A 57,349-nucleotide genomic window follows, 5' to 3' on the forward strand; every position below is an offset into this window, starting at 1 on the left:
CAGGTCGGCGGCGGCGACCGAGAAATTGTGCTTCAGCTCGCCGCTGGACAGCTGTGGGAAGTCCTCCACCGGCAGGCAGGACAGCTTGAACTGCGAGCGGCCGGCGCGCAGCGTCAGGATGGTGCCGTCGCCGCCGATGTCCAGCTCCACCTGGCTGCCGTCGGGCAGCTTGCGGACGATGTCGAACAGGGTGTGGGCCGGGGCGGTGGTCCCGCCGGGGCGGCCGACCGTCGCGGGGACGGTCTCGACGATCTCCAAATCCATGTCGGTGGCGGCCAGCGACAGTTCGCCGTCGCCCGCGCGCAGCAGGACATTCGACAGGATCGGAATGGTGTTCCGCCGCTCGACCACACTCTGCACGTGACCCAGGGAACGGAGAAGGGCGGCGCGTTCGATGGTGATGTTCATGCTGGCGTCGTCTCGGCGGGAGGAGTGACTGGAAAGCGGAACCACCGGGGTTGCAGGCCGTTGTCCGGCCGTCCCGCCCCGAGCGGGCGCGCATCATACCACATCGACGGGTGCGTCGAACCAAATTGTTGCGGCCAAGGCCTTCGGCAGAAGGGGGATTCACGCCTCCGCCCGCCGCCGTCCCTCATGCAGCCGCAGAATGTCGACGAAGTCGGCGCTCTGCCAGTTGCGCGACCGGCTCAGCTCGCGGCGGACGCTTGCGACGAAGGCATCGATCACCGTCCATTCGTCGGCCGTGATCTCCCCGTCCCCGTCCAGATAGCTGTGAACGACCCGGTGCAGACCCTGGCTGACCGGACTGATCCAGCCGTCCACCGTCTCGTCCATCGCCGCCATCAGCCGGCGGATGCGCAGCATGTGCGCCATGCGGTGGGCCGGCCTTTCCTGCGGTTCGGCCTTCATCGCCTGGATGAAGGCGAGGCGCCCGGTCTCCACCGCATAGAGGCGCAGCGACTTCAGCTCCGGGTTGGCGTAGCCGGCGTTGCCAAGATAGCGGCCCCAGCGCCACACCAGCTCCAGCAGCCAGACGATGTCCTCATGGTCGGGAACCGGAGCGTGACGGGCGTTCATCGCCGCCTGCAGCCGGGCGGCCAGCGCCGGCATCACCGTGCCGGTCAACTCGCGGCTGACCGCCGCCAGCTCCGCCCGCAAGGCCGGGCCGGTGGAGCGGCTGGCCAGGAAGCCGGTGCCGGCCAGCGCGGTCAGCGCCCGGTCGAAGCGCTCCACCGCCTCGTGCAGCAGGGCGCGGGTGGGGACAGGGGCGGACAGCACGCCACCGTCCCCAATCTCCCCATTTGAGATGTCCATGTCGCCGAACATGCCGTCCACCACCTCGCGGATGGCGGTGCAGGCTGCCTGGAAATGGCACAGCAGGGCGCGTAGCAGCGGGTGCGACTCGCGCACCGCCGGTCCGCCCGAACCGACATGCTCGCGGACATGACGCAGGAACACGTCGTAGCGGCGCTTGACGTTCAGCCCGTAGAGCGGGGCGAACCAGGCCAGCAGCTGCGACTGGTCGCGGAAAGGCAGACCGAGATCGCGCACCCGGCGGACGAAGCCGACCATCAGCGCCGACTGGCAATCCACTTCCGCCGAGCGCGGGTCACCGGCGCCCTGCATCTCCCCTATCCGCATTTCATCGATGTCGCGGCGCATGCGCTCGGTCAGCGGCACCAGCACCTCGTTGTGCTCCAGCAGGGCGCGGACGAAGCCCAGCAGATCGCCGTCGATCGGCGCCTTGCGGCCGAGATACTGGGTGCGCAGCCTCGCGTCGTGCAGTGCCTCGTCATTGGCCAGCGCCAGGAACCGGTCGGTCAGCTTCCGGTCGGCGGCCATGGCGTAGAGGAAGTCCAGCGCCTCCTTGCGCATCAGCTCCCGCATCACCATCGCGTCAGGGCTGGCCAGAACGGCGTCCAGCATCGCTTCGCGCGACAACTCGTCCAGGCGGCTCTGCACCTCCGCCGCCAGTCCCGGGAAGGCGTAGCGGGTCAGCGCCGCCCAGATGCCACCCATGTCCACCCGCTGGACCAGCGCCGGCACCGACTCGGCCGAACGGTAGAGGATGGGGTCGTCGACCAGGAAGGGCTCGAACAGGCTGGTGAAGAGCCGTCGCGCCTTCATCGGCCTCAAGCGGTTGAAATGATCGACCAGCGCATCGCGCAGATGCCGCGCCCGCTCGCCGTTCGGACTGGGGGTCCCTTCGACCGCGTCCAGCACCGACCGGATGGCGTGCATGGGAATGCGTGCGACGACCTCGTCCATCTGGCGGCGGAAGGCGGCGGCATCCACACCGTCGCCGCCCGGCGATGGGCTTGCGGCTGGAGCGGAGAGGGTGGCCGTCGGCGTGCTGTTCATGCGCACAACACCTCACGGGATGGTCGTCGCCTGGACGCTTATGATCCCGGGAGATTATTAAATATCTTTTGCTAATTCCACGCGAGTCTTCGGCTTTTATTGTGATTATCGGAATATGTCATGGAATTGCTTTGTTACCTTAGCTTTACCTATTGCCCTGATCTTGGCTGGAGCCCCGCAGCCAGTTGGGCCTCCAGCCCGGCGCGATAGTCCGGGTAGGTCAGGGAAACGCCGAGCTGGCGCTTGATGCGGTCGTTCTTCACCCGTCGGCAATCGGCATAGAAGCTGGCGGCCATCGGCGACATTTCCGCCTGATCGAACGGCACCAGCGGCGGCGGCTCCACCCCCAGCAAGCGGCAGGCATACTCCACCACCTCGTGCGACGGGCTGGGCAGATCGTCGGCGACGTTGTAGATGGCGCCCAGCGTCGGCCGCGCCATCGACGCGCGCAGCGTGTTGGCGATGTCGTCGACATGAATGCGGCAGAAGACCTGACCCGGCTTGTCGACCCGCTTGGCGATGCCGTCGCGCACGGAATCGATGGCGCTGCGGCCGGGCCCATAGATTCCGGCGAGCCGGAACAGATGCATCGGCACGCCATACTGGCGGTACAGGTTCAGCCAGCCGCGTTCCGCCTCCACCCTACGCTTCTGCCGCTCGCCGGTCGGCTTCAGCCAGGACGCCTCGCTGACCCACTCGCCGCCGGTGTCACCATAGACGCCGGTCGTCGACAGATAGCCGGCCCAGTCCAGCGTGCGCAGGTCGGCCAGATCGCGGGCATGCTGGTCCAGCACCGGGTCGCCCTTGCCGTCGGGCGGGATGCTGACCAGCAGATGGGTGGTGCCGGCCAGCGCCGCGGCAGCGTCGGCCAGCGGCCGGCCGCGGTCGAACAGGAAGGCTTCGATGCCCTGGGCCTCCAGCTCCGCCTTCTTCTCCTCGCTGCGGCAGGTGGCGGCGACGCGCCATCCCTCGGCGCGCAGCCTGTCGGCGAAGACGCGGGCGCTGTAGCCGAGGCCGAAGACGAACAGGCGGGGATCGGTCATCACGGGCGGTTCCGGTTGGGGCGGGGGCGGCGAACTGTGCAACAGCGGGAACGGGCCTGCGGGCTTGCGCCCCGCCCGGCGATGGCGGAGTGTAAAGGCACCATGACCCGACGCAATCCCTACCTTTCCGCCGCTTCCCTTTCCGCCGCGCTGGCGATGGGGCTTTTCGCAGTCCTTCCGGCCCCCCTGTCGGCGGCCCAGGCCACTGCTCCGGCTGCCACTGCTCCGGCTACCACCGCTCCTGCCGCCGGCGCCTCGTCAGCTCTCGACCGCAATCGCGAGCTTCAGGCCTGCGCCGCCAAGGCGGAGGCCAATCCCGACGGCGCCCGCGCCGACGCCAAACGCTGGCAGGAGCAGGGCGGCGGCGACTCCGCGAAGCTCTGCGAGGCGCTGGCGCTGTTCCATGCCGGCGACTTCAAGGCCGCCGGTACCCAGCTGGAGGCGCTGGTGCCGACACTGGGCAAGGACGATCCCAGGGCCTCCGCCTCGCTGCTCGGCCGCGCCGGCTGGGCGTGGCTGCGCGCCGGCGACCAGGCGCGGGCGGAGCGGCTCTACAGCGCGGCACTCGACAAGACGCCGGGCGACGTCGACCTGCTGATCGACCGCGCCTTCGCCCGGGCGGAGGGGGAGCGCTTCTGGGACGCCATCGCCGATCTGGACGCGGCACTGACGCGCGATCCAAAGCGGGCCGACGCCTATCTTTACCGGGCGAGCGCCCACAAGGCGCTGTCCAACTACCGGCAGGCGTTGGCCGACATCGACTCCGCGCTGGAACTCAAGCCCGGCGATCCGGAGGCGATCCTGCTGCGCGGCAACGTCAAGGCGCTGGGCGGCAATCTGGTGGCTGCGCGTGATGACTGGTCGCTGGCCCGCCGCGTCGCCCCCGACAGCGAATGGGGCCGCGCCGCCGCCGACAACCTCGCCCGCACGGCGGAAGTGGCAGGGGCGACAGGTAAGGATAAGGCGGAGAAGAAGGTGCAGTGAGGGGCTGACGTCGTCTCAAATCATCATCCCCAACGAAAAAGCCCCGCCATGGTGACCACGGGCGGGGCTTTTCCTTACCTGGACCTGTCGGACCGCTTACAGCGCCGATTCGACCCACTGGAACAGCGCGCCCTTGGGCAGGGCGCCGATCTTGGTGGCGGCGACGCTGCCGCCCTTGAACAGCATTAGCGTCGGGATGCCGCGCACGCCGTACTTGTTCGGGGTGCCGGGGTTCTCGTCGATGTTCAGCTTGGCAACGGTGACCTTGCCGTCATACTCGCCGGCCAGCTCGTCGAGCGCCGGGGCGATCATCTTGCAGGGGCCGCACCATTCCGCCCAGAAATCGACCAGGACCGGGCCGTCGGCCTTCAGGACGTCCTGCTCGAAGCTGTCGTCGGTAACCTTGATGGTGGTGCTCATGTGACCTCGTGCTGGATTCGGAAGCGCCGCGGACCGGTTGTGAAAGGCCGGCGGCCATCGCCCCGTCAGTGGAATTGAGCAAAATGTAGGGCGGAGGCGCCCGGCCGGTCAAGTCACCCCATCTTTCGGGTGATCCGCCGGCCGCTGCTCATCCAACCCTTGGTGCCAGTCCGGCAGCCGCCGCGTCCAGCACCGACGGCGGCAGCTCCATGGTGTAGGGGCCGTCGGTCCACAGCAGCACGCAGCGCACCCGCCGCCCCGGATAGACCGCGCGCAACGCCTCGCGGTAGGCCACCATCTGGCGCCGGTAAACCATTGGCACGTCTTCCAGATCCCGCGGCGGCGGCCTGTTGGTCTTGTAGTCGACGATCCACACCGTATCGCCGGCCAGCGCCAGCCGGTCGATGCGGCCGGCCAATGCCCGGCTGCCGTCGCCCAGTGCCACCACGCCGACCAGCGGCACCTCCGCCCGCGAGTCCGGGCCGAACAGATGCGCGAACTCCGCATGGCTCAGCACCGCCAGCGTCTCCCGCGCGATGGCGTCCTGCTGTTCCGGCGTCAGCTTGTGCGCCGGGCGGGCGAGGAAGCGGCGGCAGGCGGCTTCCCGCGCCGCCTCGGCAAGGTTGGGCAGCGTCTGCAACAACCGGTGGACCAGCAAGCCGCGGCGGAAGCGCTGGCCGTCATCGGTGCCCAGTGGCGAGCGCACCGCCGGTTCCTCGCCGTCCGGCCGGGATGGCGTGAGCGGGCGCGACGGCTCCGGCTCGCCCGGCGGCGGCTCGGCGATCCAGGGCGGCGGCGGCTCGGTGGCGGTGCTCTCCTCCTCCTCGACATGGCGGGGCACCACGGCGGTCTGGGCGCCGACCAGCCGCCAGCCCTCTCCCGCCCAGCCGTCGGGGCAGAGGCCGGTGAAGTCGAAGGGGTGCGGCACGCCGTTGTCGCGCATCGCCTCCTCGACCAGCCGGTACCAGCACTCGTCGGACGGCTCGCGCTTGCCCTGGTGGCCGCAGATGTAGAGCCGGTCCTCCGCCCGCGTCAGCGCGACATAGAGCAGCCGGCGGTATTCCTGGTCGCGCCGCCGGTTGGCCCGTGCCCGCGCTTCGGCGCACAGCCCGTCCTCCTGGGACCGGCGGGCGGCGAACAGCGGCACCGGGCAGTCGTCGTCCGGCCACAGGATCGGCGGGCTCTGGGTCGGGCTGCCCAGCGTGTCGGGCAGGAAGACGATGGGCGCCTGCAACCCCTTGGAGCCGTGGACCGTCATGATCCGCACGGTGCCGCCGCCCTGTTCCAGCTCGCGCTTGATCTCGGCGTCGCTGGCCGCCAGCCAGGCGAGGAAGTTCTGCAAGGACGGCGGCTCGGTCTTCTCGAAGGCGAGGCAGACGGCCAGGAACTCCTCCAGCGGATCCTGCGCGTCGGGGCCAAGCCGCTTCAGGATCGCGCGGCGCCCCGACCTATCGTCGGCGGGGCAGGGCCGGTTCAGCAGCCCGGCGAACAGCTCGTAGGGGGCGGAGAAGTCGGTGCGCGCCAGCAGGTCGCCGAGATAGCGCCGGGCCGGGCGGAACTCCGGTTCGGTCTCCGCCAGCGCCACCAGCGAACGCCACAGCGTGCCGCGCCGGCCATGGGCGACGCGGAACAGCGCCTCCTCGCTCAAGCCCACCAGCGGCCCCTTCAGCACGGTGGCCAGCGTCAGATCGTCGTCGGGCAGCAGCAGGAAGTCGGACAGCGCCACCAGATCCATGACGGCGAGCTGTTCGGTCAGCACCATGCGGTCGACGCCGGCCACCGGCACGCCGCGGTCCTTCAGCGCGCGGACCAGCTCGGTGACGAAGGCGGTGCGGCGGCGGACCAGCACCATCACGTCGCCCGGCCGCACCGGCCGGCCCTTGGCCTCCAGCGTCTCGCCGCTGTCGATCCAGCGATGCACCGTCGCGGCGATCACCGAGGCGAGTCGGGCCGACGGCGAATCGGCGGACTCGCGCGCCACCGGCGGCGCCCAGGCCGGCGTCTCGACCGCCTCGGCCGGCTTCACCGGCGGCCACAGCTCGACCAGACCGGCCTGCCCGCGGCGGAAGGCACGGTGGCGGATGACCGGGCTGGCGTCCGACGCCACGCCGTCGCGGGCATGGTCGAGCGCGAAGACGGCGTCCACCGTCTCCAGCACCGCCGAGGTCGAGCGGAAGGAGATGTCGAGGTCGACCCCCGCCCATGTCCGTTGCGCCGACTCCGCCTTTTCCTGGAAATGGCGGCGCATGCGGGCGAATTCGGCCGGATCGGCGCGCTGGAAGCTGAAGATCGACTGCTTCTCGTCGCCCACCGCGAAGACGGTGCGGATCTTGCCGTCGGGCGCCGCCGCTTCCAGCTCGACGAAGAACTCACCTGCCAGCGAGGCGACGATGGCCCACTGGTCGGGGTTGGTGTCCTGCGCCTCGTCGATCAGGATATGGTCGAGGCCGCCGTCCAGCTTGTAGAGCACCCACGGCACGCGCGGCGCTTTGCCGTCGCCGCCGCTCAGCAGCCGGTTGGCCGCCAGGATCAGATCGTCGTAATCCAGCAGGGCGCGCGCCGCCTTGCGCTCGCGGTAGGCGTCCAGCATCGCCTGCGCCAGCGTCAGCAGCGCGGTGGTCGAGGCGGCGACCCCGGCGGCCTTCACCCGCCCCGAGATCTCGACCAGCCGCTCCGCCTCCTTCTGCAGGGACAAGAGCGCCTGCGGATAGGCGGTGGCCGGCTTCTTGGTCATCAGCGTCTTGCGCGGGCTGCCCTCGGCGGTCAGGAACAGCCGCTTGTAGGCCTCGAAGGCGCGAACCCGGCGGTCGGCGGCGTCCAGCCACTGCTGGATGGCGATGCCGCGTTCCTGGTCGCTGGCACTGCCGCCCGACAGCGCCCGGCAGGCCTCGCGCAGGGCCGGCGGCTCGCACTGGTCGTCGTGGCAGGCGTGGGCGAGGATCGTTTCCTCGGTCACGCCCGGCGGCACCTTCAGCGTGTCGTGGATGGCGTCGATCAGCCCGTCCAGCCCGTGGAATCGCTCGAACAGCTTCTCCACCTGCCCGCGCTGGCCGGCCAGTTCCGCCAGCAGCCCGGCGAAATCCTCGGCATTCAGTTCGCCGGTCAAGCGGCCCATGGCGCGGCCGAGCGGGCTGTCCGGCTCGGTCCGGCCGGCATGCAGCACGGCGTCGCGCGCCTCGGTCAGCAGCCCGTCGGCGGTGCGGTCGTCCATCACGTCGAAATGCGGCGCCAGCTCGGCTTCCAGCGGGAAGCGGCGCAGCAGCGACTGGCAGAAGGCGTGGATGGTCTGGATCTTCATACCGCCGGGGCAGTCCACCACCTGGGCGAACAGGCGGCGCGCGTTCAGCCGCGCCTCCATCGACGGCCGCTCGCCGCAGAGGTCGGCCAGCCGGTCCTCCAGCGCATCGTCGGGCAGGGTGGCCCACAGGCCGAGCGTCCGGTTGATGCGGATCGCCATCTCCGCCGCGGCGGCCTTGGTGAAGGTCAGGCAGAGGATGCGCGCCGGCGGCGTGCCCGACAGCATCAGCCGCAGCACCCGGTCGGTCAGCACCTTGGTCTTGCCGGAGCCGGCGGAGGCGCCGACCCACACCGACGCCGTCGGATCGGACGCCCGCCGCTGCGCCACGTTGGGATCGAGCGGCAGGCTGCGGGTGGACAGATCGGTCATGGTCATGCGGGGAGATTCCGACGCCGGGGCTTATCCCCTCTCCCCCCCGGGGAGAGGGTTAGGGTGAGGGGGATGCACCGCAGGATTTCCCCAAAGATCACGCCGCACCTCCCCCTCACCCCGACCCTCTCCCCGCCTTTCGGCGAAGCTGCGCTTCGCCTGTCGGCGCCGTAAGCCGAGCTTACGGCGGGGGGGAGAGGGGGAACTTCCCGAAGCCGAGTGCTTCCCATCATTCCCCCTCTCCGCCGCCCGACGACCATTCCTGCACGCGGGCGAGGTGCGCATAGTCGGTGTAGCGCGGCGCCATCGCCGGCCGTGGACGCGAGCGGTAAGGCGTCTCCGGGTCGTCGAACTGCGCGATCAGCGCCTCCAGACCGGCCCGTGCCTCTTCACCCAATACGGCCGGGTCCCCCTTCACCGGCTTTTCCTCGCCGGCCGGGTCGCCGCCGGACAGGCGCCAGAAGGTCAGCTCCGCCACCTCGCCCTTGTCCACCCCGCTGAACCCGCCGGCGGCGGCAATCGCGGCCTCCAGCGGCAGCTGCGGGGCGAAACCCAGCTCGATCTCCCGCGCGCTCGGCGGGGTGCCGGTCTTGTAGTCGATCACCACCAGCCCGTCGGGGCCGCGGTCGATGCGGTCGGCCTTGGCGGTCAGGGTGAAGGGGCCGCCGGGGCCGGACAGCTCCAGCCGCCCCGGCACCTCGGTCGCCAGCGGGCGCAGGCGGGGGCGGCGTTCGCGTTCCAGATCGACGAACCAGCCGGCCACCCGCTCGAAGCGCGGCCACCAGAAGGCCCAGACGTCGGGATGACTGCGCAGCAGCGGACCGAAACGTTCCCGCCCCAGCGCGATCAGCCGGTCGAGCGCGTCATGCGGCAGCGGGCCGGGATGGTCGCGGACGAAGGCGTCGAGCGTGTCGTGGATGATCTGGCCGCGGTCGGACGCCCCCGGATCGGCGGCGATGGGGTCGAGCGCGCGCAACCGCAGGGCATGGCGGGCATAGATGGCGTAGGGATCGCGCATCCAGGTCTCGATCTCGGTCACCGACAGCTTGCGCGGCCGGGCGGCCAGCGGCGGGCGCGGCTCCGGCGCCGCCACCGGCTGCACCCGGTCCGGCTCGTCCAGCCCGCGCGCCCAGCCGAGCCAGCAGGCCCCGCGCTCCTCGATGACGCCGTCCAGATCCAGCGCCCTCAGCACGGTTTCCAGCCGCAGGAGCCAGCGCGACGGCACGGTTGGCGTGCCCTCCACCCGCGCGGCGCGGGTCAGCACCACTTCCGGCGCGCCGCAGGCATGGGCGAAGTCGTGGGCCGACATGCCGACCAGCCGTTCCGGGCTGGGCAGGCCGAAATCGCGCCGCATCGGCCGCGACATCCACGGATCGGCGGAGGCGGCCGGCGGCCAGGTGCCCTCGTTCAGCCCGCCCAGGATGGTCAGGTCGAGATGCTGGAGACGCGCTTCCATCGGCCCCAGGATGAACAGGCGCGGGTGCAGACCATAGCGGGGACGCACCGCCCGCGCGCTCATCAGCGCATCGAGCAGCGCCGGGTAATCCTTGGCCGGGATCGCCGGGAAGCCGTCGGCCGCGTCAAGCAGATCGTGGACGAAGCGCGCCGCCTCCTCGCCGTCGTCCTGGCGCCACAGCCGTTCCGCTCCCGTCAGCGCGTCATCGGCGGCCAGCGATTCGCAGAAGGCGACATGGGCGCGCACGAGGTCGGCCAGCGGCGTCTCGTTGTTCAGCGCCTCAAGGAAGGGAGCGGCGCGCTGTCCGATGTCGACCAGCCAGGTGCGCAGGAATTCCTGCTGCTCCTCATGGTCGAAACGGTCGGCCTGCTCCAGCGCCGCCAGCATGCCGTCGAAGCCCTCCGCCGGGCGGGGCCCGCGCAGCACGATGCGCTCCAGCGCGCGGGCGGCGGCGCGGAAATCCGCCGAGTCGCGGCCACCCGCCGCCATCGGATGCTTGGCGAGCGCCAGCAGCGCCAGCGGATGGACCCGGCTCGCCGCCAGCTCCGCCGTCAGCCGCAGATAGGTGCCGACCGCGGTGTGGGCGAGCGGCTGGCCGCCGGAGTCGTTGACCAGAATGCCCCAGCGCGCCAGCGCCATGGCGACCCGGCGTCCCAGGTTGCGGTCGGGAGTGATGAGGGCGGCGGTCTTGGTCGGCGTTTCCAGCGCATGGCGCATCAGCAAGGCGATGACCTGCGCTTCTTCCTCCGAGGTGGCGGCGTCGATGCGGGTCAGCCCGTCCAGCGCCGAAGCCTCCACCCCCGACAGCTCGCGCCAGCCCTCGGTGGTCGCCGCCGGGCGCATCGCCTCGGCGATCAGGCGGGCGCGGGCGCCGCGCGGCTCCGGCGCGTCGGTCCAGGGCTGCACCTCGGCGCGTTCGACGCCCAGAAGGCGGATCAGCTGCGACAGCCCGTGCTGCGGGTGGGATTCGTCCCCGGCGATGGCGTCCCAGATGGTGTCGTCGGCCCCGGTGTCGAGCCCGGGCAGCACCACGGCCCCCTGCGGCAGCCGGGCGATGACCGAGAGCAGTTCCGTCGTCGCCGCGATGGAGCCGGTGGAGCCGGCGGCGATCACCATGCCCGGCGGCGGGGCGGCCTGCCACAGGGCGGCCTGCGTCTCCAGCGCCAGGTTGCGGCGCTTGGCCGGGTCGGTCTCGCCGGTCGACTCGAGGATGGCGGGCCAGACCTCCGTGATGATGCGCAGGAACTTCAGTGTGACCTGCCAGTGCTCGGCGTAATCCTCCGGCACCAGCGACTCCAGCTTCTCGAAGCCGGCGCGCTCGGTCCACACCGCGTCGATCAGCCGGCCGAGGTCGGCGCCCAGCCGCACCGCCTGCGCCGTGGTCGCCGACAGCCCCTCGGCTCCCAGGATCAGCCGGGCCAGGGTCATCTGCCGGTTCAGCGGTGAGATCGCCTCCGGCAGGTCGAGCGGGACGTCGGGCAGTTCCTCCTCGGTCAGGCTGATGTCGCCGGCGTCGAGTTCGCCAAGCGGCGCCATCCGCGGCAGCAGGGTCGGCTGCCCGCCGGAGCGGCGCAGGAAAGCCGCCTGCAAGGACCGACAGGCGCGCCGCGTCGGCAGCAACACGGTGACCCCGGCCAGCGCCATCGGGTCGCCGCCGACCCGTTCCATGATCCCCGCCGCCAGCCTGTCGACGAAGGGGGCGCCCGTGGGGATGCTGTAGACTTTGGGGTGGGTCACTGTGGGGGGCATGGGCCTGCGATCAGATCCAGGGACGGGCTGCTTGCCGGCGAGTATAGGCGAACGCCGCCCTCAATGCGCCACTGCCCGCACGCCGCCAATGGCCAGCAGATCCTCGGCCTCCTTCAGTCCGGCCGGCGTGCCGATGTGGAACCACAGCCCGTCATGGGCAAGGCCGAACAGCCGGCCCGCCGCCTGGGCGCGGTCCCAGATCAGGTTGGTGGAGAAGGCGCCGTCGGGCGTGTCGGCGGCGAACAGCTCCGGCTTGACGATCTGCACCCCGGCATAGACGAAGGGCGCCAGCTCGCGCTCGCCCCGGCGGGTCAGCCCGCCCAGCGGGTCCATGTGATAGTCGCCGAGCCCGTCATAGCCGACCGACCTGGTCGTCGCCATCAGCAGCAGCAGCGCATCCATCTCCGCCGGGTTCCAGTGCGCGGCCAGCCGGCGCAGCGCCGGGATCGGCCCGTCGAGCCAGAAGATGTCGGCGTTCACCGTATAGACCGGCGCGGTGCCGAGATGGGGCAGGGCCTTCTTCACCCCGCCGCCGGTCTCCAGCAGCGTGTCCTCCGGCGATAGGGTGATCGCGGGCGCCGTCCGGTCCTTCAGATGCTCGCCGATCATGGCGCCCAGATAGTGGCTGTTGACCACCGCGCGGCCGACGCCGGACTCGGCCAGCCGGTCGAGCGCATGGTCGAGCATCGGCTTGCCCAGCACCGGGATCAGCGGCTTGGGCCTGTGGTTGGTCAGCGGGCGCATGCGCAGGCCCTGGCCGGCGGCCAGAACCATTGCAATTTGGGGCGCGGCTTCTGGAATGGTCACGGTCATCTCAGATCGTCTCCGGAACGACGAAGGCGGCACGGGTCTCGGGCGGCAGATGGCGGTCGAACCAGGCGGCAACCGGGGCCAGGGTCGGCTTCGCCAGCTGGGCCTCCAGCAGGCGCCAGACCCGCGGCAGATGGACGAGGTAGGACCGCCGCCCCTGGCTCAGCGCCAGACGGACGAAGATGGCGACGATCCGCGTGTGGCGCACCGCGCCCAGCACCGCCATGGCGCGGCGGAAGGCGGCGGCATCGCTGTCGGGGAAGGCGGCGAGATAGCGCGCGACCATCGCCTCGGCCAGAGCGGGCGCCACGTCGCGCCGGGCATCCTCCAGCAGCGACACCAGATCGTAGGCCCGCGGCCCCCAGCCGGCGTTCTGGAAGTCGATCAGCCCAGCGGCCTTCACCCCCGGCCGGTCCAGCCGCATCAGGTTGTCGACATGGTAGTCGCGCAGCAGGAGCGACGGCGCCCCGGCACAGACCGGTTCCAGCACCGTCCGCCAAGCCGTATCGAAATCGGAACGATCCTCTTCGCTCATGGGCCGTCCCAGCGCCACCGGCATATAGGCGTCGAGGAACAGCCGGGTCTGGGCGATGAACAGGTCCGCATCGTAGACGGGCAGGGCCAGCCTTTCAGCCGCTCCCGCCGGCCAGCCGCGGTGGATGGCGATCAGCGCGTCGGTCGCCATCTCATAGAGCGGCTGCGGATCGGCACCGGCGGCGAGCAGGCGGGAAAATGTTTCGCTACCGAAATCTTCCTGGATTGCCAGCCCCCGCTCGACATCCGACGCGATCACCCCGGGAACCGACAGCCCGATGGCGGCCAACTCGGCGCCGATGGCGATGAAGGGAACGAGGTCTTCGGCCGGGGCCGGCGTGTCGACCAGCATCAGCGTGCCGCCATCGGCCTTGCGCAGCCGCTCGTACCGCCGGGCGGAGGCATCGCCGGCAAGAGGCTCCCGCGCCGCATCGGACAGGCCGTTGGCGGCCAGGAAGGCGGCGATCTCGGCCTGCCGCGCAGAACTCACACCCGCCATCATAGGGTCCAGTCGGCGGTGGCCACCCGCGCCGCCAGCGCGCCATGGCCGGTCAGCGTGGCGCGGCGGGCGTCCGGGCCGTCATGCTCCATCGTCACCTCGACCCGGTCGGTCGGCAGCAGCGGACCCAGCCGGTCCGGCCATTCCACCAGCGCCACCGCCTCGGCCCGCGCGTCGTCCCAGCCCAGCTCATACACCTCGTCCGGTCCGGACAGGCGGTAGAGGTCGAAATGCCAGACCGGGCCGATGGCGGTGTCGTAGGTCTGGACCAGGGTGAAGGTGGGGGACGGCACCTCGGCGTCCTCATGGGTGACGCTGCGGATCAATGCCCGCGACAGTGCCGACTTGCCGGCGCCGAGGTCGCCGCGCAGCGCCACGAGGTCGCCCGGCCGCAGCATGGCGCCCAGCCGGCGGCCCAACGCCGCGGTGGTGCCTTCATCAGGCAACTGGATCGCGATGGTATGGAGGGGAGTGTCCGACATGGCGCGGATACTGAGCGAAGCCGACACCCGCCCGCAAGCCGGAAAGAAGGGTGGGTCAGCGGCCGATCCGCCGTCTGGGCGACATCCGCTCGCCGGGCGTCTTACCAGCCTTGCCTTCCGCCCCGGCTGCCGCATCCGGGCCATCCGTGGCGCCGGACGTCACCACCAGCCGCGGTGCCTTGTTGAAATTTAACGTGATCATCAACGTCAGCGCGCCGTTGATCAGGTAGAGCATCTTGTCCGAAGCCACCGGCAGGGGGATACGCCGGCCCATGCAATAGGCGACCAGCGCCGCCGTCACCTCGATGTCTGTCAGGACGAGCTCGCTCACCGTGCCGTCGTCGTCGGTGGCGAAAAGGCGCGTTTCGATGGAGTCATGCTCCGGGCCGGCCTTCTGGTCGAAGACGATCCTGGTCACCGTGCCGACCGGCAGCGGATCCTTGATCCGACGGCGGCGGTCCAGCACCGCCCGTGCCACCTCCTGGTCGGTGAAGACCAGACACCGAAGCTCCTTCATTCCGGGCCTCCACCCGAACGGCGCCCGTGCCGGAATGTCCGGCCATCCGCCATCATCCGCAGTTTCCACCTCGCAATCGCCGCATGCAATCAACAAATTAAAGCGAATTTATGCGAAATTGTTTTCGTGCCTTTCACCGCATCTGCGCGCGACACAGGACCGCTTTCCCCTTGCGGGGGGTTGACCCGGCCGGGAAATGCGGACAATGGAAGGACCGTCCGCCACCCCTTCCGCATCATCCTCCACCCGGCGCTCCGTCTCAAGGAATTGGCTTTCATGTCGCAGACCGCTTCCAGCAACGATGTCCTCACCACCGATGTCGTCATCGTCGGCGCCGGCCCCGTCGGGCTGTTCGCCGTGTTCGAATGCGGCATGCTGAAGATGCGCTGCCATGTGGTGGACGCGCTGGACATGGTCGGCGGCCAATGTACGGCGCTCTACCCGGAAAAGCCGATCTATGACATCCCCGCCCACCCCTCGATCGAGGCGGCCGACCTGATCGACCGGCTGGCGGAACAGGCGGCCCCCTTCTCGCCCACCTATCACCTGGGCCAGCAGGTGGAAAAGCTGACCCGCCAGGACAGCGGGCGCTGGCTGGTGGAGACCAGCATCGGCACGAAGATCGACACCCGGGCGGTTGTCATCGCCGCTGGCAGCGGCGCCTTCGGCCCCAACCGGCCGCCGCTCGACGGGCTGGAAGCGTATGACGGCAAGTCGGTCTTCTACATGGTGCGCCGCCGCCAGGACTTTGCCGGCAAGAAGGTGGTGATCGCCGGCGGCGGCGACAGCGCCGTCGACTGGGCCATTTCCCTGGCCGACGTTGCGGAGCGCGTCTATGTCGTCCACCGCCGTCCGAAGTTCCGCGCGGCCCCGGAAAGCGTCTCCCGCATGGACGCCCTGGTGCGCGAGGGGCGGATCGAGATGGTGGTGCCCTATCAGCTCTCCGGGCTGGACGGCGGGAACGGTCAGCTGAGCGCCGTGCGCGTCGCCACGCTGGACGGCGAGGAAAAGGCGCTGCCGGCCGATGCGCTGCTGGCCTTCTTCGGCCTGTCGATGAATCTCGGCCCGATCGCCGACTGGGGCCTGGATCTGGAACGCAGCCACATCGCGGTGGCCCAGCCCGGCTGCGCCACCAACGTGCCGGGGGTCTTCGCCATCGGCGACATCGCGACTTATCCCGGCAAGCTGAAGCTGATCCTCTGCGGCTTCGCCGAGGCGGCCCAGGCCGCCCATGCCATCCGCCCGCTGGTCTATCCCGGCGAGGCGCTGCATTTCGAATATTCCACCTCGAAGGGCGTGCCCGGCGCGGCGTGAGAAACCCTGGCGGCGGAGAGGGCTACCCGGCTCTCACCCCGTTCACCGGCGCGCGCACCGGCATGATGCAGCGGACATGGGCGCTGCGGTACACCCCGCCGCCGCCGATTTCGTCCAGTTCCAGCCGCCCGCCATGCAGTTCCACCACGTTGCGGGCCAGCGAGACGCCCAGTGCCGCGGCCCCCTGCGGATCGGCGTCGGGCGGGGCGGCGCCGCTGACCGACAGGGTGATGCTGCCGTTCAGCCGCTCGCCGGCAAGGCGGATGCGGCGGTCGGGCGGCGGGTTGCGGATGGCGCCCACCACCAGGGTGAACAGCGCCTGCTTCAGCCGCTTGCCATCGCCCTCCATCTCGCCCAGCGCCTCCGGCGCCACCACCTCGAGCCGCAGCCCCTCGCGCCGCGCCCATTCGCGGGTGAGGCCTGCCACCGAATCGAGCAGGTCGGGCAGGCTGACCGCGCCGCGTTCCAGCGTGGTGACGCCGGCGCCCAGGCTGGTCAGGTCGACCACGTCGTCGATCAGCTCCAGCAGGCGCTGGCCGGCCGACAGCATGCTGCGCACATACTCCATCTGCCGGGCGTTCAGCTCGCCGAAATACTGGTTCGCCAGCACCTCGGCGAAGCCGATGATGCCGTTCAGCGGCGTGCGCAGATGGTGGGAGACGTTGGCGATGAACTCGCTCTTCAACTGGTCGGCGGCTTCCAAGGCGGCGTTGGAGGCGCGCAGCGCCGTCTCCAGCCGGGCGCCGTCGGTGACGTCGAGATAGCTGTTCAGCACCGCCCCGTCGGGCAGCGGCAGGGTGGAGAACTCCACCACCGACCCGTCGCTGCGCTCGACCCGGCCGGAGCGGACGCTGCGTTCCAGCGTGGCGCCGATCAGCTCCTCCTTCACCGCCTCCCAGGTGGCGGCCTCGCCCGGCCTGTCGGCAGCCTTGTCGGTCGCCTTATCGGGCGCCGCCATCTCCAGCAGCGGGCGCATGCGTTCGATGACGTCGGCGATGTGCGGTTCGCCGTTCAGGTCGCCGTCGGCCAGATCCCAGATGCGGGAGAAGGCCGGGTTGGACAGCTTCAGCCGGCCGTCGCCGCCGAACACGGCGATGCCCTCCGCCAGATTGTCCAGCGTCTCCTGCTGCACCGCCATCAGCGTGTTGTAGGAGGATTCCAGCGCCAGCGTGTTGGTCACGTCCTCCAGGATGGTGATCAGCCCGCCCTGCGGATGCGGGGCCGCCAGATGGCGCAGCGTGGTGCCGTCCGGCAGGTGCAGCATCTCTTCCACCGGCTCGACCAGATGGGTGTAGCGGGTCAGCCGCTCGCGCTTGAAGGTCTGGTAGTCGGCATATTCCGGCAGCCGCCGGCGGGCGCGCAGTTCCTCCAGCAGTTCGGCGTTGGTCGGCTCGCTGCGCAGCCACGCCTCGTCCAGGTCCCACAGCCGTGCATAGGCCTGGTTGAAGAAGGTCAGGCGGGTGTCGGGGCCGAAGATGGCGATGGCGGTGCCCAGCCGTTCCAGCACCTCGGCATGGGCGGTCAGGTGGCGGTCGAGTTCGCCGCGCAGCTCCTCCAGCGGGGTGAGGTCGAGGGCGTAGCCGACCACCAGCGTGCCGCCGCCGTCGGTCAGTGGCAGCGGCGCCTCCGTCACCTCCAGCAGGCGGCGTTCGGTGCCGATCACCACGGGGGCGCGGTCGGACTGTGCGAAGCCGCCGCCGCGCGCCCGTTCGGCCAGCGCCCGGCCAGTGGCGGTCAGCTCCCGCCCCTCCGCCACCACCGTCTCGGGATCGCCGTCCACCGCGCGGGCATAGGCGCGGTTGCACCAGGACAGCCGTAAGGAGCGGTCGCGCATCCACACCGGCACCGGCAGCGCGTCGGCCATCGCCTGCAACTCGGCAAGGCGGGAGCGGGCGGCTCCGGTCTCCTGTTCCTGGCGCCGGCTGGCGTCCTGCGCGGCGTCGCGGGCGACGGTCACATCCTCGATCCACAGCACGTCGCACCGGGTGTCGCCCGCCCGTCCGCGCCGACCGGTCAGCACCAGCCGCCGGCCGTCGGGCGCCCTCGCCTCGCAGCGGAAGGGCTCGCCGTCGCGGCGCAGGCGGGTCAGGGCGGGGCCGAGGTCGGGTGCGGCGAGGGTATCCGCCAGAGTATCGGCGCTGGGTGCGTCGGCGCCGGCAACGCCTAGCAGAGCCGCGGCCTCGTCGGACAGAATGGCCTCGCCCTGGTCGGTCCAGGCGCACCAGGGCTGGGGGGCTGCGGCCAGCATCGCCCGCCAACGGTCGCGATCTGCGGCGTGATCGGCTTGGCGCCGGGGTTCCTTGTTCCAAAAGAAGCCAGCGAGACCGACCACGCTCTTCACCCCCGGGACCGCCGGCGCTTCATGACCGCCCGGCCGAATCTGTCGAAATGAATCAAGATGCGCAGAGTAGTTCAGCCCTTTCCCACCGACAAGCGAACACCCGTCCCCCTTGCGCCTTTTCGGGTTGCCGTTCGCGCCCAGGTAGATTTCGCCCCGACACGTCCGGTCACGCCATGGTCTCTTCTGGTCTGGGCACCGTCTCTTTCGTGTGACGCAGGGCGTGAATCGCCTTTTCGACCTCCGGGAAGGCCGCTGCCATCGCCTGGGCATGGGGGGGAATGTCCGCGTCGCGCCTGTCGACGATGGCGCGTTCCAGCGCGGTACAGGCGGCGGCGAGCAGCTTCGCGCCCGCCGTCCGCGCTGCTCCGGCGGCCGAATGGGCTGCGGCCCGCGCCTCCTCCTGGTCGCCGTCATCGAGCGCCTGCCGCACCCGCTCCAACGTCGGCCGCGTCGTTTCGATGAAGAAGTCCAGCATGTCGAGCGTGCCGTCGTCCAGAGCGGCCCCCTCCACGCCGCCAAAGGTCTCGCGCACATGGTCGAGGTCGAGAACCGGAAGCGCCTGCTCCACCACGGCCGGAGCGCGTCCGGGCGCCTCCGGCTGCGGACAGGCTTCCAGCCAGCGGGTCAGCACCTGGGAAAGCTGCGCCAGCGTCACCGGCTTGGCGAGGTAGTCGTCCATGCCGGCAGCAAGGCAGCGCTCCATCTCGCCGGACAGGGCGTTGGCGGTCATGGCGACGATGGGGGTGCGCCGCCGGCCGTCCCGCTCCTCCGCCCGGATGCGGCGGGCCAGTTCGTAGCCATCCATCACCGGCATGTGACAGTCGGTGATGATCAGCCGGTGCCGTCCGCCGCGCCATGCCGCCAGCGCCTGTTCGCCATCCGCCGCCAGTTCCGCCGAATAGCCCAGCCGGCGCAGCTGGCGCAGCACGACCTGCTGGTTGGTCGGATGATCCTCCGCCACCAGGATGGGGCCATGGTCGGCGGAGTCCGTCAGCTGGCCCCTGGTGGTTTGGGCGGTGGCTCGCGCTGCGGCATCGGCACCGGTCCGGATCGGCGGGGGGCAGCTCGACTCTGCCGCGGCAGCGTCCGGCGCAGCGCGGCCGGTCAGCATGGCGGCGCTGCGGATCAGGATGGCACGGTGAACCGGCTGCACCAGCGTCGCCACCAGTCCCGCCATCACCCCTGCCCCGGAAGCGGTGTGGGGAGAGGCGACCGCCGTCCCACCCGCGGCGCCTGCCGTCCGCCCGTCGCCCAGCAGAAGCCGCGGCAGGCCGGGGGCGCAGGCGTCGGCCAGCGGTTCCAGCCGTCCCGCCAGCGTCGTGGCGGTCACCAGCAGGCCGAAGCCGCCGCGCCCCAGCTTCGATGCCGCGTCGGCCACGGTGGGTGAGGTCGTCACCGTAGCCCCACCCTGCTCCAGATAGCAGGCGAGCACGGCACGCTGCGCCTCATCCTCGTCGGCGACCAGCACCGACAGGCCGGCCAGCGGCGCCGGGGTGGCCGGCAAGCCCGCCGGCATGTCCGGACGCGGGGACTCGGCTGTGCGCGGCAGATCCACCGTGAACCAGAAGGTCGATCCCTGGCCGGGCACCGAGTCGACGCCGATCCGCCCGCCCATCCGTTCGATCAGCCGGGTGCAGATCGCCAGCCCCAGCCCGGTGCCGCCGAAGCGGCGGGTGGTGGAGCTGTCGGCCTGGCTGAAGGGCTGGAACAGCCGGGCCTGCCCCTCCGGCCCGATGCCGATGCCGGTGTCCTCCACCGCCACATGCAGGCGGACTTGGTCCGGCCCGACCGGTTTGGATTTGGTCGGCCCGGCGGTGCCGACGCGCAGCACCACCCGGCCGCGATCGGTGAATTTGATGGCGTTGCCGGTCAGGTTGAACAGGATCTGGCGCAGCCGGCCGGAGTCGCCGCGCAGTCGCTCCGGTACCGACCGGTCGATGGCGCAGATCAGCGCCAGCCCCTTCTGGTGGGCCTGGGGCGCCAGCAGATCGGCCACCCCCTCCACCAGATCGGCCGGGCGCAGGTCCAGCTCCTCCAGATCCAGTTTTCCCGCCTCGATCTTCGACAGATCCAGGATGTCGTCGATGATCCGCAGCAGGGCGGCTCCGCTGTCCCGCATGGTGGAGACCAGCGTGCGCTGCTCCTCGTCCAACGGGGTCAGCGCCATCAGCTCCAGCATGCCCAACACGCCGTTCATCGGCGTGCGGATCTCGTGGCTCATCGTCGCCAGGAATTCCGCCTTGGACCGGGCGGCGATCTCCGCCTGTTCCTTGGCGCTGCGCAGCGCCTCTTCCGCCTGCTTGCGCGCGGTGATGTCGGTGCTCCAGGCCAGCACCGCCGGCTCGCCCTCGAAGCTGGTGCGCTGAAGGGTCTGCAAGGCCCAGACCCGGCTGCCGTCGGGGCGGTCGACCGCCACCTCGGCGTCGCGCACCAGCACGCCGCCGCTTTCCGCGTCCCAGTCCTGGCTGGCTCCGCCCCGGCTGATGCTGGCGCCGGGCAGGGCCAGCGCGTGGCGGCTGCTGACGAAGTCCTCCAGCGGCCGGCCCGCCAGCTCGGCGGCGCGGGCGTTGGCGAAGGCGACGGTGCCGTCGGCGCGGCCGATCGAGACGCCGACCGGACTCTGTTCCAGGATGGTGCGCAGCCGGCGCTCGCCGTCCGCCAAGGCGCTTTCGCGGGCACGGATGGTGGTGACGAAATAGGCCAGCGCGCGGGCCATCTCGCCGATCTCGTCGCGGCTGCCGGCCGGGGTGGCGGCGGGCAGGTCCAGGTCGGGCATCGGGCCTGCCGGCCCCATCCCTGCCGGCCCAATTTCCGCCAGTTCCGCCGTCTGCACCGCCTGCATGGCGCTGCGCAGCCGGCGCAGCCGCGCCACCACGTTGCGGTGGATGTAGGCGAAGATGGCGGCGGCCCCGAGGATCGACAGAATGGCCATGGCGATCACCGCCCGCTCGCCGTCGCGGATCACCCGCTCGAACTCGCCGGACCGGCGGGCGACATCCTGCTCCACCGCCAGGAAATAATCGGACACGATGCCGACCAGCTGGTCCGAGACGGCCTGGTTGCGGGCGGCCGACCGCTTGATTGCCCGTTGCAGCGACAACTCCGCCTCGCGCAGGGCGAACAGGGGGGAGCGGCCGAACGCCTGCTCCACCAGTTCACGCTGCAACGGCTCCAGCCGGGCGGCCTGATCGGCCGGCAGCAGGGCCAGCGCCTCGGCGGCATTGTCCAGCGCGGTGCGGGTGTCTGCCTGGAAGCGGTCCAGCTGGCTGTCGCGATCGGCCCGCAGCGCCGCCAGCAGCGTGGTCGCCGCCCCGGTCAGTTCCCGGCGCCAGCGCTCCAGCGCCTCGCGGCCGCGCTCCGACGCCTCGGCATCGGGCAAGCCGGCCCGCAGCTCCATGTGCCAGGAGCCTTCAGCCTCCTGCGACTCGGCGGCTCCCAGCCGCCCGGTCAGGGTGGCCAGCGCCTGGGCGCGGCTGCTGGTCTCGGCGGTGAGGGTCAGCTGCTGACGGACCTGGGCGTTCAGGGTCAGCAGCGTGCCGACCAGCTCGTTCTTGCGGCGGTCCAACTCACCCAAATCGGCGCGGTTGCTTTCGGCGCGGCTGCCGTCTCTTCTGCTCCCGGTCTGATCGGCCAGGCGCGGGGCGCCGCCATGGGCGATCAGCCGGGCCATCAGCTGTTCCAGCCGGACGATCTGGTCGCCCATTCGCGCCATCACCGCTTCGCGCGCGGTCTGGTCCTGGGCAGCGACCAGGGCGGGGGCGATGGCGGCGACGGCGCCGCTCTGCTGCACCAGCTGGGCGGCGGCGACCAGCCCCGGTACCTTGGCGGTGGCGATCTGTTCGTAGCCCTCGTGGAAGCGGGAGAACAGCGAGACTGCGACGACGCTGGTCGCCGCGGCCAGCCCGCCGATCACCGTCAACCCCGCCAGGATGCGGAACGCCACGCTCCGCCGGGGACTTCGCATGCCCACCCCCTCGCCCGCCGCCGATCCGCTCCTGTCGGCCCCTATCGGTGCGGCGATCATGCCATAGAAAGCGGGGCAGGGGTGGGGCGAAGTCGGGCCCCCTTTTTCAGGCCACCCCGGTGGACCCGAAGCCGCCGCTGCCGCGTGCGGTCTCGTCCAGCGAGTCGACCTCGACCAGCAGCGCCTGGGGAGCCCCGGCGATCACCGCCTGGGCGATGCGGTCGCCGCGCGCGATGGTGAAGGGCTCCTCCCCCAGATTGATCAGGCACACGCCGACCGGCCCGCGGTAATCGCAATCGATCGTTCCCGGCGTGTTCAGCACCGTGACCCCGTTCTTCACCGCCAGCCCGGAGCGCGGCCGGATCTGCATCTCCCACCCCACCGGCAGCCCGACGGCGAAGCCGGTGGGCACCAGCACCCGCTTGCCGGGCTCCAGCGTGACGGGGGCGTCCGCCGGCACCGCGGCGCGCAGGTCGAACCCGGCGGCGCCGCTGGTGGCGTAGGCGGGCAGCTGCAGGTCGTCGTTGCCGGGCAGGCGGAGGAAGGCGACGGTGGGGGCCATGGGTGGATCCTGTGTTTTACGGATGGAGAGGTGCCCGGGTAGACGCTACTTCGCGGCGAAATGCTCCGCCACCGCCTCGGCCAGCCGGGCGGCGACGGCGTCCTTGGGCATGGTCGGCCAGGACTCGACCCCGTCGGCGCGGATCAGGTGGACGGTGTTGTCGCTGCCGCCGAAGGTGCCGGTGCCGGGGGAGACGTCGTTGGCGATGATCCAGTCGCAGCCCTTGCGGGCCCGCTTGGCTGTGGCATAGGCCAGCACGTCGCCGGTCTCCGCCGCGAAGCCGACGACCAGCGCCGGGCGGCGTTCGCCGGGCCGTGACAGGGTGGCGAGGATGTCGGGATTCTCGGTGAGCGCCAGGGCCGGTGGGCCGCCGCCGTCCTTCTTCAGCTTGCGGTCACCAGCCCCATCGACGCGCCAGTCCGCCACCGCGGCGGCGCAGACGGCGATGTCGGCGGGCAGCGCCGCCTCGCAGGCCGCCAGCATTTCCCGCGCCGTCTCGATATGCACGACGGTGCAGCCGGCCGGGTCGGGCTGGCGGGTGGGGCCGCTGACCAGCGTCACCTCGGCCCCCAGCGCGGCCAGGGCCGCGGCGATGGCGTGCCCCTGCTTGCCCGACGAGCGGTTGGCGATGTAGCGCACCGGGTCGATCGGCTCGTGCGTCGGGCCGCTGGTGACGATGGCGCGGCGCCCGGCCAGCGGCCCCTGGAGACGGTTCGCCTCTTCAGCGAAGACGCCGGCGATGGCGTCGACGATCTCCATCGGCTCGGCCATGCGGCCGGGACCGTATTCGTTGCAGGCCATCACGCCCTCGTTGGGGCCGACGCGCAGCACGCCGCGGCTTTCCAGCAGCGCCATGTTGGCCTGGGTCGCGGCATGCTGCCACATGCGCACATTCATGGCGGGGGCGACCAGCACCGGCTTGTCGGTGGCCAGCAGCACGGTGGCGGCGAGATCGTCGGCCATGCCGGCGGCCATCCGCGCCAGCAGGTTGGCGGTCGCCGGCGCCACCACCAGCAGGTCGGCCTCGCGCGACAGGCGGATGTGGCCCATCTCCGACTCGTCGGTCAGCGACCACAGGTCGCGGTAGACGGTATCCTCGGTCAGCGCCTGTACCGACAACGGGGTGACGAAGCGGGCGCCGGCCTCGGTCAGCACCGCCCGCATCGTCACGCCGCGCTCGCGCAGGCGGCGGATCAGCTCCAGGCTCTTGTAGGCGGCGATGCCGCCGGCGATGACCAGCAGAACGCGCTTGCCGGCCAGAATGGCGTGATCGGCCATGCGAACCCCCTCTTCCCGGCATCCTTCCGGACACCCCGATGCCCGCTGCTGATAGTTCATCGCGCCGCCCCCGGCAAGCGGCGGGTCTGCGACCGATTCGGTCCGCCGCCGATTTCGATCCGTTCGTGGCCGCGCACATGCGCGTAGGGGTGGGATTTTCGGAATTATCTGTTAGACAATAGGAGCTGCCCCGTCCCTACTTTCGCGTGTCCCCAACAGCATGCCGCCAGGTTCCATCCCCGTCCTGCTGATCGAAGACACGCCGTCGCTGGCCCGTGTCTACGCGGAATACCTGAAAAAGGAATCGCACAGCGTCATCTCGGTGGAAACCGGGGCCGACGCGCTGGCGCAGCTGAACGGCGGCGCGCCGATGGTGGTGCTGCTGGATCTGCAGCTGCCGGACATGAACGGGATGGAGGTGCTGAAACGCATCGACACCCAGGCGCTGCCCTGCGCGGTCATCGTCATCACCGCCCACGGCTCGGTGAAGGCGGCGGTGGAGGCGATGCGCTACGGCGCCTACGACTTCCTGGTGAAGCCCTTCTCCGCCGACCGGCTGGTGGTGACGGTCCGCAACGCGATGGAGCGGCTGCGGCTGGCCCAGCTGGTCGACACCTTCGAGAAGGATCTGAACCGCGCCCGCTACCACGGCTTCATCGGCTCGTCGCTGGCGATGCAGGCGGTCTACCGCATCGTCGACAGCGCCGCCTCCTCGCGCGCCACCGTCTTCATCACCGGCGAGTCCGGCACCGGCAAGGAGGTCTGCGCCGAGGCGATCCACCGCCAGAGCCAGCGCGCGTCGCGCCCGTTCATCGCCATCAACTGCGGCGCCATCCCGAAGGATCTCATGGAAAGCGAGATCTTCGGCCATGTGAAGGGCAGCTTCACCGGCGCCGTATCCGACCGCGAGGGTGCGGCGTCGCGCGCCGACGGCGGCACCCTGTTCCTGGACGAGATCTGCGAACTGGCGCCCGATCTCCAGACCAAGCTGCTGCGCTTCATCCAGACCGGCACCTTCACCCCTGTGGGCGGCTCGAAGCTTGAGAAGGTCGATCTGCGCATCGTCTGCGCCACCAACCGCGACCCGCTGCGCGAGGTGGAGGAGGGACGGTTCCGCGAGGATCTCTATTACCGCCTGCACGTCATTCCCATCCATCTGCCGCCCTTGCGCGAGCGCGAGGACGACGTGCTTGAGATCGCCCGCCACTATCTGGCGGAATTCGCGAAGGAGGAGAAGAAGGGCTTCGCCCGCTTCTCGCCCGAGACGGAACACGCGCTGCGTCATTACCACTGGCCGGGCAACGTCCGGCAATTGCAGAACGTCGTGCGCATCGTCGCCGTCCTGCATGATGGCGACACCGTGACGCCGGAGATGTTGCCGCCGCCGCTCAGCACGGCGCAGCCGGTGCAGGTTCCCGCCGCCGCGGTCACGGTATCAGCCGGTGCCGTTGCGGTCCCACGCCCGCCCGTTCCACCCTCCCCGGACTCCATCAAGCCGCTGTGGGAGGTGGAGAAGGACGCCATCGAGGATGCCATCGCCGCCTGTGACGGCAACATCCCGCGTGCTGCCGCCCTGTTGCAGATCAGCGCCTCCACGATCTACCGCAAACGCCTTGCCTGGCAGGCCGAAGGCAAGCTGTAGCTTTTTCAACGATGGAGCTCGCGTTTCAGATCAAATCCGATCCGGTGCGCTCCCGATCTAATCCTTTATTTCGGCGGGAAAATCACGCCGGCTCCCGTGCCGTCCAAGAAACGGGCTAATACCCTTCGACGAAGAACCGTCGCCTTGGTCGTAATTCCACTCCGGACTTGGTCGTCGTTAGTCCTATGCCGTGAGATGGAATTGCCCGCAACCACAGCATGCGGCTAGCCTCCCCGCACAATGTCTTGGTTCCGCTTGCCCGGCAGACCTCATGGCGCAGCCGATGCCGGCGATCCCGGACCTATCCGTTTGGCTAAAGACCAGTCTTGAAGTGACTAAGGGGGGGAGGCTCATGACCAACGGCACCGTAAAATGGTTCAACACCACCAAGGGTTACGGCTTCATCGCGCCGGAGGCCGGTTCCAAGGACGTGTTCGTGCACATCACCGCGGTCCAGCGCTCGGGCCTGCATGCCCTGTCGGAGGGCCAGCGCGTCCAGTTCGAGGTCGCCCGCGGCACCAACGGCAAGGATTCAGCGGTGAACATCAGCGTCGTCGAGTGACGGGCTGGGGCCTCTCGTCAGACCGGATACCCGGCGGCGCGGTAGGCCGCGATGGCGTCCCCGGCCAGCCGGGGAATCTCGCCGCGCAGCCCCTCCACCGTGTCCGCCGCCCCGTCTTCCTCCATTCCGGATCCGCCCTGTTCCGCAAGGGATGCCCGGCACGCCATCTCCAGCGCGCGGGCGGCGGCGCATAGGGTACGGGCGCCGAAGGTCCCGGCGGTGCTCTTCAGCGTGTGCGCCTCGCGGGTCAGAACCGCGCGGTCGCTCTCCGCCGCGATGCGCGCCACCCGTTCCCGCGTCTCCTCCACGAACTGCCGCAGCACGTCGGCCAACAGCTCCGCATCCAGATCCTGGGCCAGCTGGGCCAGAACCTCGCGGTCCAGAACCTCGCCGGCCGCAGCCGGGGGCGCCGGGGCGCAGGGGCCGAAGCCGGCCGACGCCACCGGCGACGCGGCGGCACGCAGCCATTTCTCCACCGTCTCCAGCAGCAGTGCCCGGTCCACCGGCTTGGCGACATGGTCGTTCATGCCGGCATCCTGGCAACGGACGCGGTCGGCTTCGTCGGTGTCGGCGGTCATGGCGACCACCGGCACCCGGCCGGGCGGACCCGGCAGTTCGCGCAGCAGGCGGGTGGCGGTCAGCCCGTCCATCTCCGGCATCGACAGGTCCATCAGGATCAGGTCGTAGCCGCCGGCCTGGGCCGCCAGCACCGCCTCGAGCCCGTTGCTGGCGGTTTCGGCGCGGTGGCCGGCCTGGGCCAGGATGGCGGTGACCAGCATCTGGTTCAGCGGACTGTCCTCCACCACCAGAATCCGGCGGGGCACCGGCTGAAGATCCGTGGGGAGAAGCGACGGCGGCGTCCGCTCAGTCATCGCAAGCATGCTCCGCAATGAAGAAGTCGCCAGTGTAAGGGCGTGGCCTTGCCGCTGCAAAGCCCCGCTCCATGTATCCGGGCGGGTGGTATTCACGGACTCCCGTGGCCCGGCGCTTCAAATCGGCGCATTCCGCCGGTATGGTGTCGCGCTTGGCCGGTGTCCGGACCCGATGCCGCCCACCTGACAAACAGCTTCCCTTCGACCTCAGGCAGTGCCGCAGACGATGACCAAACTGAACACCTACCGCTCCGGTCCCGACGAGCGCGGGCATTTCGGAATTTTCGGCGGCCGTTTCGTCGCCGAAACCCTGATGCCCCTGATCCTGGAGGTCGAGAAGGCCTATCGCGAGGCGCGCGCGGATCCCGCCTTCGAGGGCGAGATGCGCCAGCAGCTGAAGCAGTATGTCGGCCGCCCCAACCCGCTCTATTACGCGGAACGCCTGACCGAACAGCTGGGCGGCGCCAAGATCTACTTCAAGCGAGAGGAGCTGAACCACACCGGCGCGCACAAGATCAACAACTGCATCGGCCAGATCCTGCTGGCCCGGCGGATGGGCAAGACCCGCATCATCGCCGAGACGGGCGCCGGCCAGCATGGCGTGGCGACCGCGACGGTCTGCGCGCTCTACAACATGCCCTGCGTCATCTACATGGGCGAGACCGACATCGCCCGCCAGCAGCCCAACGTCTTCCGCATGAAGCTGCTGGGCGCCGAGGTGCGGTCGGTCACGTCGGGCGGGCGGACGCTGAAGGACGCGATGAACGAGGCGCTGCGGGACTGGGTCACCAACGTCGCCGACACCTTCTACATCATCGGCACCGCCGCCGGCCCGCACCCCTATCCCGCCATGGTCCGCGACTTCCAGTCGGTGATCGGTGACGAGGTGCGCACCCAGATGCAGGAGCTGGAAGGCCGCCTGCCCGACAGCCTGGTGGCCTGCGTCGGCGGCGGCTCCAACGCCATTGGCCTGTTCCACCCCTTCCTCGACGACCCGTCGGTCCAGATGATCGGCGTCGAGGCCGCCGGCCGCGGCATCGAGAAGGGGCCGCTCGACCATGCCGCCTCGATCAACGGCGGGCGTCCCGGCGTGCTGCACGGCAACCGCACCTATCTGTTGCAGGACGAGGACGGCCAGATTCTCGAAGGCCACTCGATCTCCGCCGGCCTCGACTATCCCGGCATCGGGCCGGAGCACAGCTGGCTGCATGATGTCGGCCGTGTCGAATATGCCTATGCCACCGACCAGGAGGCGCTCGACGCCTTCCAGCTCTGCGCCCGCACCGAGGGAATCATCCCGGCGCTGGAATCCGCCCACGGCCTTGCCGAGGTCGTCAAGCGCGCACCGAAACTGCCCAAGGACCACCTGATGGTGCTGTGCCTGTCGGGTCGCGGCGACAAGGACATCTTCTCCGTCGCCAAGCATCTGGGAGTGGAACTGTGAGTGCCGACATTTTGGCCGATGGCCGCATCGCCCGCCGTTTTGCCGCGCTGAAGGCGGAGGGACGCGCCGGTCTGGTCACCTTCATCACCGCCGGCGATCCCGATCCCGCCGCCTCGCAGGCGGTGCTGAACGGGCTGCCGGCCGCCGGCGCCGACCTGATCGAACTGGGCATGCCCTTCACCGACCCGATGGCCGACGGTCCGGCGATCCAGGCCTCCTCGCTGCGGGCGCTTAAGGCCGGCATGACGGTGCGCAAGACGCTGGAGATGGTGCGCGGCTTCCGCAAGCTGGATGCCGACACGCCGATCATCCTGATGGGCTATTACAACCCGATCCACGCCTATGGGGTGGAGCCCTTCCTGGCCGCCGCGCGCGAGGTCGGGGTGGACGGCCTGATCGTCGTCGACCTGCCGCCGGAAGAGGACGAGGAGCTGTGCATCCCGGCGGTGAAGGCCGGCGTCAGCTTCGTCCGCCTGACGACGCCGACCACCGACGAGGCGCGCATGCCCGCCGTGATGCGCAACACCTCGGGCTTCGTCTATTACGTGTCGATCGCCGGCATCACCGGCACCGCCAGCGCGTCGAACACCGCGATCGATGCGGCGGTCGCCCGGCTGAAGCGCCACACCGACCTGCCGGTCGCCGTCGGCTTCGGCATCAAGACGCCGGATCAGGCCGCCGAGGTTGCCCGCGTCGCCGACGCCGCCGTGGTAGGCTCCGCCATCGTCACCCGTCTGGCCGACGGGCTGGATGCGGCCGGTGCGGTCAAGCCCGGCACGGTCGAGGATGTTCTGGGCTTCGTCGGCGCGCTGGCCGCCGGAGTGCGCGCGGCGCGGGGCTGAGGGACGGACGGTTTACAACGACGGCAAACCGCTTTACGACACCTGCAACACGATCGCTCATGGCGACGAACGGCTGAAGAGCCCGGTGCGGCACGGATCCGATGTCCGGCCGCCGCCGGGCTTCGGCATATCGCCATGTCGTTGAAAGGCGTTCCATGAACTGGCTTACCAACTACGTCCGTCCCAAGATCCGCGCGCTCTACGCCCGCAAGGAAGTGCCCGACAACCTCTGGCACAAGTGCCCGAGCTGCGAGTCGATGCTGTTCCACCGCGAGCTGGAAGAGAACCTGCACGTCTGCCAGCATTGCGGCTTCCACATGCGGCTCGACCCGGTCAAGCGGTTGCAGTCGATGTTCGACGACGGCGCCTATGAGGGTGTCGAGCTGCCAAAGTCGGTCGCCGACCCGCTGAAGTTCCGTGACCAGAAGCGCTACACCGACCGCCTGAAGGAAGCCCAGACCAAGACCGGCCGCACAGACGCCATCGTCGTCGGCGAGGGCCGCATCGGCGGCCATGCCGCCGTGGTCGCCGCCTTCGACTTCGGGTTCATGGGCGGATCGATGGGCATCGCCGTCGGCGAAGGGCTGCTGACCGCCGCCCGTCTGGCGGTGGCGAAGCATGCGCCGCTGATCGTCGTCCCGGCCTCGGGCGGCGCGCGCATGCAGGAAGGCATCCTGTCGCTGATGCAGATGCCGCGCACCACCATCGCGGTGGAGATGGTCAAGGAAGCCGGTCTTCCCTACATCGTCGTGCTGACCGATCCGACCACCGGCGGCGTCACCGCCAGCTTCGCCATGCTGGGCGACATCCACATCGCCGAGAAGGGCGCGCAGATCGGCTTCGCCGGCGCCCGCGTGATCGAGAGCACGATCCGCGAGACCCTGCCGGAAGGCTTCCAGCGCTCCGAATATCTGCTGGAACATGGCATGGTCGACATGGTCGTCCATCGGCGTGACCTGCGTCCGACGCTGGTCCGCACCATCGGCCTGCTGATGACCCCGCGCATCGAGGCGGAGGCGGAGGATCTGGACCTGACCGCCGCCCAGGCTGCCGTCCAGGGCATCGGCGGCGAGCCGGCTCAATTGCCCCAGCCGGGCACGCCGACCGCCACGCAGGCGACCGCGGCCCAACCGGTCTCGACGCAGCAGGCGTCGTCGCCGCAGGCGGAACCGGTCCAGGCCGGCGGCGACTGACCGGCAGCACCTCCGCGACCACCCGACCAGAGACGACCATGATCGACGCCCCCACCCCGCTGGCCAATCCGACCGCAAGGCCGGCAGCGACCCGTTCCGACCCGGTGCTGGATCGGTTGAAGGGGCTTCACCCCAAGATCATCGACCTGTCCCTGGACCGGGTGCATCGTCTGCTGGCGGCGCTGGACCATCCGGAGCGCAAGCTGCCGCCGGTGGTCCATGTCGCCGGCACCAACGGCAAGGGATCGACGGTCGCCTTCCTGCGCGCGATGCTGGAGGCGGCCGGCTACCGCGTCCATGTCTACACCTCGCCGCATCTCGTCCGCTTCCACGAGCGCATCCGGCTTGCCGGGCGCCTGATCGACGACGGCCATCTCGCTGCCCTGCTGGAGGAATGCGAGGTCGCCAACGCCGGCAATCCGATCACCTTCTTCGAGGTGACGACGGTCGCCGCCTTCCTCGCCTTCTCCCGCGAACCGGCCGATGTCGTGCTGCTGGAAACCGGTCTGGGCGGGCGGCTGGACGCCACCAATGTGGTTGACAGGCCGGCGGTGACGGCGGTCACCCGCATCTCCTACGACCACCGCCAGTTCCTGGGCGACTCGCTGCTGGAGATCGCCAGCGAGAAGGCCGGCATCTTCAAGCCCGGCGTCCCGGTGGTTTTGGCACCGCAGCCGGAGGCCGACGCGCTGAAGGCATTGAACCTGCGCGCCAACGCCATCGCCGCCCCGATCCAGAGCTGGTCGGTGGAGGACCTGCCGAACGGTTTCCGTTTCGAGAGCGCCAAGCGCCAGATCGACCTGCCGATGCCGGGGCTGGCCGGCGCCCACCAGATCACCAATGCCGGCGTCGCCATCGCCTGTCTCGACCATCTGCCGTTGCCGGTGGATGACGAGGCGGTGCGCCGGGGCCTCGCTGCCGTCGAATGGCCGGCCCGCCTGCAACGCCTGACCCGCGGTCCGCTTGCCGAGGGCTTGCCTGCGGGCTGGGAGCTGTGGCTGGACGGCGGCCACAATGATTCGGCGGGCGAGGTCCTGGCCCGTCAGGCGGTCGACTGGTCGCGCGGCCAGCCGGATAACGGATCGGGGGGCGGTCCCGCCCTACCGTTGCTGCTGATCTACGGCATGCTGTCGAGCAAGGACCCGTTCGAGTTCCTGGGGCCGCTGGCTCCCTTCACCCATTCGCTGCGCGCGGTGGCGATTCCCGGCGAGGAAGCCAGCTTTACGGCCGAGGAATCCTGTGAGACGGCCAAGCTCTGCGGCATCCGCGACCATGCTGCCGCGGACAGTGTGGACGCCGCCCTGGCCGATCTGGTGGCCGGCCGGCGAAGCCCGGCGCGCGTGCTGATCTGCGGCTCGCTCTACCTCGCCGGCACGGTGCTGGCGGGTAACGGGTGACGCTCCCGGCATTTTGGCCCGGAACCACCGGCGGACCATCGGGTCCGCCGGATTTTTGTCTTTCTGGAAACCCGAAAAGAAAAAGCGGGCCAGATGCCGTTCCCGGCAACGCCCGCTAACCGTCTATCAATTCGTCTCGCCCTTCCTTGGAAGGGGGAAATGGTGGAGCCGAGGAGGATCGAACTCCCGACCTACGCATTGCGAACGCGTCGCTCTCCCAGCTGAGCTACGGCCCCACACTCACACCCTGGCGTCTTCGTTGCCCCGGCGTGGCGCGGATATTGTCCATCACGGGGGGTGCTGTCAAGCGCTTGATTCAGAAAAAATGACGTGTGCGTGCGATGACCTGGGATGGGGTGCGGGATGGGGCATAGGACGGCCGATCCGTCGCAGGTCGCCCGGCCGATCGGCGGGCCGCCGTACTGGACAGGTCTTGCCGCTTATGCTTAGGGTGCCCGGAAAAGGCTGGCGCCCGCAGCGCAACGCTCTGCGCGCGGCCGTCGCAAAAACCGCACTGGAGCTGGCCCGGCATGATCGCGTTGTATCTGCTCATCAACACCATCCTGGACCTGTTCTTCTGGGTCCTGATCCTGTCGGCGATCCTCAGCTGGCTGGTCGCCTTCAACGTGGTGAACACGCGCAACCGCGCGGTCTATCTGATCGGCGATTTCCTGTACCGCATCACCGAGCCGGTGCTGCGCCCGATCCGCCGCGTCCTGCCCAACATGGGCGGGCTGGACCTGTCGCCGATCGTCGTGCTGCTGGCGATCTCCTTCATTCAGAACCTGATGGCGCAATACTGGCCGCGCTTCTGACCGTGGCGTCCTCCTCCCCTGTCGAGGCGGTGGCCGACGGCCTGCGCATCGCGCTGCGGGTGACGCCAAAGGCGTCGCGCAACGCGGTCACCGGCACCGCCGAGACGGCCGGAGGGGGACGGGTGCTGAAGCTGGCGGTCACGGCGGTGCCGGAAAACGGCAAAGCCAATGAGGCCGTCATAAAACTGTTGTCGAAGGCATGGAAAGTGCCCAAGACCAGTCTGACCGTGGTGGCTGGCACCACCGACCGGAACAAGATTTTGCATGTGGCGGGCGACCCGGCGGCATTGCTGGCCCGGCTGTCGCCCCTGATCGACGATGTGGGCAGCGAAGGTGGAGAGTAGCATGGCGGACGCGAAGATCATCGACGGCAAGGCCTTTGCGGCCGGCCTGCGTGCGCGGGTGGCGAATGGTGTGGCGGCGCTGAAGGCCAGCCATGGTGTCATCCCCGGTCTGGCCGTCGTGCTGGTGGGCGAGGATCCGGCCAGCCAGGTCTATGTCCGCTCCAAGGAACGGGCCCTGGTCGAACTGGGCATGAACAGCTTCGACCATCACGAGCCGGCCAACATGGCCGAATCCGACCTGCTGGCGCTGATCGACCGGCTGAACGCCGATCCGGCCGTCCACGGCATCCTGGTCCAGTTGCCGCTGCCCAAGCACATTGACACCCAGAAGGTGCTGGCCCGCATCGTCCCGGAGAAGGACGCCGACGGCTTCCATGTCGTCAATGCCGGGCTGCTCGCCACCGGCCAGCCGGGCGCCATCGTGCCCTGCACGCCGCTGGGCAGCCTGCTGCTGATCCGCGACACGCTGGGCCGCGACCTGAAGGGCAAGCGCGCCCTGGTGCTCGGCCGCTCCAACATCGTCGGCAAGCCGATGGCGCAGCTTCTGTTGCAGGCCGACTGCACGGTGACGATGGCCCATTCCCGCACCGTCGATCTTGCCGGCGAATGCCGCCGTGCCGACATCCTGGTGGCGGCGGTCGGCCGGCCGGAGATGGTGCGCGGCGACTGGATCAAGCCGGGAGCCACGGTGATCGATGTCGGCATCAACCGCGTCGCCGCGGCCGAACTCGGCAAGACCCGTCTGGTCGGCGACGTCGCCTTCGACGAGGCGGTGAAGGTCGCCGGCGCCATCACGCCGGTCCCCGGCGGCGTCGGCCCGATGACCATCGCGTGCCTGATGCTGAACACGCTGGCTGCTGCCTGTCGCGCCGCCGGCGCGCCGGTGCCTGAAGAGGCCGCCCTTTGATCACCGTCCACGCCCGCGCCGAGGATGGACGGGTGGTGCGCCAGCCGCTGGAACTCGGCGAGGAGTTGCCGGGCGGGGCGGTCTGGATCGATCTTCTGCGCCCGACCGAGGCCGAGCGCGCCCATGTCGGCACGCTGACCGGCTGCGATCTGCCGACGCGCGAGGAGATGAAGGAGATCGAGGCCTCCAGCCAGCTCTATGTCGAGGGAGAGGGGATCTACATGACCTCTCCCATCATCTCGCGCGCCACCTCGCCCCACCCTGAGCAGGGCGAGCTGACCTTCGTGCTGACCCCGCGCCACCTGATCACGCTGCGCTATACCGAACCGCTGCCGGTCATCACCTTCGCCGCCCGCTGCGTCCGCCAGCCGGAACTGCTGGCGACCGGGGAGAGCGCTCTGTTCGGCCTGCTCGACGCGGTGATTGACCGGGTCGCCGACGTGCTGGAGCTGGTCGGCGGCCGCATCGACGAGCTGTCGGCCCGCGTCTTCGACGATTCGCTGGACGGCGGCGGCTTCGGCAAGGCGGCCAAGAAACCCGACGAGTTGCAGGACGTGCTGCGCGGCATCGGCCGCGCCGGCGACCTGACCCACAAGGTGCGCGACAGTCTGGCCGGTCTCGACCGGCTGGTGGTGTTCATGACCTCGGTCAGCGGCGGCCGGCTGAACAAGGACCAGAAGACCGCGCTGAAGACGATGACGCGCGACCTGCGGTCCCTGACCGAACATGCCGGCTTCCTGGCGCACGAGGCGAATTTCCTGCTCGACGCCACGCTGGGCCTGATCAACATCGAACAGAACGCCATCATCAAGATCTTCTCGGTCGTCTCGGTGGCGCTGATGCCGCCGACGCTGATCGCGTCGGCCTATGGCATGAATTTCAAGCATATGCCGGAACTCGACTGGGAGTTCGGCTATCCCATGGCCATCCTGCTGATGGTGCTGTCGGCGGTGGTCCCCCTCTGGTACTTCCGCCGGCGCGGCTGGCTCTGAAGGAAGGAAATCCCGCCGATGACGACCATCCTGCCCGACGCCGCCCTCGACGCGCTTCTGGCGCAGGATGTTCCCTACGGCGACCTGACAACCGATGCGCTCGGGATCGCCGCGCATCCGGCGCGGATGAGCTTCACCGCCCGCGGCGCCATGGTGCTGGCGGGGACGGAGGAGGCGGCGCGGCTGGTGGAGAAGGCCGGCGGCCGGGTTCTGCGTTTCGAGCCCAGCGGCACGGAAGTCGGGGCCGGAACGGTTTTCCTGGAGGCGGACGGCCCGGCCGGGGCGCTGCACCGAGCCTGGAAGGTGGCGCAAACGCTGGTCGAATACGCCTCCGGCATCGCCACCCGCGCCCGGCGCATCGTCGATGCGGCCCCTGGTGTCACCGTCGCCTGCACCCGCAAGAACTTTCCCGGTGCCAAGGATCTCAGCGTCAAGGCGGTGCGGGCCGGCGGGGCGGTGATGCACCGGCTCGGCCTGTCGGAAACGCTGCTGGTCTTTTCCGAACACCGCGCCTTCCTGACCGAATCTCCGGATGTCTGGATCGCGGAGTTGCGCCGCAAGGCCCCGGAAAAGAAGATCGTGGTTGAGGTCGGATCGGTGGAGGAGGCGGTGGCCTTCGCCCGCGCCGGCACCGACGTGATCCAGCTGGAAAAGCTGCCGCCTGACGCCGCCCGCGCCGTGATCGAGGCGACAAGGCGCCTGACCCCGCCGCCGGTGGTGGCCCCGGCCGGCGGCGTGACCGAGGCGAACGCTGCCGCCTACGCCGCGGCCGGCTGCCGCCTGCTGATCACTTCCGCCCCCTTCTTCGGCCAGCCTGCCGACGTCCAGGTCGTGCTGGGGCCGGCGTAGCGGCGATGCCCGCAGGGGCGCCGCGCAGCCACTGAAATTCCTGATTTCGCGAGCGAAAGCGCTTTCGCAATACCTATGCGTGCGCCACAGTGGCGACGCGGACGGGATGGCGGAGTGGCCGCCATCCCCGCTGCGCACAAGGAGAACAGAGGATGAAGGAAATCCTCCAACTCCTGATCCTAGCGTTGGAGATCGTCAAGAGATTGCTTGATCTCTTCAGCTAGCATCGGGCTGGCGGGCAGGGGGGCGGAATCCCCCTGTCCGCCAAGCCTGATATTGCCCCATCCGTGCCTTTAGTCAACCACCGGTACAGACGGTCATTTACGCCGCCAGCCCGCCGCCCAGCTCGATCCGCACCTCCACCACGCCGGGCTCATCCAGGTTCTCCTTGCGGACGAAACCCAGCGCGCGGCACATGTTCAGCATGTTGGTGTTCTCGCGCAGAACCTCGCCATAGACCTCCTTGATGCCGCGCGAGCGGGCATAGTCGAGGATCTTGTTCATCAGGATATAGCCCAGCCCCTGGCCCTTCATGTCGGACCGCACCATCACCGCATATTCGGCACGGCGGTTGTCGGGGTCGGCGGTGATGCGCACCACACCATACATGATGGTATCGCCGGTCTGCTGGTCGGGACCGACGGCGATCAGCCCCATCTCGCGGTCATAGTCGATCTGGGTCAGACGCGCCGCCGCCTGATGCGACAGCCGCTTCAGCGGGGCGAAGAAGCGCAGGCGCAGGTCTTCCGCCGTCTGGTTCTCCACCAGATGGTGCACCAGCGGCTCGTCCTCCGGCAGGATCGGGCGGACGAAGAACTGGCGGCCGTCCTTGATGGTGATGCGGTCCTCCAGCGACTTGGGATAGGGGCGGATTGCCAGCCGCGCCGCTCCGGCCAGCGCCGGCACGCCGACCTTGATGCGGGCGTCCAGCGCCGTCACGCCGTCCGCGTCGGCCAGCAGCGGGTTGATGTCCATCTCCGCGATCTCGGGGAAATCGACCACCAGCTGGCTGACCTTGTTCAGCGTCAGCGCCACCGTGTCCAGATCGACCGCCGCACGCGAGCGGTAGCCCTGAAGCTGGCGGTGGATGCGGGTGCGGCTCATCTGCTCCGCTGCCAGCTTCATGTTCAGCGGCGGCAGGGCCAGCGCGTAATCCTCCACCACCTCGACGCCGATGCCGCCCTCGCCGAACAGCAGGACCGGACCGAACATCTCGTTCTCGGTCATGCCGACGATAAGCTCATAGGCGTCGGGGCGTACGGCCATCTCCTGGACGGTGAAGCCCTCGATCTTCGCGTCGGGCGCCAGTTCGGCGACGCGGGCCAGCATCGCCTCGGCCTCCGCCTTCACGTCCTCCGGGCTGGTCAGGCCGAGAGCCACGCCGCCGACGTCGGATTTGTGGGTGATGTCGTGCGACAGGATCTTCAGCGCGATCGGCCCGCCGATGACGCGGGCGGCGGCGGCGGCCTCCTCCGGCGTCTCGGCGACGCGGGTGTCGACCACCGGGATGCCGTAGGCGGCGAGCACGCGCTTGGCCTCATACTCGCTCAGCCACTCGCGCTTCTCGGCCATGGCGCGGGAGATCACCTTCTTCACGGTGATCTCGTCGGGCTGGAAATCCTCCGCCACCGACGGCGGGGTCTCCATCAGCAGTTCCTGGCTGCGGCGGTAGCGCACCAGATGCATGAAGGCGCGCACCGCGTCGGACGGGCCGTTGTAGGTTGGGATGCGGCCATCGGCGAACAGCTTGCGGGCCTCCATCGCCGACTGGTCGCCGATCCAGCTGGTCAGCACCGGGTGGCGGCGCGCCTTGTTGGCCTGCACCGTCTCCGCCACCGCCTGGGCGATGGCCTCGCTGTCGGTCAGGGCGGAGGGGCAGTGCAGGACCAGAACCGCGTCGTTGGCGTTGTCCTGCATCAGCGCGTTCAGCGCCTCGGCATAGCGCTTGGGCGTGGCGTCGGCGCCGATGCGCAGCGGGTTGCGGAAGGGGGCGCCGCCGGGCTGCGGACCCAGCGCCTTGCCCAGCGCCTCCTGCGTCTCCGGCGCCAGGGCGGCGAGCCGGCCGCCGGCCCGGATCAGCTTGTCGGTGGCCATCACCCCCATGCCGCCGCCGTTGGTCAGGATGGCCAGCCGGTCGCCGGTGATCGGCACCCCGGTGCCCAGCGTGCCGGCGGCGTCGAACAGCTCTGCCAGATCGTTGACCCGCAGCACGCCGGCCCGGCGGAACACCGCGTCATAGACGGCGTCCGACACCGCCAGCGCCCCGGTGTGGCTGGCCGCGGCCTCCTGCGCCTCGTCCGATCGCCCGGCCTTGATGACGATCACCGGCTTCTGGCGCGAGGCGGACCGGGCGGCCGACATGAATTTGCGGGCGTGCGTGATGCTCTCGATATAGAGCAGGATGGCGCGCACCGTGACGTCGGAAGCGAGATAGTCCAGCAGATCGCCGAAATCGATGTCGCCGCGGTCGCCCAGCGACACCAGATGCGAGAAGCCGATCCCGCGTGACGTCGCCCAGTCGGCGATCGAGGTCAGCACCATCGAGCTTTGCGCCACCAGCGCCACGTCGCCCTTGCGGGGCGCCACCGGCGCGAAGCTGGCGTTCATGCCGCGGCCGGGCACCATGGCGCCCAGGCTGTTCGGTCCCAGCACCCGCATCAGATAGGGCTTGGCCGTGTCCAGCATCGCCTGGGTCTGGTCGGCCGACATGCCCTTGGTCATGACGATGGCGGCCTTGGTCCCGCGCTTGCCCAGCGCGTCGATGGTCGCCGCCACCGTGTCGGGCGCCGTGCAGATGACGCCCAGGTCCGGCGTGATCGGCAGGCTGTCCACCGTCTTGTAGGTCAGCACCCCTTCCACCGCGCGTTCCGTCGGGTTGACCGGCATCACCGGACCGTCGAAGCCGGCCTGGAACAGGTTGCGGGCAACCACCGCCCCCACCGTGCCGGGTTTGCGGCTGGCGCCGATCAGAGCAATGGACGCGGGCTTGAACAGCTTGTCGAGGTTGCGAACGGTCATGACCGGATCCGGGGCTGGGATAGGCGCCGGCCCCAGTGTGCCATGGGCTACCGACGGTTTTGATGACGAACAGCGCAAGCCCGGACTTTCATCCCCGCCATTTGCTGCGACGCAACATTAAGGGCTGGTATGACCATCGGGCAAGAGGCGTTTCGTCGCGCCGCCTCCGGCGGGACGGCGCCCGTTCCGCTTACCGCGAGGTCCGGCGCCAGGCGTCGGCCGACACCGCCAGGGACAGCAGACCCCACAGCACCAGATACTCCACCCCGCCCTTGGCCCAGTACCAGTTGATGCCCTTGGTGGCGAAGATGGCATAGGCGGCCACCGCCATGCAGCCTGCCGACAGCAGAGCCGCCCAGCGGGTAAAGAAGCCGCCAACGAGCGTCACCAGGGCCAGGGATTCGCAGATGATGGCAAGGCCGAGGAACAGCGGTGCCGGCTCCAGCCCGGCCTTGGCGAAGAAGCCCAGCGAGGCGTCGATGCCGGTCAGCTTCTGGTAGACATGCGGGGCATAGAACAGGCCCAGCAGAATGCGCACCATGTTCATCGGCAGCGCTGGTGAGAAGCGGTCGGGCAGAACCGCCGGGCCGATCAGGGCGGCGAGCGGCGATGCGCCATCCGTAGCGTGGGAACCCGTGCTGTTTGCGATTCCAGTGGACATGATCGTTCAATCCTTAAAATTCTAGTGAATTCTGCCTGTTTGGCTGGAAAACCGCTGAACGAGAATGCTGGCTGACAGGCAAGGGTGACGCGAGTTCGCGACACGGATGACCATTATTTGAGTTCTTTTATTTCCATCATTGATCCAGCACAATTCACCGTGAAACGGGTTCGGGGAGGACTGCATGAAGGTCGGAATCGTCGGGGCGGGGTTCGTCGGCAGCACCGCCGCCTTCGCCATGGTGACCACCGGCGCGGCGAGCGAGGTCGTGCTGGTCGACATGAACGAGGCGTTGGCCCAGGCCCAAGCGCAGGACATCGCCCATGCGGTGCCCTTCACACACGCCGTCACCGTCCGCGCCGGCTCCTACGCCGCGCTGGAGGGGGCGGGGGTGGTCGTGCTGTCGGCCGGCGTCGCCCAGAAGCCGGGTGAAACGAGGCTGGAACTACTGGAGCGCAACGCCAAGGTGTTCGGCGCCATCATTCCGGAGGTGCTGAAGGCCGCCCCCGACGCCGTGCTGCTGGTCGCCAGCAACCCGGTCGACGTGATGACGCAGATCGCCACCCGCATCAGCGGCCTGCCGCGCAACCGGGTCATCGGCTCCGGCACGGTGCTGGACACCGCGCGTTTCCGCGCCTTGCTGGCCGAGCAGCTGGCGGTGACGCCGCGCTCCGTCCACGCCCATGTCGTCGGCGAGCATGGCGACTCGGAGGTGCTGCTGTGGTCGAGCGCCACCGTCGCCGGCTTGTCCGTCGAGCAGGCTGCCGCCCAGCTCCGCCGCAGCCTGACGGCGGAGGACCGCGCCGCCATCGACGAGGGGGTGCGCCGTGCCGCCTACCGCATCATCAACGGCAAGGGCCACACCGCCTTCGGCATCGGCGGCGGTCTGGCCCGGCTGGTGGCGGCCATCGGCGCCGACGAACGGCTGGTGGCGACCTGTGCCATGCTGACCGATGATGTCTGCGGCGTGCCGCAGGTGGTGCTGTCACTGCCGCGCGTCATCGGCGCCGGTGGCGTGGTGGACACCGTCCTGCCCAACCTGTCGGCGGAGGAGGAAACCGCCCTGCGCCGCAGCGCCGAAATCCTGAAAGAGGCCGCCAACGGCGTCGAGCGCCGGATGGGCTGGACCAGTTGACGCTACCCCACCTGTTGCGCTGACACGTGTTCTCGCAGGCCCGCCGCCAACCCGTCGAAGACGGCGCGGCAGCGGGGGGTGGTGCGCAGATCCTCGTGCATGGCGACCCACATGCCCATCGGCATGTCGAAGGCGTCGGCCAGCAGCCGGACCAGATCGGGGTTCCGCCGCGCCAGCGGGACCTGGCAGATGCCGATGCCGAAGCCGGCCTCGATGGCCGACAGCTGGGCCAGATGGCTGTCGGACCGCAGGGCGAAGCGGGGCAGGTCGATGGCCGGCGCCCGCCGCATCATGGCACGGATGTCGGGCGTCTCGCGGTCGAAGCCGATCAGGCTGTGGCGGGCGAGGTCGTGCGGACAGTGCGGAACGCCCTGGCGGTCGAGGTAGTCGCGGTGGGCGTACATGCCGAGCGCGATGGTGCCGATCCGCCGGACCAGCAACGCCTGCTGGTCCGGCTCCACCATGCGCACGGCGACATCGGCATCGCGTTGCAGCAGATTGTCGACGCCGTTGGACAGCACCAGCTCGACCTCCAGAGCCGGATGGCGCTGCCGCAGCTGGGCCAGGATCGCCGGCAGGATGCGGGCGCCCACCACCTCGCTGGCGGTGACCCGCACGGTGCCGCGCACTTCGCTTCCCCAGCCTGACGCCGTGCGCCACAGGCTGGCCGCCGCCGTCTCCAGCGCCTCCGCCTGCGGTTTCAGGGACCGCGCCGCGTCGGTGGGATCGAGCCCGCGCGGCGAGCGGATGAACAGGGAGCCGCCGACCGCCTCCTCCAGCGCCGCGATGTGGCGGGCCAGCGTCGGTTGCGTCAACCCGAGTGTGCGCGCCGCCGCCGACAGCGATCCTTCACGGATCACCGCCAGAAAACTGCGGTAGAGATCCCAGCTGGGCGGTGGCGGTGAGTTCATCGATTTCAGTATAACCGCTCGCCGCAGTTCGACAATTCCGTTCATCCCACTCCCGGCCCATCCTTTGCCCATCACCGGCTGCAAGAATGATGGAGGCAAAGATGGGGGGTGCGATGGCAGGGCAGGGAACCGGCGCAGGCAGGATCGCCCTGGTCCTGGGCGCGACCGGCGGGGTCGGCGGCGAGATGGCGCGGGCGCTGGCTGCCCGTGGCTGGACGGTGCGGGGCCTGCGCCGCAAGCCGGCCGAGGCGCCGCGATCGGAGGGCATCGACTGGATCGTCGGCGATGCGATGAACGCCGCCGATGTGAGGGCGGCGGCCGAGGGGGCGGCGCTGATCGTCCATGCGGTGAATCCGCCCGGCTACAAGGACTGGGACCGGTTGGTTCTCCCCATGCTCGACAACAGCATCGCCGCGGCCTGCGCCAACCATGCCCGCATCCTGCTGCCCGGAACCGTCTACAATTATGGCCCCGACGTCTTCCCGCTGATCCCGGAAACGGCGGCGCAGAACCCGACGACCCGCAAGGGCGCCATCCGGGTGGAGATGGAGCGCCGCCTGCATCGGGCGGCCGGTCGGGGGGCGACGCTGCTGACCCTGCGCTGCGGCGACTTCTTCGGTCCGCGTCCCGGTGGCAGCTGGTTCAGCCAGGGGCTACTGACGCCCGGCAAGCCGCCGACCCGGATCAACCAGCCGGGGCGGCCGGGAGTCGGCCATCAATGGGCCTATCTGCCCGACGTGGCGGAAACGGCGATGCGCCTGCTCGACCGCGAGGCGGAACTGGGTGACGACGCGATGTTCCACATGGACGGCCATTGGGATGCCGACGGCGGCGGGATGGTCGCGGCCATCGCCCGCGCGCTTGGGCCTCCCGCACTGCCGGTGCGGCGGATGTCGTGGTGGGCGGTTCGGCTGGGCGGTCTGGCGGTGCCGCTGCTCCGCGAGATCGGCGAGATGCGCTATCTGTGGCAACGGCCGGTGCGGCTGGACAACCGCCGCCTGCTGGCCTTCCTGGGCGAGGAGCCGCACACGCCGTTGGATCTGGCGGTGCGCCGGACGCTTGAAGGGCTGGGCCATCTCCCCGCGAAGGCGGAAGGCCCCGAATCCAATCGGAGTCTATTCGGCGGCCATCGGCATCAGGATCAGGCGTCCGATCAGGTCGGTTTTGGCTGAGGCATGCTGGATGTCGTAGCCGACCGGTTCGCCATCGGCACCATAGTCAACCATCACGTCGGGTTCCACCTCAACCGTCCGTTTGGAGGGCAGCGGACGAACCTCGATATAAAGGCTGTCGGTACCGGGATCGTAGCTGGTTTTCATGACGTGTATTGCTCGTCAGGAAACGCATTGTGAACGGTTACGCCGTCCGACAATAGCACGACGCGGAGAAAGCAGCGGAGCGTTTCCGAATACCCATAAAAACGGATGCGGCCGTCGGGCTGAACGATGCGCGCTTCCGGCCGGGCGATGATGCGCTTGATTTCCAGCGGATCGAGATCGGGACGGCGTGGCAGCACGTCGAAGGCAAAATACCGGGTTCGTCAGAATGGCGGCGGAGGAAGTCGCTCCGGCTCGGGCATGGCATCCCTCAGCCTTCGGGAAAGGAAAACGGCCGGCGTCTGGACGTTGACGCCGGCCGCATCATCGGCGACCGAAAATCGCCGCTACCCTCAGACCACCGGGCCCGGGTTGCCCTTGTTGGCTTCCAGGGCGCGGGCCAGGCCTTCCTCGATCTTCTTGGCGGCCTCTTCGGCGTTGCCCCAGCCGCGGACCTTCACCCACTTGTTCTTTTCGAGATCCTTGTAGTGCTCGAAGAAGTGGGCGATCTGCTCGGTCACGATGGCCGGCAGGTCGGTGTAGTTCTTCACGTCGGTGTAGAACGGGTGCAGCTTGTCGACCGGAACGGCCAGCAGCTTCTCGTCCTCGCCGGCCTCGTCCTCCATGTACAGGACGCCGATCGGACGCGAGCGCAGGACCGCACCCGGAACGACGCCATGCTGGCCGACGACGCAGACGTCCACCGGATCGCCGTCACCCGACAGGGTGTGCGGGATGAAGCCGTAGTTGCAGGGATAGAACATGGCGGTGTGCAGGAAACGGTCGACGAACACGGCGCCCGAGTCCTTGTCGACCTCATACTTCACCGGCTGGCCGCCGATCGGGATCTCGATGACGACGTTCACGTCCCAGGGCACATTCTTGCCCGCGGCGAGCTTGCTCAGATCCATGTATCGCGTTCCTTCGACTGGCGTATTCAGGGCACATTCTTGTTTTGGCGCCGATGCCCGGTCCGGCGCCACGCGGGGCCGGAGTTTAGGCGGAACGCACCCTGAGTCCAAGGAACTTGCGCTGGCTCTTGCGCAGGTGCGGCAAAGCGGCAACCCTGCCGGTCATGCCCCGTCCGATCATCCTTATCCTCACCCTTCTGGCTATGCTGGTGCCCCATCCGGGACTGGCCGGCCAACCGCACCATGGCATCGCCATGCATGGCGATCTGGCATTGCCGCCGGACTTCACCGCTTTTCCCTACGTCAACCCGGCCGCACCGAAGGGCGGGGCGATCCGGCAGGCGGTGACCGGCAGTTTCGACAGCCTGCACCCGCACATCGTCAAGGGCGTGCCTGCGCTGGGGATGGGTTCTGTCTTCGAAACGCTGCTGACGCGGTCGTGGGACGAGCCCTTCTCGCTCTACGGCCTGCTGGCCGACCGGGTGGAGGTGGCGGACGACCGCTCCGCCGTCACCTTCCACATCAACCCGAAGGCGCGCTGGCATGACGGCACCCCGCTGACCGCCGCCGACGTGCTGTTCTCGCTGGAGGCGCAGCGACGGGACGGCACCCCCAACCGCCGCCTGTTCTACGCCAAGGTCACGGCGGCCGAGGCGCCCGATCCGCAGACCATCCGCTTCGCCTTCGCCCCCAACCCGGACGGTACCATCGACCGCGAGATGCCGCTGCTGATGGGGCTGATGCCGATCCATTCCAAGGTCTTCTGGTCCGGCCGTGACTTCAGCCGCACGACGCTGGAGCCGATCCTCGGCAGCGGCCCCTACCGCGTCGCCTCGGTCGATCCCGGCCGCCGCATCGTGTATGAGCGGGTGCGCGACTATTGGGGGCGCGGCCTGCCGGTCCGTGTCGGGCAGTACAACGCCGACAGGCTGGAATTCGACTATTACCGCGACGACTCCGTGGCGTTGGAAGCCTTCAAGGCCGGGCAGGGCGATGTTCGTTACGAAAGCGATCCGGCCAAATGGGCCACCGGTTACGACGGTCCGGCTTTGCGCGACGGCCGCATCGTCCGGGAGGAAGTGCCGAACCACCGCCCCGAACCGGCGCGCGGCCTGATCTTCAACACCCGTCGGCCGCTGTTCGCCGATGTCCGGGTGCGCCGCGCGCTGGGGATGGTGCCGGATTTCGACTGGATCGGCCGCAGCCTGTTCCACGGCCTGCTGACCCGCACCGCCAGCTACTACCCCAACTCCGACCTCGCCGCCCGCGGCCTGCCGGAGGGGGAGGAGTTGACGGCGCTGGAGCCGTTCCGCGACCGCCTGCCGCCGGATCTCTTCATCAGGCCTTTCGCCCTGCCGGATGGCGGTGGCGGCAACGGTCCGGCCGGCTTGCGCGCCAACCGGCGCGACGCCCTTCGCCTGCTGGAGCAGGCTGGCTGGCGGGTGCGTGACGGCCGGTTGACCGACGCCGCCGGAAACCGTTTCGCTTTCGAAATCCTCTTGTCCGATCCGTCCGAGGAGCGGGTGGCGCTGGAGTTCGCCCGCTCGCTGGAGCCGCTGGGGATCGAGGCGCGCGTCCGCACAGTGGACAGCGCCCAGTTCCAGGCACGGCTGGAACGTTTCGATTTCGATATAACCATGCGCTGGTGGGCGTCCACCCTGTCGCCGGGCAACGAGCAGCTCTATTATTACGGATCCGACGCGGCCGGACAGGAGGGCAGCCGCAACCTCGCCGGCATCCGCGACCCGGTGGTCGATACGCTCGCCCGCTCCATTGCTGCCGCGACGACGCGGGCTGCCCTGGTCGGCCGGGTGCGGGCGCTTGACCGGGTGCTGCTGTGGGGGCACTACATGATCCCGCTGTATCACAGCCCGGTCGACCGCATTGCCCATTGGTCGAGCCTGCACCGTCCCGCCGTCACTCCGCTCTATGGACCGATGCTGGAAAGCTGGTGGGTGGAATAGCTCACGGCACAATAGAAACGGCTGGCGGCTCTGCTTGCGCTCTCCCGCGCCGCACCGCATCATCGCGGCAAAGAGAACGTCGATAACGACGAGACGGGGGAGTTTGCCAACCATGTCGACCGCCAAGCCGCGCTTCACCCTGGCTGCCGCCGCAGCCGTGGCGCTCGTCGCCACCTCGCTGACGGCAACGGCCCAGCCGCGTACCGACCTCGTCGTCGGCATGGCGCTGGAGCCGCCGCATCTGGACCCCACCGCCGGTGCGGCCGGGGCCATCAAGGAAGTCACCTACGCCAACCTGTTCGAGCCGCTTCTGCGCGTCGATGCCGACGGCAAGCTGGTGCCCGGACTGGCGGAGCGCTGGAGCGTGTCGGAAGACGGGCTGACCTACCGCTTCACCCTGCGCCCGAACGCGAAGTTCCACGACGGCACCAGCGCCGATTCCGCCGACGTGAAGTTCACGCTCGACCGCGCCCGCGCCGCCGATTCGGTGAACGCGCAGAAGGCCTATTTCGCTCCCATCGCCCAGGTCGAGACGCCGGACCCGCGGACGGCGGTCGTCACCCTGTCGCGTCCCGACGGGCTGTTCCTCTTCCACATGGCGAGCGGCGACGCCGCCATCGTCGCTCCGGAATCGGCGGCGACCAACAAGCAGAAGCCGGTCGGCACCGGTCCCTTCAAGTTCGACCGCTGGGTTGCCGGCGACCGCGTCGTGCTGGTCCGCAACCCCGACTATGACGGGGCGAAGCCCAAGCTCGACCGTGTCACCTTCCGCTTCATCAGCGATCCGGCCGCCCAGGTGGCGGCGCTGAAGGCCGGCGACATCGACGCCTTCACCCTGTTCAGCACCTATGAAGCGCTGCCGGAGTTCCGCAACGACCCGAAATTCACGGTCATGGTCGGCTCGACGGAAGGCGAGACGATCCTGTCGACCAACAACGCCCGCAAGCCCTTCGACGATGTCCGCGTCCGCCGCGCCATGGCCCATGCCATCGACCGCAAGACGTTGATCGACGGCGTGCTCTATGGCAACGGTGTGGCCATCGGCAGCCATTTCCCGCCGCACCGCGAGGGCTATGTCGACCTGACCGGCCTGTATCCCTACGACCCGGCCAAGGCGAAGGCGCTGCTGGCAGAGGCGGGATATCCCAACGGCTTCGATACCACGCTGCGCCTGCCGCCGCCACCCTACGCCCGGCGCGGTGGCGAACTGGTCGCCGCCATGCTGGCGGAGGTCGGCATCCGCGCGAAGATCGAGCCGGTGGAATGGGCGGCCTGGCTGGAAAAGACGTTCAAGGGCAAGGATTACGACCTGACCATGATCGCCCACACCGAGCCGCTGGACATCGACATCTATGCCCGCCCCGACTACTACTTCAATTACAGGAGCGAGCGCTTCAACGCCCTGAACGAGGAGCTGAACCGTACCCAGGACCCGGCCAAGCGCAACGCCCTCTACGGCGAGGAGCAGAAGCTTCTGGCGGAGGATGCGGTCAACGGCTTCCTCTTCATGCTGCCGTCGGTGACGGTGCAGAAGGCCGGCCTGACCGGCATGTGGGTGAACCGGCCGGTCCAGGCCAACGACGTCACCGGCGTCTCGTGGAAGTGAGGCCAAGCAAGTAAGGATAGACCCGCGTGCTTGCGTTCCTGCTGCGACGGCTGGCCAGCCTGATCGTGACCGTCTGGCTGGCCAGCATCGTGGTCTTCGCGGTGTTGCAGCTGGTTCCCGGCGATCCGGCGCTGCTGATGCTGGGCGTCAATGCCCAGCCCGACACGCTGGCCGTCTTGCGCAGCCAGATGGGGCTCGACCAGCCCATCCTTACCCGTTACCTGCAGTGGGCCGCCGGGCTGGCGCGCGGCGATCTCGGCGTCAGCCTGACCTACGCCCGTCCGGTGGCGGAACTGGTGGCGGAGCGGCTGGCGGTGACCCTGCCGCTTGCCCTGCTGTCCCTGGCCCTCAGCACGGTTCTCGCTCTGCCGCTCGGCCTGCTGGCGGCGGCGCGGCGTGGCAGGGGCGGCGACTGGGCGGTGCTGGGCTTCGCGCAGCTCGGCGTGTCGATGCCCAGCTTCTGGATCGCCATCCTGCTGATCCTGCTGTTCTCGCTGACTCTCCATTGGTTCCCGGCCGGCGGCTTTCCGGGTTGGGGCGTCGGCGTCGGTCCTGCCCTGCATGCGCTGCTGCTGCCGGCCCTGGCTTTGGCGATTCCAGAGGCCGCCATCCTCGCCCGGGTGACCCGCACCGCCGTGCTCGACACGCTGGCCGAGGACCACATCCGCACCGCCCGCGCCAAGGGGATGGGGCGCGTCGCCGTCCTGCTGCGCCACGCCCTGCCCAACGCCCTGATCCCGGTGGCGACGGTGCTCGGGCTGCAAATCTCCTTCCTCGTCGCCGGGGCGGTGGTGGTGGAGAATGTCTTCACCCTGCCGGGGCTGGGCCGGCTGCTCTATCAGGCCATCGGCCAGCGCGACCTGATCGTGGTGCAGGGGGTGGTGGTTCTGCTGGCGCTGTTCGTCGTGCTGGTGAACGCCCTGGTCGACATCGCCTGCGCCCTGGCCGACCCTCGGCCGAAAGGGGGGGCGTCGTGAGGCGGAAGCTTCCCCTCTCCCTGTATCTCGGTGCCATGCTGACCCTGCTGCTGGTCGCCATGGCGCTGCTGTCGCTGCTGTGGACGCCCTATCCGGCGGAGCAGGTTCGGGTGATCGCCCGGCTGAAGCCGCCCAGCGCCGCCCATTGGCTCGGCACCGACCATTTCGGGCGCGACGTTCTGTCGATGATCATGGTCGGCGCCCGCAACTCGCTTGCCGTCGGGGCGGCGGCGGTCGGGCTGGGGCTGCTGGGCGGGGTGCCGCTTGGGCTGCTGGCCGCCGGGCTTGGGCGCTGGGGGGACGAGGTGGTGGCGCGGCTTGGCGATCTGGTCTTCGCCTTCCCCGCCGTGCTGACGGCGATCCTGCTGACCGCGGCGTTGGGGGCGGGGGCGGTCAACGTCGTCGTGGCGCTGGCGCTGTTCAATGCTGCCGTGCTGGCCCGCGTCACCCGCGGTGCGGCGCTGGCGGTGTGGCGGCGGCCCTTCGTCGGTGCGGCGCTGGCGCTGGGGCGGGGGCCGTTGTCGGCGACGCTGGTGCATGTGCTGCCCAACATCGCTGGGATCGTGGTGGTGCAGGCCACGGTCCTGTTCGCCGTCGCCATCGTCAACGAGGCGGCGCTGAGCTATCTCGGCCTCGGCATCCAGCCGCCCAACCCCAGTTGGGGCAAGATGTTGGGCGATGCCCAGACCTATCTGTTCACCGCGCCATTGCAGGCGGTGTTTCCGGGGATTGCGATCGCGCTGAGCGTCATGGGGCTGACGATGCTGGGCGACGGGCTGCGCGACTGGCTCGACCCGCGGCACCGGTCGTCAGGGGTGATGTGAGGGGGTGATGTGACCGTTCACCCCGCCTGCCGCGTCCGCTCCGACAGTTCGATCAGGTCCATCAGCTCGTTGCTCTTCCAATAGCGCGACTTGCCGACTTCGGTGCGGGCCGTGGCGACGAGGTCGTCGATGATCGCCTGCTCGTCGGTGCCAAGCTCGCCGCCGCGCTCCATACGGTGCGACAGCAGGCGGGTCATGTTGTGGCTGAAGGTGGGAATCCAGGCGCTGACGCGCTGGCTGAACACGCCGGCGATGGCGTTGATGCGCAGAAGATGCTCCATCCGCTCGTCGAGCGGATCGGTCTCCTCGAACTTCATCGCCTTCTCGACGTTGGCGCGCAGCTCCTCCAGCAGGGTTTCGCGCCACTTCACCAGATCGTAGGTCTCGAAGCCGAAGTCGCGCGACATCGACTGCCAGCGCCACAGCAGCCGGTCCAGCCAGACGATGTCGGCATGGTCGATCACCGGCTGGCGCCGGGCGGCGGCGGCTTGGGCAGAGCGTTCCATCGCCACCGCGGCGACGCGTGACCCGATGATCTTCGCCGCCTGGGTCCAGGCGTTGCGGAAGGCCGGCTCGCTGCGCCGGTCCTCCATCAGCCCGGCCGAGGTGGCGGCGTGGACCAGCTGGTCGAGCCGCTGCATCAGCGCCTCCAGCCGCGTCTTCTCCTTGGCGCTGGGCCGGATGGCCGAGCCGGGCACCCGGTCGTTCAGCTTCAGGATGACGGTCAGTGCCGCGGTCAGCGCGCGGGTGACGCCGATGAAATGGCCGGTCAGCGCCGCGGTCATGGCGTCGCCGCGCCCCGGATCGACGCCGCTTTGCCGGATATAGAGGGCGGCGACCGGATAGTTGCGCTTCACCGACAGGACCGACAGCGGCAGCATCGCGGCCAGATCGTCGCCGCAGCGGTCGCGCAGCGATTCGGTCGCATCCAGCAGCAGGTCGGCCAGCCGGTTCGCCTCCGCCTCGGTGCTGCAACCGGCGGGGAAGTCGTCCAGCCGGTCGGCGACCGGCTTCACCGGCCCTTCGGCGTTGGTCAGGACCAGATGCATCAGCCGCAGCGTGCCGACGTCGATGTGCGGCGTCTTTTCCAGGAAGCCCGACATCAGGCGGGTGCGGCGCGGCCGGTTGCGCGACATGCCGGCCAGCAGCTCGTCCACCGCCTTCTTGTTCGTCAGGACCGTGTCCAGATGCTTCACCGAGGCGACGCGCATCCGCTCCCGCATCACCAGGGCGACGGGGGAGCGCAGGATGCGGTCGATCACGTCGCCGCGCGCCATTTCGTCCAGCGTCTCCTGCGCCTCCACCGCCAGCAGCGGGAAGGCGTCGCGGCTCAGCGCCTCCCACAGGGCGCCGACATCGACCCGTTGCAGCATGCCGGGGATGGCGACGCCGCCGTGGTACAGCACGTCGTCGTCGATCAGGAAGGCTTCGAACAGGTTGGTGAACAGGCGCCGGGCGCGATTGGTGCGCTGGCGGTTCAGATACTCGATGACATATTGGCGGACGAGCTGGACCCGGTCGGTCGGCTCGCTGTCCATGCCTTCGATTTCGCTCAGCAGGCTGTAGACGAGGCTGGCGGGCAGCCGCGCCACCAGGGCGTCGATCTTGTGCCGCAGCTCGTCCTGGGGCAGTTCATCCGGGCGGAGGTCGCCGGTCGGATCATCGGTCATGCGCGGGCCGCCACGCGATGTTGGAAGGCGTCGGGTTGGAAGGCGTCGGCGGGCGCAGACGCTTTGCCGCGCGTCATTTAGGACGCAAACGGTAAATTTTTATGTAATGAACCGGGGCGCGGCTCCCCGTCGGGATGGCGGAGGCCGCGTTCCGGTTGGCCGTTCAGCCGTTCCGCTGCTTGGCGATCGGCTGCGAGAACTGCAGCTCGATGTCCCAGGGGAAGTGGATCCAGGTGTCCTGGCTGACTTCGGTGATGAAGGTGTCGACCAGCGGACGGCCGGCCGGCTTGGCGTAGACGGTGGCGAAATGCGCCTTCGGCAGCATCTTGCGCACGATTTCCGCGGTCTTGCCGGTGTCCACCAGATCGTCGATGATCAGCCAGCCCTCGCCGTCGCCGGCCTTGGCACCCTCGACACCCTTGAGAATCGTCGCATTGCGCTGCTGCTGGTGGTCGTAGCTGGAGACGCAGACGGTGTCGATCATGCGGATCTCAAGCTCGCGCGCGATGATCGCCGCGGGAACCATGCCGCCGCGCGTGATCGCGATGATGCCCTTCCACGGGCCGCGGTCGATCAGGCGCCAGGCCAGCGCCTTGGCATTGCGGTGGAGCTCTTCCCAGGATACCGGGAAATGCTTGTTGAAGGGGGCTTCGGCCACGGTACTGACTCTCCAAAAACAGCAAGTGGACTGTATAACCCAGCCGCCGCCGGCCGGCAATCGGGCGCCTTTTGGCGCTCCGGACCGGTGGTCACGACGCCGCCGAAAATTCGTGAAAAAAGCGCTTGCAGGGCAGGGGGGCGTTGAGTATGTTGCGCGCCTCGACGCCGACGGCCTGCCGCCGACGCCGACTATCGAAAGATAGGTACGAAAGATACACAGCGCGCCCGTAGCTCAGCTGGATAGAGCATCAGACTACGAATCTGAGGGTCAGGAGTTCGAATCTCTTCGGGCGCGCCATCTTTCAAAATCAGACACTGACGATCGGGCGGCCTCTGGCCGCCTTTCGTGTTTTCAGGCCTTGTTCCTATTCTTCGGTCCACTGCGGCCGGGAATGGACAGGACCCGCCGGCCCCGTCCATTCCATCGCCGAAGACGCGGCGCTACGCCCGCCGGATTTCCGTCAGGAAGCCGCCGACATCGTCCTTCAGCAGTTGCGCCTGCCGGTTCATCAGCTCCGCCGCCTCCAGCACGTCGGCGGCGACGGTGCGCGACTGCTCCACCGTCTGGGCGAGGTCGGAGATGCTGGCGGAGATGCGGTTGGCGGCGGTCGCCACCTCCTGCACGTTGCGGGCGATCTCGTTGGTCGCTGCCCCCTGCTCCTCCACCGCGGCGACGATGCCGGTGGTGACGCCGTTCATCTGCCGGATCACCGTCGATACAGACCGCACCCCTTCGACCGCGTCCTGGGTCATGCTCTGGATGCGGGTGATGCGGTTGGTGATGTCCTGGGTCGCGCGTCCGGTCTGGGTGGCCAGTCCCTTGACCTCGCTGGCGACGACGGCGAAACCCTTACCCGCCTCGCCGGCGCGGGCCGCTTCGATGGTCGCGTTCAGCGCCAGCAGGTTGGTCTGGCCGGCGATGTCGCCGATCAGGGTGACGATGGCGCCGATGGCCTCGCTGGCCTCGGCCAGCTCGACGATGATCCTGTCGGTCCGCTCCGTCCGCTCGATTGCGTCCTGCGAGATGGTGGCGGATTCCGCCATGCGCCGGCTGATCTCGCCGATCGAAGCCGACAGTTCCTGGGCGGCCGCGGCCACGGTCTCGACGCCGGCCGAGGCCTCGTGGGCCGCGGCGGCGACGGCGCCGCTGTCGCCGGCCGACTGTTCCGAAATGCGTGTCACCGCCGCCGAGGTGCCCATCAGATGGGCGGCTGCCGTCTCGACCGACTCCAGGCTGGTGCCGACCCGGCCGCTGAAATCGCCGCAGAGCCGGTCGACCGCCGCGGTGCGGGCCACGGCGGCCTCCTGCGCGGCGGTCTGCGCCCGGACCATCTCGGCATGCTGTCGCCCGTTGTCGCGCAGGACCAGCAGGGCCTGCTGCATCCGGCCGATTTCGTCGCCGCGCCCGTCATTGGGCAGGTCGACGTCGTAATCGCGCTGGGCCAGCCGGTCGATGGCAACGGTCAGGACATGGATCGGCCGGGTCACCCGGCGCCATACCACCAGCAGCCCGGCGACCGACAGCCCGATCGCCAGCGCCAGGATGGCGGATTGAGTGATCAGCTCCCGTTCGGCCTGGTTGGCCTTCCAGTCGGCGTGGGCGACCATCTCCTCCAGCGCGGCGTTGACCAGGGCGTTGAGCGGAGCCTGGTCGGCCGCCTCGCGCTTCACCCAGGCCTCCGCAGTGATGTCCGTCTTGCCGCCGGCCGACAGGGCGTCGAGGACGATCTTGCGCCGGGCACCGCCGGTCTCGAAGAATTGGCTCCTGGCGGTCTCGACGGCGTCGACGATGCGCTTGGGCGTGTCGGGACGCTTCGCCGCCGCGGTGATGAGGGTCCAGGCCGTGTCGATCCGGCCGCGCTCCTCGGCAGCCGTCAGGATTTCCGCCTGGGTCCAGGGCCGGCCTTCGCCGATGGCGGTGCTGGCCGACAGGATTTCGGTCGAGGTGCGCAGCCGGACGACCCAGGCGGCGCGCTTCAGGGCGAGAAGCTGGTCGGTGGTCGGATCGACCAGGGCGATTCCGGCATCGACGGCGTCGGTCGCCGCCTGAACGGCGGCCAGATAGGCATCAGCGGTCTTCGGCCAGGACTCGACGGTCGCGCGGTCGCGCGTGGCCTTGGGCGTGCGCAGGGCGGTGTCCACCCGTGCCCGCAACGCGTTCAGCGTGTCGTGGCTCGACCGGATCGCCGCCGCGTAGGTCCCGAATTTCGCCGGGTCGAGCTTGTCGAGCGCCGTCATGCCGGGGGCGAAGGCGGCCTCGGCCTTCGCCCGCAGGTCGGCGACCGATTTCGCCGTTGCCTCGTCGGCTACGGCCTCCGCCCTCAGCGGGACCAGGGTTGTGGCCCGCTCCAGCCGCACCGAGCGCAGCGCCTCGTAAAGTTGTTGGCTGGTCGAGGCGAGCGTGGCGACGCGACCGGCGTTGCGGGCGTTGCGCACCGTATCGACGAGGTCCGAGACGCTCGTGAAAACCGCGAGCAGTCCGATCGTACCGATCACCACGCTGAGAACCGCTCTGAGCGAGGTCTTTCGAAGCTGAATCATGGGCAGGTCACACTTCATCCGTGTTTGCAGAGATACCGCTTCGGTGCCGGTGAGCGTCTCGTTCCCTAAAGGGTGGCGATTTTTTTTAGGGTTGAACACCCCGTTTCAACGAACATTTATGATTTATTCTTATTGATTTGCTATGTAGCAGAGAAATTCTATAGTTTTCTGGTGTTGATTATTTTGACCAACTCTCTCGGACTCCTGATCATATCAGTGGAAAACTCTTATAAAATCTTAATATTGCGACGATTTGTCACGGAAGGCGGCGTGCAATTTGATATGTCCGGACGTTTTCCCTGCCGATCCGGCTGCTGGTGGAGAGCACCGCGATCGGACCGGCCGTGGGGCCGGGCATGATTTTTTTCGATAAAAGCGCTTGCGCCCCAGAATGGTTTTGAGTAGGTTGCGCGCCTCGACGCCGACGGACTGCCGCCGACGCCGGGATTGAAGGATACACAGCGCGCCCGTAGCTCAGCTGGATAGAGCATCAGACTACGAATCTGAGGGTCAGGAGTTCGAATCTCTTCGGGCGCGCCATTCCTCCAAAAGCGAAGTTCGACACGCAAGGCCGCCTCAGGGCGGCCTTTGTCGTTTGGCGTGTTGGTTCAGAACTTCGTTGTTCTGGCGCAAGCCCCGGTGGCTCCTCTACACTCATGGCCCGCACCACTGGACGCATGGCCATGCCCCGCAGCGACTTCTATCCGCCCATCGACCCGTTCCAGACCGGCACGATCGCCGTCGACGGGCTCCACACGGTTTATTGGGAGCAGGCGGGTAACCCGCGCGGCGTGCCGGTGATGTTCCTGCATGGCGGTCCCGGTGCCGGCGCCTCGCCCACCCACCGCCGCTTCTTCGACCCCGCCCATTACCGCATCATCGTGATGGACCAGCGCGGAGCCGGCCGTTCCACGCCGCTGGGCGAAACGCGCGAGAACACCACCGAACGGCTGGTCGAGGACATCGAGACGCTGCGCCGGCATCTGGGCATCGAGCGCTGGCACCTGTTCGGTGGCTCCTGGGGCTCGACTCTGGCGCTTGCCTATGCCGAAACCCATCCGGAGCGCTGCCTGGGCCTGATCCTGCGCGGCATCTTCCTGATGCGGAAAGCGGAGATCGACTGGTTCCTCTATTCCATGCGTGTGCTGTTTCCCGAGGCCTGGGCCGCTTTCGCCAGCCATATCCCGGAGGAGGAACGCGGCGACCTGCTGGAGGCCTACTGGAAGCGGCTCGACTCGCCCGACCCGATGGTGCGCATGGCGGCGGCACGGGTGTGGAGCGTCTATGAGGGCAGCTGTTCCTCCCTGCTGCCGTCGCCCGATCTGATCGCGGCGAGCGGCGAGGACCGCCACGCCCTGGGGCTGGCGCGGATTGAGGCGCATTACTTCCGCTCCAACCGCTTCACGCCGGAGGACAAGCTGCTGCGCGACGTCCACCGCATCCGCCATCTGCCGGCGGTGATCGTCCAGGGCCGCTATGACATCGTCTGCCCGGTGATCTCCGCCGACGCCCTGCACCGCGCCTGGCCGGAGGCCGACTACCGCATCGTTCCCGACGCCGGCCACTCCGCCATGGAACCCGGCATCCGCGCCGCGCTGATCCAGGCGACGGAGCGGTTCAAGGAGTATCGGTGAGTCTCTGCCTCTCCCGGAGCTCTCAGCGGATCTTCGATCCGCCTGACGCCGTCAGCACAAACGAAGTTTGAGCGAGTGGCGGGAGAGGGCTTTAGCAACCGCCCTTGCACCCGTCCCCCACCCACCCCACACTCTGCCGATGCCTGAACTTCCCGAAGTCGAAACGGTGTGCCGGGGCCTCGCCCCGCATCTCGAAGGCCGGCGGCTGGTCCGCGTGGAGCAGCGTCGGCCGAACCTGCGCACTCCCTTTCCGCCGCGCTTCTGCGAGCGGCTGACCGGCCGCCGCGTCGACGCGGTGCGGCGGCGGGCCAAATATATCCTGATGCATCTGGACGACGGCGGCGTTCTGATCGCCCATCTCGGCATGTCCGGCCGCATGATCATCGCGCCGGAACGCCCCGAAGCCTTCGACAAGCACGACCATGTGGTGTTCGAGACCGACGCCGGCACCGTCATCACCTTCAACGACGCCCGCCGCTTCGGATTGATGGACCTGACGGTGGCCGACGCGCTGGGCGACCACCCGATGCTGCGCAACCTGGGGCCGGAACCGCTGGGCAACGAATTCTCCGGCCCCGAACTCGCCCGCCGGCTGGCCGGCAAGATCACGCCGATCAAGGCCGCCCTGCTCGACCAGAGCATCGTCGCCGGTCTCGGCAACATCTATGTGTCGGAGGCGCTCTACCAGTCCGGCATCCTGCCCACCCGCACTGCCGCCAGCCTGGCGGCCGAAGAGGTCGACCGCCTCGCCATCGCGGTGCGCGAGGTGCTGGAGCGCGCGATCGCCGCCGGCGGCTCGTCCCTGCGCGACTACCGGCAGGCATCGGGCGAACTGGGCTATTTCCAGCACCAGTTCGCCGTCTACGACCGGGAAGGGGAGGGCTGCCCCGATTGCGACTGCGAACGTGCCCGGACGGGGGGTGTTCAACGGATTGTACAGTCCGGCCGCTCGACTTTCTTTTGTGCGGCGCGCCAACGGTGATATAGCTGGGGCATGACGGCTCTACCGGCCATGCTCCGGGCGGCGTCCGCCGCTTTCCTCCTTGCCGGCCCCGCGGTCGCGGGCCTGGGGAGCTTCCTCATTCCCATTCCTCCGGCCCAGGCTGCCCAGCTTGTCGTGGCCGATTCCGGGCCTTTCGTCCCCGGCACCACCGATGTTCCGGTGATGCCGGGGCTGGCGTCCGCCGAATCGGAACCGCTGGTCTTCGACAAGCCGGGCGGGCGGATCGTCCAGAGCGTGCTGTCGGGCGAGGTGCCGCGCCAGGCGGTGCTGGCCTTCTACGACCAGACCCTGCCGCAGCTGGGCTGGCGCCGGACCGCCGATCGCGTCTTCGTCCGCGAGGGCGAGGAGCTGCGGCTGGAATTCCAGCAGACCGCCCAAAGGAAGGCTGCCGGAACCGCCGTCCGCTTCACTTTGACGCCCCGCTGATCGCGGCGGCACCCGCCATACTCGCGCGCACCTGCAACCCAATACCCCCCAAACAACCACGAGTCCCGGAAGCAACCGGGCTCGCCCCATCGGGAGAGTGCTGCAACCATGTCCTATGAAACCATCCTCGTCGAGACGCGCGGCCCGGTCGGGCTGATCACGCTGAACCGCCCGAAGGCGCTGAACGCGCTGTGCGACCAGCTGGTGACCGAGCTGGGCCAGGCGTTGGACGCCTTCGAGGCCGACAGCGCCATCGGCGCCATCGTCATCACCGGGTCGGAGCGCGCCTTC

The 57,349-nt window shown here is 69.2% G+C and carries 47 protein-coding genes and 3 tRNA genes (2 of these 50 cut by a window edge); 25 read left to right on the forward strand and 25 right to left on the reverse strand.

Translation table 11 applies throughout. The features are described from left to right. The 3 genes from dnaN to E6C72_RS05060 all read right to left on the reverse strand — a co-directional run. Positions 1–408: the beginning of a DNA polymerase III subunit beta gene (gene dnaN, locus E6C72_RS05050; RefSeq protein ID WP_109442926.1), read on the reverse strand. Its footprint begins 723 nt before the window's first position; 408 of the gene's 1,131 nt are visible here — the first part of the coding sequence; the start codon lies at positions 406–408; its stop codon lies off the left edge, out of view. Between the two features lie 159 nt (positions 409–567). After that, on the reverse strand, positions 568–2,322 hold the full coding sequence (locus E6C72_RS05055) for a hypothetical protein (RefSeq protein ID WP_109442927.1): 1,755 nt from the start codon (positions 2,320–2,322) through the stop codon (positions 568–570). 149 nt (positions 2,323–2,471) lie between these two features. Continuing rightward, complete coding sequence (locus tag E6C72_RS05060; protein WP_109442928.1) at positions 2,472–3,365, reverse strand: SDR family oxidoreductase; 894 nt, start codon at positions 3,363–3,365, stop codon at positions 2,472–2,474. 102 nt (positions 3,366–3,467) lie between these two features. Between E6C72_RS05060 and E6C72_RS05065 the strand changes: the two genes are divergently transcribed. Then, positions 3,468–4,349 (forward strand): hypothetical protein, encoded by an 882-nt coding sequence (locus E6C72_RS05065; RefSeq protein ID WP_109442929.1) that lies wholly within the window; start codon positions 3,468–3,470, stop codon positions 4,347–4,349. A 96-nt stretch (positions 4,350–4,445) separates the two neighbouring features. Here E6C72_RS05065 and trxA read toward each other — a convergent pair whose 3' ends face one another. The 7 genes from trxA to E6C72_RS05100 form a co-directional block, all read right to left on the reverse strand. Further along, the gene (trxA, locus tag E6C72_RS05070) at positions 4,446–4,769 is read right to left on the reverse strand and encodes a thioredoxin TrxA (RefSeq protein ID WP_109442930.1); all 324 of its coding nucleotides are present in this window, start codon (positions 4,767–4,769) and stop codon (positions 4,446–4,448) included. Positions 4,770–4,917: 148 nt separating this feature from the next. Continuing rightward, complete coding sequence (gene addA, locus E6C72_RS05075; RefSeq protein ID WP_109442931.1) at positions 4,918–8,442, reverse strand: double-strand break repair helicase AddA; 3,525 nt, start codon at positions 8,440–8,442, stop codon at positions 4,918–4,920. Positions 8,443–8,665: 223 nt separating this feature from the next. Beyond that, positions 8,666–11,641 (reverse strand): double-strand break repair protein AddB, encoded by a 2,976-nt coding sequence (gene addB, locus E6C72_RS05080; protein WP_109442932.1) that lies wholly within the window; start codon positions 11,639–11,641, stop codon positions 8,666–8,668. A 60-nt stretch (positions 11,642–11,701) separates the two neighbouring features. Continuing rightward, the gene (locus tag E6C72_RS05085; RefSeq protein WP_109442933.1) at positions 11,702–12,454 is read right to left on the reverse strand and encodes a nucleotidyltransferase family protein; all 753 of its coding nucleotides are present in this window, start codon (positions 12,452–12,454) and stop codon (positions 11,702–11,704) included. A gap of 1 nt (position 12,455) precedes the next feature. Continuing rightward, entirely contained in the window at positions 12,456–13,484 is a 1,029-nt protein-coding gene (locus tag E6C72_RS05090; protein ID WP_109442934.1) for an aminoglycoside phosphotransferase family protein, read from the reverse strand. Next, the gene (gene tsaE / locus E6C72_RS05095; protein ID WP_199228863.1) at positions 13,484–13,966 is read right to left on the reverse strand and encodes a tRNA (adenosine(37)-N6)-threonylcarbamoyltransferase complex ATPase subunit type 1 TsaE; all 483 of its coding nucleotides are present in this window, start codon (positions 13,964–13,966) and stop codon (positions 13,484–13,486) included. Before tsaE ends, E6C72_RS05090 begins: the two co-directional genes overlap by 1 nt. 55 nt (positions 13,967–14,021) lie before the next feature. Further along, positions 14,022–14,483, reverse strand: coding sequence for a hypothetical protein (locus tag E6C72_RS05100; RefSeq protein WP_199228864.1), 462 nt, complete (start codon positions 14,481–14,483; stop codon positions 14,022–14,024). 276 nt (positions 14,484–14,759) lie between these two features. On the opposite strand from E6C72_RS05100, the gene E6C72_RS05105 reads away from it, so the two are divergent. Continuing rightward, complete coding sequence (locus E6C72_RS05105; RefSeq protein ID WP_109442962.1) at positions 14,760–15,797, forward strand: NAD(P)/FAD-dependent oxidoreductase; 1,038 nt, start codon at positions 14,760–14,762, stop codon at positions 15,795–15,797. Between the two features lie 22 nt (positions 15,798–15,819). On the opposite strand, the gene E6C72_RS05110 is transcribed toward E6C72_RS05105, so the two are convergent. From E6C72_RS05110 to coaBC, 4 genes are all read right to left on the reverse strand, one after another. Beyond that, on the reverse strand, positions 15,820–18,045 hold the full coding sequence (locus tag E6C72_RS05110) for a PAS domain-containing sensor histidine kinase (protein WP_247875932.1): 2,226 nt from the start codon (positions 18,043–18,045) through the stop codon (positions 15,820–15,822). A gap of 259 nt (positions 18,046–18,304) precedes the next feature. Continuing rightward, positions 18,305–22,102: an ATP-binding protein gene (locus tag E6C72_RS32605; RefSeq protein ID WP_109442936.1), complete on the reverse strand. Its 3,798-nt coding sequence runs from the start codon at positions 22,100–22,102 to the stop codon at positions 18,305–18,307. A 106-nt stretch (positions 22,103–22,208) separates the two neighbouring features. Then, the gene (gene dut / locus E6C72_RS05120; RefSeq protein WP_109442937.1) at positions 22,209–22,664 is read right to left on the reverse strand and encodes a dUTP diphosphatase; all 456 of its coding nucleotides are present in this window, start codon (positions 22,662–22,664) and stop codon (positions 22,209–22,211) included. Between the two features lie 45 nt (positions 22,665–22,709). Continuing rightward, entirely contained in the window at positions 22,710–23,942 is a 1,233-nt protein-coding gene (coaBC, locus tag E6C72_RS05125; protein WP_109442938.1) for a bifunctional phosphopantothenoylcysteine decarboxylase/phosphopantothenate--cysteine ligase CoaBC, read from the reverse strand. Positions 23,943–24,162: 220 nt separating this feature from the next. Here coaBC and E6C72_RS05130 point away from each other — a divergent pair, with 220 nt between their 5' ends. Both E6C72_RS05130 and E6C72_RS05135 read left to right on the forward strand, forming a co-directional pair. Next, the gene (locus E6C72_RS05130; protein ID WP_109442939.1) at positions 24,163–25,584 is read left to right on the forward strand and encodes a sigma-54 dependent transcriptional regulator; all 1,422 of its coding nucleotides are present in this window, start codon (positions 24,163–24,165) and stop codon (positions 25,582–25,584) included. Positions 25,585–25,936: 352 nt separating this feature from the next. Next, entirely contained in the window at positions 25,937–26,146 is a 210-nt protein-coding gene (locus E6C72_RS05135) for a cold-shock protein (protein WP_014249082.1), read from the forward strand. A gap of 17 nt (positions 26,147–26,163) precedes the next feature. On the opposite strand, the gene E6C72_RS05140 is transcribed toward E6C72_RS05135, so the two are convergent. Next, positions 26,164–27,018: a hybrid sensor histidine kinase/response regulator gene (locus tag E6C72_RS05140; protein ID WP_109442940.1), complete on the reverse strand. Its 855-nt coding sequence runs from the start codon at positions 27,016–27,018 to the stop codon at positions 26,164–26,166. A gap of 226 nt (positions 27,019–27,244) precedes the next feature. On the opposite strand from E6C72_RS05140, the gene trpB reads away from it, so the two are divergent. The 4 genes from trpB (at position 27,245) to E6C72_RS05160 (ending at position 31,894) form a co-directional block, all read left to right on the forward strand. After that, positions 27,245–28,462, forward strand: coding sequence for a tryptophan synthase subunit beta (trpB, locus tag E6C72_RS05145; RefSeq protein ID WP_109442941.1), 1,218 nt, complete (start codon positions 27,245–27,247; stop codon positions 28,460–28,462). Then, positions 28,459–29,304, forward strand: a complete 846-nt coding sequence (gene trpA / locus E6C72_RS05150; protein ID WP_109442942.1) for a tryptophan synthase subunit alpha — start codon at positions 28,459–28,461, stop codon at positions 29,302–29,304. The genes trpB and trpA overlap by 4 nt, the downstream gene beginning before the upstream one ends. 155 nt (positions 29,305–29,459) lie before the next feature. After that, the gene (gene accD, locus E6C72_RS05155; protein ID WP_109442963.1) at positions 29,460–30,497 is read left to right on the forward strand and encodes an acetyl-CoA carboxylase, carboxyltransferase subunit beta; all 1,038 of its coding nucleotides are present in this window, start codon (positions 29,460–29,462) and stop codon (positions 30,495–30,497) included. 38 nt (positions 30,498–30,535) lie between these two features. Further along, complete coding sequence (locus tag E6C72_RS05160) at positions 30,536–31,894, forward strand: folylpolyglutamate synthase/dihydrofolate synthase family protein (RefSeq protein WP_109442943.1); 1,359 nt, start codon at positions 30,536–30,538, stop codon at positions 31,892–31,894. A gap of 160 nt (positions 31,895–32,054) precedes the next feature. Here E6C72_RS05160 and E6C72_RS05165 read toward each other — a convergent pair. Continuing rightward, a tRNA-Ala gene (locus E6C72_RS05165) sits at positions 32,055–32,130 on the reverse strand. Between the two features lie 294 nt (positions 32,131–32,424). Between E6C72_RS05165 and E6C72_RS05170 the strand changes: the two genes are divergently transcribed. From E6C72_RS05170 to modD, 5 genes are read left to right on the forward strand one after another with little or no spacing between them, the layout of a single operon-like run. Then, positions 32,425–32,709, forward strand: coding sequence for a YggT family protein (locus E6C72_RS05170; RefSeq protein ID WP_085087243.1), 285 nt, complete (start codon positions 32,425–32,427; stop codon positions 32,707–32,709). Positions 32,710–32,738: 29 nt separating this feature from the next. After that, positions 32,739–33,053: a DUF167 family protein gene (locus E6C72_RS05175; RefSeq protein WP_158280209.1), complete on the forward strand. Its 315-nt coding sequence runs from the start codon at positions 32,739–32,741 to the stop codon at positions 33,051–33,053. 1 nt (position 33,054) lies between these two features. Next, entirely contained in the window at positions 33,055–33,960 is a 906-nt protein-coding gene (gene folD, locus E6C72_RS05180) for a bifunctional methylenetetrahydrofolate dehydrogenase/methenyltetrahydrofolate cyclohydrolase FolD (RefSeq protein WP_109442944.1), read from the forward strand. Beyond that, positions 33,957–34,952 (forward strand): magnesium transporter CorA family protein, encoded by a 996-nt coding sequence (locus E6C72_RS05185; RefSeq protein ID WP_109442945.1) that lies wholly within the window; start codon positions 33,957–33,959, stop codon positions 34,950–34,952. Before folD ends, E6C72_RS05185 begins: the two co-directional genes overlap by 4 nt. A gap of 18 nt (positions 34,953–34,970) precedes the next feature. Beyond that, positions 34,971–35,801: a ModD protein gene (modD, locus tag E6C72_RS05190; RefSeq protein WP_109442946.1), complete on the forward strand. Its 831-nt coding sequence runs from the start codon at positions 34,971–34,973 to the stop codon at positions 35,799–35,801. A 321-nt stretch (positions 35,802–36,122) separates the two neighbouring features. On the opposite strand, the gene E6C72_RS05195 is transcribed toward modD, so the two are convergent. Together E6C72_RS05195 and E6C72_RS05200 are read right to left on the reverse strand one after the other, a co-directional pair. Further along, positions 36,123–38,819 (reverse strand): bifunctional acetate--CoA ligase family protein/GNAT family N-acetyltransferase, encoded by a 2,697-nt coding sequence (locus tag E6C72_RS05195; protein ID WP_109442947.1) that lies wholly within the window; start codon positions 38,817–38,819, stop codon positions 36,123–36,125. Positions 38,820–39,009: 190 nt separating this feature from the next. Further along, positions 39,010–39,480, reverse strand: coding sequence for a DoxX family protein (locus E6C72_RS05200; protein ID WP_109442948.1), 471 nt, complete (start codon positions 39,478–39,480; stop codon positions 39,010–39,012). Positions 39,481–39,664: 184 nt separating this feature from the next. Here E6C72_RS05200 and E6C72_RS05205 point away from each other — a divergent pair, with 184 nt between their 5' ends. Then, entirely contained in the window at positions 39,665–40,615 is a 951-nt protein-coding gene (locus E6C72_RS05205; protein ID WP_109442949.1) for an L-lactate dehydrogenase, read from the forward strand. Positions 40,616–40,617: 2 nt separating this feature from the next. On the opposite strand, the gene E6C72_RS05210 is transcribed toward E6C72_RS05205, so the two are convergent. After that, on the reverse strand, positions 40,618–41,526 hold the full coding sequence (locus tag E6C72_RS05210; protein ID WP_109442965.1) for a LysR family transcriptional regulator: 909 nt from the start codon (positions 41,524–41,526) through the stop codon (positions 40,618–40,620). A 113-nt stretch (positions 41,527–41,639) separates the two neighbouring features. Here E6C72_RS05210 and E6C72_RS05215 point away from each other — a divergent pair, with 113 nt between their 5' ends. Beyond that, on the forward strand, positions 41,640–42,698 hold the full coding sequence (locus E6C72_RS05215; protein WP_109442950.1) for an NAD(P)H-binding protein: 1,059 nt from the start codon (positions 41,640–41,642) through the stop codon (positions 42,696–42,698). On the opposite strand, the gene E6C72_RS05220 is transcribed toward E6C72_RS05215, so the two are convergent. From E6C72_RS05220 to ppa, 3 genes are all read right to left on the reverse strand, one after another. Then, positions 42,642–42,845 carry a DUF2283 domain-containing protein gene (locus tag E6C72_RS05220; RefSeq protein WP_085087258.1) on the reverse strand — a complete coding sequence of 68 codons (204 nt, stop codon included), beginning with the start codon at positions 42,843–42,845 and terminating at the stop codon, positions 42,642–42,644. The genes E6C72_RS05215 and E6C72_RS05220 overlap by 57 nt on opposite strands. Beyond that, positions 42,842–43,042: a hypothetical protein gene (locus tag E6C72_RS05225; RefSeq protein ID WP_109442951.1), complete on the reverse strand. Its 201-nt coding sequence runs from the start codon at positions 43,040–43,042 to the stop codon at positions 42,842–42,844. The genes E6C72_RS05220 and E6C72_RS05225 overlap by 4 nt, the downstream gene beginning before the upstream one ends. A 153-nt stretch (positions 43,043–43,195) precedes the next feature. Continuing rightward, a complete protein-coding gene (ppa, locus tag E6C72_RS05230; protein WP_012975242.1) occupies positions 43,196–43,753 on the reverse strand; it encodes an inorganic diphosphatase in 558 nt (185 codons plus the stop codon). A 164-nt stretch (positions 43,754–43,917) separates the two neighbouring features. On the opposite strand from ppa, the gene E6C72_RS05235 reads away from it, so the two are divergent. The 4 genes from E6C72_RS05235 (at position 43,918) to E6C72_RS05250 (ending at position 49,124) form a co-directional block, all read left to right on the forward strand. Beyond that, entirely contained in the window at positions 43,918–45,717 is a 1,800-nt protein-coding gene (locus E6C72_RS05235; protein WP_109442952.1) for an extracellular solute-binding protein, read from the forward strand. Positions 45,718–45,829: 112 nt separating this feature from the next. Beyond that, complete coding sequence (locus E6C72_RS05240; protein ID WP_109442953.1) at positions 45,830–47,323, forward strand: ABC transporter substrate-binding protein; 1,494 nt, start codon at positions 45,830–45,832, stop codon at positions 47,321–47,323. A gap of 26 nt (positions 47,324–47,349) precedes the next feature. Then, entirely contained in the window at positions 47,350–48,300 is a 951-nt protein-coding gene (locus E6C72_RS05245) for an ABC transporter permease (RefSeq protein ID WP_109442954.1), read from the forward strand. Beyond that, entirely contained in the window at positions 48,297–49,124 is an 828-nt protein-coding gene (locus E6C72_RS05250; protein WP_109442955.1) for an ABC transporter permease, read from the forward strand. The genes E6C72_RS05245 and E6C72_RS05250 overlap by 4 nt, the downstream gene beginning before the upstream one ends. A gap of 17 nt (positions 49,125–49,141) precedes the next feature. Here the strand turns inward: E6C72_RS05250 and E6C72_RS05255 are convergent, their stop codons facing one another. Next, entirely contained in the window at positions 49,142–50,794 is a 1,653-nt protein-coding gene (locus E6C72_RS05255) for a hypothetical protein (RefSeq protein ID WP_109442956.1), read from the reverse strand. Positions 50,795–50,957: 163 nt separating this feature from the next. Further along, complete coding sequence (gpt, locus tag E6C72_RS05260; RefSeq protein ID WP_012975236.1) at positions 50,958–51,452, reverse strand: xanthine phosphoribosyltransferase; 495 nt, start codon at positions 51,450–51,452, stop codon at positions 50,958–50,960. A gap of 223 nt (positions 51,453–51,675) precedes the next feature. Between gpt and E6C72_RS05265 the strand changes: the two genes are divergently transcribed. After that, a tRNA-Arg gene (locus E6C72_RS05265) sits at positions 51,676–51,752 on the forward strand. A gap of 143 nt (positions 51,753–51,895) precedes the next feature. Here the strand turns inward: E6C72_RS05265 and E6C72_RS05270 are convergent. After that, on the reverse strand, positions 51,896–53,995 hold the full coding sequence (locus tag E6C72_RS05270; RefSeq protein ID WP_136700661.1) for a methyl-accepting chemotaxis protein: 2,100 nt from the start codon (positions 53,993–53,995) through the stop codon (positions 51,896–51,898). A 463-nt stretch (positions 53,996–54,458) separates the two neighbouring features. Between E6C72_RS05270 and E6C72_RS05275 the strand changes: the two genes are divergently transcribed. The 5 genes from E6C72_RS05275 to E6C72_RS05295 all read left to right on the forward strand — a co-directional run. Next, a tRNA-Arg gene (locus E6C72_RS05275) sits at positions 54,459–54,535 on the forward strand. A gap of 143 nt (positions 54,536–54,678) precedes the next feature. Beyond that, on the forward strand, positions 54,679–55,629 hold the full coding sequence (pip, locus tag E6C72_RS05280; RefSeq protein ID WP_109864897.1) for a prolyl aminopeptidase: 951 nt from the start codon (positions 54,679–54,681) through the stop codon (positions 55,627–55,629). A 139-nt stretch (positions 55,630–55,768) separates the two neighbouring features. Then, positions 55,769–56,611 carry a bifunctional DNA-formamidopyrimidine glycosylase/DNA-(apurinic or apyrimidinic site) lyase gene (gene mutM / locus E6C72_RS05285; RefSeq protein ID WP_109864888.1) on the forward strand — a complete coding sequence of 281 codons (843 nt, stop codon included), beginning with the start codon at positions 55,769–55,771 and terminating at the stop codon, positions 56,609–56,611. Positions 56,612–56,746: 135 nt separating this feature from the next. Then, a complete protein-coding gene (locus E6C72_RS05290; protein WP_247876103.1) occupies positions 56,747–57,058 on the forward strand; it encodes a hypothetical protein in 312 nt (103 codons plus the stop codon). A 108-nt stretch (positions 57,059–57,166) separates the two neighbouring features. Beyond that, positions 57,167–57,349, forward strand: partial view of an enoyl-CoA hydratase gene (locus E6C72_RS05295; protein ID WP_109864886.1) — the 5' end (the start) only. The gene runs 594 nt beyond the window's last position; the window shows 183 of its 777 coding nt (coding positions 1–183); it begins with the start codon at positions 57,167–57,169; its stop codon lies beyond the right edge, outside the window.

Origin of the sequence: Azospirillum sp. TSH100 (assembly GCF_004923295.1) — a bacterium.
Lineage (GTDB): Bacteria > Pseudomonadota > Alphaproteobacteria > Azospirillales > Azospirillaceae > Azospirillum.

Bases quoted from the DNA above. Each gene is read 5' to 3' on its own strand.
- addA (WP_109442931.1), bottom strand. From the start codon at position 8,442: ATGACCATGACCGATCTGTCCACCCGCAGCCTGCCGCTCGATCCCAAC.
- E6C72_RS05205 (WP_109442949.1), top strand. From the start codon at position 39,665: ATGAAGGTCGGAATCGTCGGGGCGGGGTTCGTCGGCAGCACCGCCGCC.
- E6C72_RS05065 (WP_109442929.1), top strand. From the start codon at position 3,468: ATGACCCGACGCAATCCCTACCTTTCCGCCGCTTCCCTTTCCGCCGCG.
- trpB (WP_109442941.1), top strand. From the start codon at position 27,245: ATGACCAAACTGAACACCTACCGCTCCGGTCCCGACGAGCGCGGGCAT.
- E6C72_RS05100 (WP_199228864.1), bottom strand. From the start codon at position 14,483: ATGAAGGAGCTTCGGTGTCTGGTCTTCACCGACCAGGAGGTGGCACGG.
- trxA (WP_109442930.1), bottom strand. From the start codon at position 4,769: ATGAGCACCACCATCAAGGTTACCGACGACAGCTTCGAGCAGGACGTC.
- E6C72_RS05255 (WP_109442956.1), bottom strand. From the start codon at position 50,794: ATGACCGATGATCCGACCGGCGACCTCCGCCCGGATGAACTGCCCCAG.
- E6C72_RS05195 (WP_109442947.1), bottom strand. From the start codon at position 38,819: ATGACCGTTCGCAACCTCGACAAGCTGTTCAAGCCCGCGTCCATTGCT.
- addB (WP_109442932.1), bottom strand. From the start codon at position 11,641: ATGCCCCCCACAGTGACCCACCCCAAAGTCTACAGCATCCCCACGGGC.
- folD (WP_109442944.1), top strand. From the start codon at position 33,055: ATGGCGGACGCGAAGATCATCGACGGCAAGGCCTTTGCGGCCGGCCTG.
- E6C72_RS05090 (WP_109442934.1), bottom strand. From the start codon at position 13,484: ATGGCGGGTGTGAGTTCTGCGCGGCAGGCCGAGATCGCCGCCTTCCTG.
- E6C72_RS05105 (WP_109442962.1), top strand. From the start codon at position 14,760: ATGTCGCAGACCGCTTCCAGCAACGATGTCCTCACCACCGATGTCGTC.
- accD (WP_109442963.1), top strand. From the start codon at position 29,460: ATGAACTGGCTTACCAACTACGTCCGTCCCAAGATCCGCGCGCTCTAC.
- pip (WP_109864897.1), top strand. From the start codon at position 54,679: ATGCCCCGCAGCGACTTCTATCCGCCCATCGACCCGTTCCAGACCGGC.
- E6C72_RS05135 (WP_014249082.1), top strand. From the start codon at position 25,937: ATGACCAACGGCACCGTAAAATGGTTCAACACCACCAAGGGTTACGGC.
- dut (WP_109442937.1), bottom strand. From the start codon at position 22,664: ATGGCCCCCACCGTCGCCTTCCTCCGCCTGCCCGGCAACGACGACCTG.
- E6C72_RS05170 (WP_085087243.1), top strand. From the start codon at position 32,425: ATGATCGCGTTGTATCTGCTCATCAACACCATCCTGGACCTGTTCTTC.
- ppa (WP_012975242.1), bottom strand. From the start codon at position 43,753: ATGGATCTGAGCAAGCTCGCCGCGGGCAAGAATGTGCCCTGGGACGTG.
- tsaE (WP_199228863.1), bottom strand. From the start codon at position 13,966: ATGTCGGACACTCCCCTCCATACCATCGCGATCCAGTTGCCTGATGAA.
- E6C72_RS05240 (WP_109442953.1), top strand. From the start codon at position 45,830: ATGTCGACCGCCAAGCCGCGCTTCACCCTGGCTGCCGCCGCAGCCGTG.
- coaBC (WP_109442938.1), bottom strand. From the start codon at position 23,942: ATGGCCGATCACGCCATTCTGGCCGGCAAGCGCGTTCTGCTGGTCATC.
- E6C72_RS05200 (WP_109442948.1), bottom strand. From the start codon at position 39,480: ATGTCCACTGGAATCGCAAACAGCACGGGTTCCCACGCTACGGATGGC.
- E6C72_RS05140 (WP_109442940.1), bottom strand. From the start codon at position 27,018: ATGACTGAGCGGACGCCGCCGTCGCTTCTCCCCACGGATCTTCAGCCG.
- E6C72_RS05215 (WP_109442950.1), top strand. From the start codon at position 41,640: ATGGCAGGGCAGGGAACCGGCGCAGGCAGGATCGCCCTGGTCCTGGGC.
- E6C72_RS05270 (WP_136700661.1), bottom strand. From the start codon at position 53,995: ATGATTCAGCTTCGAAAGACCTCGCTCAGAGCGGTTCTCAGCGTGGTG.
- E6C72_RS05210 (WP_109442965.1), bottom strand. From the start codon at position 41,526: ATGAACTCACCGCCACCGCCCAGCTGGGATCTCTACCGCAGTTTTCTG.
- E6C72_RS05055 (WP_109442927.1), bottom strand. From the start codon at position 2,322: ATGAACAGCACGCCGACGGCCACCCTCTCCGCTCCAGCCGCAAGCCCA.
- E6C72_RS05085 (WP_109442933.1), bottom strand. From the start codon at position 12,454: ATGACCGTGACCATTCCAGAAGCCGCGCCCCAAATTGCAATGGTTCTG.
- E6C72_RS05160 (WP_109442943.1), top strand. From the start codon at position 30,536: ATGATCGACGCCCCCACCCCGCTGGCCAATCCGACCGCAAGGCCGGCA.
- E6C72_RS05060 (WP_109442928.1), bottom strand. From the start codon at position 3,365: ATGACCGATCCCCGCCTGTTCGTCTTCGGCCTCGGCTACAGCGCCCGC.
- E6C72_RS05110 (WP_247875932.1), bottom strand. From the start codon at position 18,045: ATGCTGGCCGCAGCCCCCCAGCCCTGGTGCGCCTGGACCGACCAGGGC.
- E6C72_RS05220 (WP_085087258.1), bottom strand. From the start codon at position 42,845: ATGAAAACCAGCTACGATCCCGGTACCGACAGCCTTTATATCGAGGTT.
- modD (WP_109442946.1), top strand. From the start codon at position 34,971: ATGACGACCATCCTGCCCGACGCCGCCCTCGACGCGCTTCTGGCGCAG.
- E6C72_RS05235 (WP_109442952.1), top strand. From the start codon at position 43,918: ATGCCCCGTCCGATCATCCTTATCCTCACCCTTCTGGCTATGCTGGTG.
- E6C72_RS05130 (WP_109442939.1), top strand. From the start codon at position 24,163: ATGCCGCCAGGTTCCATCCCCGTCCTGCTGATCGAAGACACGCCGTCG.
- E6C72_RS32605 (WP_109442936.1), bottom strand. From the start codon at position 22,102: ATGCGAAGTCCCCGGCGGAGCGTGGCGTTCCGCATCCTGGCGGGGTTG.
- mutM (WP_109864888.1), top strand. From the start codon at position 55,769: ATGCCTGAACTTCCCGAAGTCGAAACGGTGTGCCGGGGCCTCGCCCCG.